General features: G+C 64.0%; 57 protein-coding genes and 1 tRNA gene (1 of these 58 cut by a window edge). 26 read left to right on the top strand and 32 right to left on the bottom strand.

Annotation, left to right across the window (positions count from 1 at the left end; genetic code table 11):
• Positions 1 to 1,304: the 3' portion of an AMP-dependent synthetase/ligase gene (locus OVY48_RS11405; protein WP_313924757.1), read on the top strand. It extends 439 nt beyond the left edge of the window; only the last 1,304 of its 1,743 coding nucleotides appear in the window; its start codon lies beyond the left edge, outside the window; the stop codon is at positions 1,302 to 1,304.
• Here the strand turns inward: OVY48_RS11405 and OVY48_RS11410 are convergent.
• The 7 genes from OVY48_RS11410 to OVY48_RS11440 all read right to left on the bottom strand — a co-directional run bounded on the left by OVY48_RS11410 (position 1,292) and on the right by OVY48_RS11440 (position 7,928).
• The gene (locus OVY48_RS11410) at positions 1,292 to 1,720 is read right to left on the bottom strand and encodes a Na+/H+ antiporter subunit G (RefSeq protein ID WP_037474900.1); all 429 of its coding nucleotides are present in this window, start codon (positions 1,718 to 1,720) and stop codon (positions 1,292 to 1,294) included. The genes OVY48_RS11405 and OVY48_RS11410 overlap by 13 nt on opposite strands.
• 15 nt (positions 1,721 to 1,735) lie before the next feature.
• Positions 1,736 to 2,005: a K+/H+ antiporter subunit F gene (locus tag OVY48_RS11415; protein ID WP_037474906.1), complete on the bottom strand. Its 270-nt coding sequence runs from the start codon at positions 2,003 to 2,005 to the stop codon at positions 1,736 to 1,738.
• The gene (locus tag OVY48_RS11420) at positions 2,002 to 2,490 is read right to left on the bottom strand and encodes a Na+/H+ antiporter subunit E (protein ID WP_037474909.1); all 489 of its coding nucleotides are present in this window, start codon (positions 2,488 to 2,490) and stop codon (positions 2,002 to 2,004) included. Before OVY48_RS11420 ends, OVY48_RS11415 begins: the two co-directional genes overlap by 4 nt.
• Positions 2,487 to 3,998 (bottom strand): monovalent cation/H+ antiporter subunit D, encoded by a 1,512-nt coding sequence (locus OVY48_RS11425; RefSeq protein ID WP_313922902.1) that lies wholly within the window; start codon positions 3,996 to 3,998, stop codon positions 2,487 to 2,489. The genes OVY48_RS11420 and OVY48_RS11425 overlap by 4 nt, the downstream gene beginning before the upstream one ends.
• Entirely contained in the window at positions 3,995 to 4,357 is a 363-nt protein-coding gene (locus tag OVY48_RS11430; RefSeq protein ID WP_069066933.1) for a Na+/H+ antiporter subunit C, read from the bottom strand. The genes OVY48_RS11425 and OVY48_RS11430 overlap by 4 nt, the downstream gene beginning before the upstream one ends.
• 2 nt (positions 4,358 to 4,359) lie before the next feature.
• The gene (locus OVY48_RS11435) at positions 4,360 to 7,212 is read right to left on the bottom strand and encodes a monovalent cation/H+ antiporter subunit A (protein WP_313922903.1); all 2,853 of its coding nucleotides are present in this window, start codon (positions 7,210 to 7,212) and stop codon (positions 4,360 to 4,362) included.
• A gap of 203 nt (positions 7,213 to 7,415) precedes the next feature.
• On the bottom strand, positions 7,416 to 7,928 hold the full coding sequence (locus OVY48_RS11440; protein WP_037479027.1) for an outer membrane protein assembly factor BamE: 513 nt from the start codon (positions 7,926 to 7,928) through the stop codon (positions 7,416 to 7,418).
• A gap of 164 nt (positions 7,929 to 8,092) precedes the next feature.
• Between OVY48_RS11440 and OVY48_RS11445 the strand changes: the two genes are divergently transcribed.
• The 3 genes from OVY48_RS11445 to dinB are packed head-to-tail and all read left to right on the top strand — an operon-like array spanning position 8,093 to position 10,289.
• Positions 8,093 to 8,620, top strand: coding sequence for a ubiquinol-cytochrome C chaperone family protein (locus OVY48_RS11445; protein WP_313922904.1), 528 nt, complete (start codon positions 8,093 to 8,095; stop codon positions 8,618 to 8,620).
• The gene (locus tag OVY48_RS11450; protein ID WP_313922905.1) at positions 8,617 to 9,147 is read left to right on the top strand and encodes a DUF177 domain-containing protein; all 531 of its coding nucleotides are present in this window, start codon (positions 8,617 to 8,619) and stop codon (positions 9,145 to 9,147) included. The genes OVY48_RS11445 and OVY48_RS11450 overlap by 4 nt, the downstream gene beginning before the upstream one ends.
• Positions 9,148 to 9,200: 53 nt before the next feature.
• Positions 9,201 to 10,289 (top strand): DNA polymerase IV, encoded by a 1,089-nt coding sequence (dinB, locus tag OVY48_RS11455; protein ID WP_313922906.1) that lies wholly within the window; start codon positions 9,201 to 9,203, stop codon positions 10,287 to 10,289.
• A 6-nt stretch (positions 10,290 to 10,295) separates the two neighbouring features.
• Here the strand turns inward: dinB and OVY48_RS11460 are convergent, their stop codons facing one another.
• Positions 10,296 to 11,072, bottom strand: a complete 777-nt coding sequence (locus OVY48_RS11460) for a DUF1134 domain-containing protein (RefSeq protein ID WP_037477148.1) — start codon at positions 11,070 to 11,072, stop codon at positions 10,296 to 10,298.
• A gap of 226 nt (positions 11,073 to 11,298) precedes the next feature.
• On the opposite strand from OVY48_RS11460, the gene OVY48_RS11465 reads away from it, so the two are divergent.
• Together OVY48_RS11465 and OVY48_RS11470 are read left to right on the top strand one after the other, a co-directional pair.
• Positions 11,299 to 11,390 (top strand) — tRNA-Ser (locus OVY48_RS11465).
• Positions 11,391 to 11,416: 26 nt separating this feature from the next.
• Positions 11,417 to 11,968 carry a phosphotyrosine protein phosphatase gene (locus OVY48_RS11470; RefSeq protein ID WP_313922907.1) on the top strand — a complete coding sequence of 184 codons (552 nt, stop codon included), beginning with the start codon at positions 11,417 to 11,419 and terminating at the stop codon, positions 11,966 to 11,968.
• Here OVY48_RS11470 and OVY48_RS11475 read toward each other — a convergent pair.
• The 4 genes from OVY48_RS11475 to OVY48_RS11490 form a co-directional block, all read right to left on the bottom strand.
• On the bottom strand, positions 11,937 to 13,151 hold the full coding sequence (locus OVY48_RS11475; RefSeq protein ID WP_313922909.1) for a carboxylate--amine ligase: 1,215 nt from the start codon (positions 13,149 to 13,151) through the stop codon (positions 11,937 to 11,939). The genes OVY48_RS11470 and OVY48_RS11475 overlap by 32 nt on opposite strands.
• Positions 13,148 to 14,128, bottom strand: coding sequence for a hypothetical protein (locus tag OVY48_RS11480; RefSeq protein ID WP_313922910.1), 981 nt, complete (start codon positions 14,126 to 14,128; stop codon positions 13,148 to 13,150). Before OVY48_RS11480 ends, OVY48_RS11475 begins: the two co-directional genes overlap by 4 nt.
• Before the next feature lie 141 nt (positions 14,129 to 14,269).
• Positions 14,270 to 14,767, bottom strand: coding sequence for a flavin reductase family protein (locus tag OVY48_RS11485; protein ID WP_313922913.1), 498 nt, complete (start codon positions 14,765 to 14,767; stop codon positions 14,270 to 14,272).
• 40 nt (positions 14,768 to 14,807) lie between these two features.
• A complete protein-coding gene (locus tag OVY48_RS11490) occupies positions 14,808 to 17,069 on the bottom strand; it encodes an NADP-dependent malic enzyme (protein WP_313922914.1) in 2,262 nt (753 codons plus the stop codon).
• Between the two features lie 123 nt (positions 17,070 to 17,192).
• Here OVY48_RS11490 and mutS point away from each other — a divergent pair, with 123 nt between their 5' ends.
• Positions 17,193 to 19,835 (top strand): DNA mismatch repair protein MutS, encoded by a 2,643-nt coding sequence (mutS, locus tag OVY48_RS11495; RefSeq protein WP_313922915.1) that lies wholly within the window; start codon positions 17,193 to 17,195, stop codon positions 19,833 to 19,835.
• Positions 19,836 to 19,844: 9 nt separating this feature from the next.
• Positions 19,845 to 22,607, top strand: a complete 2,763-nt coding sequence (locus tag OVY48_RS11500) for a [protein-PII] uridylyltransferase (protein ID WP_313922916.1) — start codon at positions 19,845 to 19,847, stop codon at positions 22,605 to 22,607.
• On the opposite strand, the gene OVY48_RS11505 is transcribed toward OVY48_RS11500, so the two are convergent.
• The 14 genes from OVY48_RS11505 to OVY48_RS11570 all read right to left on the bottom strand — a co-directional run bounded on the left by OVY48_RS11505 (position 22,604) and on the right by OVY48_RS11570 (position 36,278).
• Complete coding sequence (locus OVY48_RS11505; protein ID WP_313922917.1) at positions 22,604 to 23,107, bottom strand: L,D-transpeptidase; 504 nt, start codon at positions 23,105 to 23,107, stop codon at positions 22,604 to 22,606. The two genes, OVY48_RS11500 and OVY48_RS11505, sit on opposite strands and share 4 nt — an antisense overlap.
• Complete coding sequence (gene ribA, locus OVY48_RS11510; RefSeq protein ID WP_313922918.1) at positions 23,104 to 24,165, bottom strand: GTP cyclohydrolase II; 1,062 nt, start codon at positions 24,163 to 24,165, stop codon at positions 23,104 to 23,106. Before ribA ends, OVY48_RS11505 begins: the two co-directional genes overlap by 4 nt.
• The gene (xth, locus tag OVY48_RS11515; RefSeq protein WP_313922919.1) at positions 24,165 to 24,962 is read right to left on the bottom strand and encodes an exodeoxyribonuclease III; all 798 of its coding nucleotides are present in this window, start codon (positions 24,960 to 24,962) and stop codon (positions 24,165 to 24,167) included. The genes ribA and xth overlap by 1 nt, the downstream gene beginning before the upstream one ends.
• Positions 24,963 to 25,206: 244 nt before the next feature.
• The gene (locus OVY48_RS11520) at positions 25,207 to 25,842 is read right to left on the bottom strand and encodes an outer membrane lipoprotein carrier protein LolA (RefSeq protein WP_313922920.1); all 636 of its coding nucleotides are present in this window, start codon (positions 25,840 to 25,842) and stop codon (positions 25,207 to 25,209) included.
• Positions 25,843 to 25,923: 81 nt separating this feature from the next.
• Positions 25,924 to 26,337 (bottom strand): retropepsin-like aspartic protease, encoded by a 414-nt coding sequence (locus OVY48_RS11525; RefSeq protein ID WP_156106245.1) that lies wholly within the window; start codon positions 26,335 to 26,337, stop codon positions 25,924 to 25,926.
• Positions 26,324 to 26,572: a hypothetical protein gene (locus tag OVY48_RS11530; protein ID WP_037477117.1), complete on the bottom strand. Its 249-nt coding sequence runs from the start codon at positions 26,570 to 26,572 to the stop codon at positions 26,324 to 26,326. The genes OVY48_RS11525 and OVY48_RS11530 overlap by 14 nt, the downstream gene beginning before the upstream one ends.
• Positions 26,573 to 26,669: 97 nt before the next feature.
• Positions 26,670 to 28,991, bottom strand: a complete 2,322-nt coding sequence (locus OVY48_RS11535) for a DNA translocase FtsK 4TM domain-containing protein (protein ID WP_313922921.1) — start codon at positions 28,989 to 28,991, stop codon at positions 26,670 to 26,672.
• Positions 28,992 to 29,251: 260 nt separating this feature from the next.
• Positions 29,252 to 29,737 carry a GNAT family N-acetyltransferase gene (locus tag OVY48_RS11540; protein WP_313922923.1) on the bottom strand — a complete coding sequence of 162 codons (486 nt, stop codon included), beginning with the start codon at positions 29,735 to 29,737 and terminating at the stop codon, positions 29,252 to 29,254.
• On the bottom strand, positions 29,734 to 30,642 hold the full coding sequence (locus OVY48_RS11545) for a DMT family transporter (RefSeq protein WP_313924759.1): 909 nt from the start codon (positions 30,640 to 30,642) through the stop codon (positions 29,734 to 29,736). Before OVY48_RS11545 ends, OVY48_RS11540 begins: the two co-directional genes overlap by 4 nt.
• 8 nt (positions 30,643 to 30,650) lie before the next feature.
• On the bottom strand, positions 30,651 to 31,811 hold the full coding sequence (gene ispG, locus OVY48_RS11550; protein WP_313922924.1) for a flavodoxin-dependent (E)-4-hydroxy-3-methylbut-2-enyl-diphosphate synthase: 1,161 nt from the start codon (positions 31,809 to 31,811) through the stop codon (positions 30,651 to 30,653).
• Positions 31,812 to 31,991: 180 nt separating this feature from the next.
• Positions 31,992 to 33,290: an outer membrane protein transport protein gene (locus OVY48_RS11555; protein WP_313922926.1), complete on the bottom strand. Its 1,299-nt coding sequence runs from the start codon at positions 33,288 to 33,290 to the stop codon at positions 31,992 to 31,994.
• A gap of 389 nt (positions 33,291 to 33,679) precedes the next feature.
• Positions 33,680 to 35,053, bottom strand: coding sequence for a phosphoglucomutase/phosphomannomutase PgmG (gene pgmG / locus OVY48_RS11560; protein WP_313922927.1), 1,374 nt, complete (start codon positions 35,051 to 35,053; stop codon positions 33,680 to 33,682).
• Positions 35,050 to 35,472, bottom strand: coding sequence for a J domain-containing protein (locus tag OVY48_RS11565; protein WP_037479907.1), 423 nt, complete (start codon positions 35,470 to 35,472; stop codon positions 35,050 to 35,052). The genes pgmG and OVY48_RS11565 overlap by 4 nt, the downstream gene beginning before the upstream one ends.
• Complete coding sequence (locus OVY48_RS11570; RefSeq protein WP_313924760.1) at positions 35,472 to 36,278, bottom strand: division plane positioning ATPase MipZ; 807 nt, start codon at positions 36,276 to 36,278, stop codon at positions 35,472 to 35,474. Before OVY48_RS11570 ends, OVY48_RS11565 begins: the two co-directional genes overlap by 1 nt.
• Positions 36,279 to 36,389: 111 nt before the next feature.
• On the opposite strand from OVY48_RS11570, the gene panC reads away from it, so the two are divergent.
• A complete protein-coding gene (gene panC / locus OVY48_RS11575) occupies positions 36,390 to 37,235 on the top strand; it encodes a pantoate--beta-alanine ligase (protein WP_313922928.1) in 846 nt (281 codons plus the stop codon).
• Positions 37,236 to 37,465: 230 nt separating this feature from the next.
• Here the strand turns inward: panC and OVY48_RS11580 are convergent, their stop codons facing one another.
• From OVY48_RS11580 to hemE, 3 genes are read right to left on the bottom strand one after another with little or no spacing between them, the layout of a single operon-like run.
• Complete coding sequence (locus OVY48_RS11580) at positions 37,466 to 37,906, bottom strand: CopD family protein (protein WP_313922930.1); 441 nt, start codon at positions 37,904 to 37,906, stop codon at positions 37,466 to 37,468.
• Positions 37,906 to 38,232 (bottom strand): helix-turn-helix transcriptional regulator, encoded by a 327-nt coding sequence (locus OVY48_RS11585; protein WP_313922932.1) that lies wholly within the window; start codon positions 38,230 to 38,232, stop codon positions 37,906 to 37,908. The genes OVY48_RS11580 and OVY48_RS11585 overlap by 1 nt, the downstream gene beginning before the upstream one ends.
• Positions 38,233 to 39,276, bottom strand: coding sequence for a uroporphyrinogen decarboxylase (gene hemE / locus OVY48_RS11590; RefSeq protein WP_313922933.1), 1,044 nt, complete (start codon positions 39,274 to 39,276; stop codon positions 38,233 to 38,235).
• Between the two features lie 295 nt (positions 39,277 to 39,571).
• Between hemE and OVY48_RS11595 the strand changes: the two genes are divergently transcribed.
• The 11 genes from OVY48_RS11595 (at position 39,572) to OVY48_RS11645 (ending at position 46,686) form a co-directional block, all read left to right on the top strand.
• Positions 39,572 to 40,399 (top strand): pyruvate, water dikinase regulatory protein, encoded by an 828-nt coding sequence (locus OVY48_RS11595; RefSeq protein ID WP_096061237.1) that lies wholly within the window; start codon positions 39,572 to 39,574, stop codon positions 40,397 to 40,399.
• Between the two features lie 10 nt (positions 40,400 to 40,409).
• A complete protein-coding gene (locus OVY48_RS11600) occupies positions 40,410 to 41,015 on the top strand; it encodes a nucleoside triphosphate pyrophosphatase (protein WP_313922936.1) in 606 nt (201 codons plus the stop codon).
• Complete coding sequence (aroE, locus tag OVY48_RS11605; RefSeq protein WP_313922937.1) at positions 41,012 to 41,836, top strand: shikimate dehydrogenase; 825 nt, start codon at positions 41,012 to 41,014, stop codon at positions 41,834 to 41,836. Before OVY48_RS11600 ends, aroE begins: the two co-directional genes overlap by 4 nt.
• Positions 41,836 to 42,429 carry a dephospho-CoA kinase gene (gene coaE, locus OVY48_RS11610; RefSeq protein WP_313922938.1) on the top strand — a complete coding sequence of 198 codons (594 nt, stop codon included), beginning with the start codon at positions 41,836 to 41,838 and terminating at the stop codon, positions 42,427 to 42,429. The genes aroE and coaE overlap by 1 nt, the downstream gene beginning before the upstream one ends.
• 33 nt (positions 42,430 to 42,462) lie before the next feature.
• Positions 42,463 to 43,164 (top strand): DNA polymerase III subunit epsilon, encoded by a 702-nt coding sequence (gene dnaQ / locus OVY48_RS11615; protein WP_313922939.1) that lies wholly within the window; start codon positions 42,463 to 42,465, stop codon positions 43,162 to 43,164.
• Between the two features lie 68 nt (positions 43,165 to 43,232).
• Positions 43,233 to 43,838 carry a ribosome hibernation-promoting factor, HPF/YfiA family gene (hpf, locus tag OVY48_RS11620; RefSeq protein ID WP_037472063.1) on the top strand — a complete coding sequence of 202 codons (606 nt, stop codon included), beginning with the start codon at positions 43,233 to 43,235 and terminating at the stop codon, positions 43,836 to 43,838.
• A 129-nt stretch (positions 43,839 to 43,967) separates the two neighbouring features.
• Positions 43,968 to 44,435, top strand: a complete 468-nt coding sequence (locus tag OVY48_RS11625; RefSeq protein WP_037472065.1) for a PTS sugar transporter subunit IIA — start codon at positions 43,968 to 43,970, stop codon at positions 44,433 to 44,435.
• On the top strand, positions 44,395 to 44,892 hold the full coding sequence (locus OVY48_RS11630; protein ID WP_313922941.1) for a PaaI family thioesterase: 498 nt from the start codon (positions 44,395 to 44,397) through the stop codon (positions 44,890 to 44,892). The genes OVY48_RS11625 and OVY48_RS11630 overlap by 41 nt, the downstream gene beginning before the upstream one ends.
• Entirely contained in the window at positions 44,885 to 45,232 is a 348-nt protein-coding gene (locus OVY48_RS11635; protein WP_313922942.1) for a DUF1491 family protein, read from the top strand. Before OVY48_RS11630 ends, OVY48_RS11635 begins: the two co-directional genes overlap by 8 nt.
• A gap of 179 nt (positions 45,233 to 45,411) precedes the next feature.
• Positions 45,412 to 46,083 (top strand): cell wall hydrolase, encoded by a 672-nt coding sequence (locus OVY48_RS11640; RefSeq protein WP_313922943.1) that lies wholly within the window; start codon positions 45,412 to 45,414, stop codon positions 46,081 to 46,083.
• Between the two features lie 108 nt (positions 46,084 to 46,191).
• Positions 46,192 to 46,686: an MmcB family DNA repair protein gene (locus tag OVY48_RS11645; protein WP_313922944.1), complete on the top strand. Its 495-nt coding sequence runs from the start codon at positions 46,192 to 46,194 to the stop codon at positions 46,684 to 46,686.
• A gap of 151 nt (positions 46,687 to 46,837) precedes the next feature.
• Here the strand turns inward: OVY48_RS11645 and OVY48_RS11650 are convergent, their stop codons facing one another.
• Positions 46,838 to 47,425 carry an ankyrin repeat domain-containing protein gene (locus OVY48_RS11650; RefSeq protein WP_237236528.1) on the bottom strand — a complete coding sequence of 196 codons (588 nt, stop codon included), beginning with the start codon at positions 47,423 to 47,425 and terminating at the stop codon, positions 46,838 to 46,840.
• Between the two features lie 66 nt (positions 47,426 to 47,491).
• On the opposite strand from OVY48_RS11650, the gene OVY48_RS11655 reads away from it, so the two are divergent.
• Genes OVY48_RS11655 through OVY48_RS11670 form a run of 4 tightly spaced genes read left to right on the top strand, consistent with a single transcriptional unit; the run spans position 47,492 to position 49,545 of the window.
• Complete coding sequence (locus OVY48_RS11655; RefSeq protein ID WP_313922945.1) at positions 47,492 to 48,157, top strand: SCO family protein; 666 nt, start codon at positions 47,492 to 47,494, stop codon at positions 48,155 to 48,157.
• The gene (locus OVY48_RS11660) at positions 48,145 to 48,582 is read left to right on the top strand and encodes a YcgN family cysteine cluster protein (protein WP_037472073.1); all 438 of its coding nucleotides are present in this window, start codon (positions 48,145 to 48,147) and stop codon (positions 48,580 to 48,582) included. Before OVY48_RS11655 ends, OVY48_RS11660 begins: the two co-directional genes overlap by 13 nt.
• Positions 48,539 to 49,279: a M48 family metallopeptidase gene (locus OVY48_RS11665; RefSeq protein ID WP_409593178.1), complete on the top strand. Its 741-nt coding sequence runs from the start codon at positions 48,539 to 48,541 to the stop codon at positions 49,277 to 49,279. Before OVY48_RS11660 ends, OVY48_RS11665 begins: the two co-directional genes overlap by 44 nt.
• Positions 49,280 to 49,284: 5 nt before the next feature.
• Entirely contained in the window at positions 49,285 to 49,545 is a 261-nt protein-coding gene (locus OVY48_RS11670) for a hypothetical protein (protein WP_313922948.1), read from the top strand.
• On the opposite strand, the gene OVY48_RS11675 is transcribed toward OVY48_RS11670, so the two are convergent.
• A complete protein-coding gene (locus OVY48_RS11675) occupies positions 49,542 to 50,366 on the bottom strand; it encodes a rhodanese-related sulfurtransferase (protein WP_313922950.1) in 825 nt (274 codons plus the stop codon). The genes OVY48_RS11670 and OVY48_RS11675 overlap by 4 nt on opposite strands.
• Positions 50,367 to 50,433: 67 nt before the next feature.
• Between OVY48_RS11675 and pdeM the strand changes: the two genes are divergently transcribed.
• Together pdeM and OVY48_RS11685 are read left to right on the top strand one after the other, a co-directional pair.
• Positions 50,434 to 51,093 (top strand): ligase-associated DNA damage response endonuclease PdeM, encoded by a 660-nt coding sequence (gene pdeM / locus OVY48_RS11680; RefSeq protein ID WP_096061225.1) that lies wholly within the window; start codon positions 50,434 to 50,436, stop codon positions 51,091 to 51,093.
• Positions 51,094 to 51,281: 188 nt separating this feature from the next.
• Entirely contained in the window at positions 51,282 to 54,083 is a 2,802-nt protein-coding gene (locus tag OVY48_RS11685) for a TonB-dependent receptor (RefSeq protein WP_313922953.1), read from the top strand.
• Here the strand turns inward: OVY48_RS11685 and OVY48_RS11690 are convergent.
• A complete protein-coding gene (locus OVY48_RS11690) occupies positions 54,061 to 54,795 on the bottom strand; it encodes a YggS family pyridoxal phosphate-dependent enzyme (protein ID WP_313922955.1) in 735 nt (244 codons plus the stop codon). The two genes, OVY48_RS11685 and OVY48_RS11690, sit on opposite strands and share 23 nt — an antisense overlap.
• Between the last annotated feature and the right edge of the window lie 8 nt (positions 54,796 to 54,803).

Genomic DNA, 54,803 nt, shown 5'->3' on the forward strand with positions numbered 1-54,803 from the left:
CGGCCCACCCGGTCGATGTCGCGACCTGCGCCGCCGCCCAGACCGCGACGCGCCAGGACCAGGCCTGCATCATCTATACCAGCGGCACCGGCGGCGCGCCGCGCGGGGTGATGCAACATCATGGCGCGATCCTGCTCAATGCCGAGGGGGCAGGTGCCGTCGTGGCGGAGGATTTTGGCTGGGAGGAGGAGGTTTTCCTGTCCTTCCTGCCGCTGTCACACGCCTATGAACATAGTGGCGGGCAATTTCTGCCGATGCTGCTGGGCGGGCAGATCTATTATTCGGAAGGCTTGGAAAAGCTCGCCAGCAATATCGAGGAAACGCGCCCGACCATCATGGTGGTCGTGCCCCGCCTGTTCGAAGTGCTACGCGCGCGGATCATGAAATCGATCGAGAAGCAGGGTAAATTCCCCAATTATCTGATGGCCCAGGCACTGCGTATCGCGGCGAAGGAACAGCATGGGCGCAAATCCCTGCTCGACCGGCCGATGAAGGCGCTGCTCGCGCGCACCTTGATCCCCAAGATCCGCGCCCGTTTCGGCGGCCGGTTGAAGGCGCTGGTGTCGGGCGGTGCGCCGCTCAATCCCGATGTCGGCCTGTTCTTCGACGCGATGGGCCTAACGTTGCTTCAGGGCTATGGCCAGACCGAGGCGGGACCAGTGGTGAGCTGCAATCGGCCGCGCGCGGGCATCGCCATGGACACGGTTGGCCCGCCGCTTGATGGCGTGGAAGTGCGGATCGCCGAGGATGGCGAAATTCTGGTCCGGGGCGAATTGGTCATGCACGGCTATTGGCGCAATCCGACGGAAACGGAAAAGGTGTTGAAGGATGGTTGGCTCCACACCGGCGACATCGGCGAATTCGATGCCAAGGGGCGCATCCGCATCACCGACCGCAAGAAAGACCTGATCGTCAACGACAAGGGCGACAATGTCGCGCCGCAGAAAGTCGAGGGGATGCTGACGCTGCAGGCCGAAATCGGGCAGGCGATGGTCCATGGCGACCGCCGGCCCTATCTGGTCGGGCTGATCGTGCCGGATGCCGAATGGACGCTGGAATGGGCGCAGGCCAAGGGTTTGACGCTGGCGGAGGCGCGCGCCGATCCGGCCTATATGGCGGCGTTGCGCGCCGCGGTGGACCGGGTGAATAGCGACCTGTCGGTGACCGAGCGGGTTCGTCGCTTCATCCTGGCCGATGAGCCGTTTACGATCGAGAATGAGGAAATGACCCCGTCGATCAAGATCCGCCGCCATGTGATCCGCAAACGCTATGCCGACCGGCTGGACGCGCTTTACAAGGGCTGAGCGGGTTCGCCTGAAGGCTGGTTCGGCCGATCGGCATCCGCGACGCCAAATGTCGCCCATTCCGCAGCCCCGGCAGGCGATTCGGGCAGCATCTTGGCCGTTTCGACCGTCATCCGGGTTTCGCTGTGCCGCCGATGGATATAGGCTTTGGCGATCATATTGGCCGAAATCGGCGCGGTGATGAACAGGAAGAGCGTGATCAGCAGTTCATGCGCCGACCAGCTCAGGCCATGGGTCGGGAAATAGAGCATCGACGCCATCAGGCAGCCGCCGACGCCCAGCGTGGTCGCTTTGGTCGGGCCGTGCAGGCGGGTCATCAGCGATGGCAGGCGCGCCAGTCCCCAGCTGCCGATCAGCGCGAAGGCACCGCCGAGCAGGATGAGGAAGGCGATGAAGATGTCGATCAAGGCGGTCATTCCGGCTGGTCCATCCTATTCCACAATGTCGCCGCGCAGCAGGAATTTGGTATAGGCGACCGTGCCGACGAAGCCGACCATCGCCAGCAACAGCGCCGCTTCGAAATAGGTGCCGCTTTCTTCCAATATGCCGAACAGGATGATCAGCGCGATGGCATTGATGACCATCGTATCGAGCGCCAGGATGCGGTCCGGCGCGGTTGGCCCCCGCAGCAGGCGATAGAGGTTGAGCAGCATCGCCAGCGCCACGCAGCCCATTGCGATCGACAGAGCGGTCTCTATCATCGAAAAATCTCCAGCAGGCGGCGTTCATAGCGCGCCTTGATGCGCGTGATTTCCCCTGCCGGATCGCCGGTATCCAGCGCATGGACCAACAGATGGCGGCCGTCGGTCGAAATATCGGTGGAGACGGTGCCGGGCGTCAGGCTGATCGTGCCTGCGAGCAGAGTGATGGCTTCGGCCGAGCGCAATTCGAGCGGTATGCTGAGCCAGCAGGAGCGAAAATCGCGGTTGCGCCGGAACAGGATCAGCCGCGCTACCTCGAAATTGGCGACGACAATATCCCACAGCACCAGGAAGGCATAGCCGAGCAAGGGCAGGCCAAGGCGCATTTGCGGCCGGTCCGGCCAGAAGGGCGCAGTGAAGAGCGGCACGACGATTGCGAAGAAGAGGCCGAGCAGGAAACCGCCCATGCTGAGGCTATTGAGCACCAGCATCCACATGGTGACCAGCAGGAGCGTGAGGCCGGGATGGGGCAGCAGGCGTTTCATCGGACGGCTCCCGGTGCATCTGATCCCAGCACGGCGCGAACATAGGCGGGCACGTCGAACAATTGGCGGCTGGTGGCGTCGGCATAGGCCGTCGCCGGGCCTGCGGCCACGGTCAGCGCGCCCAGCATGACGAGCAGGAAAAAGGCCGGCAATGCTTCGATGGCGCGAAAGGCGGTGCGGTTCTTGGACGTGGGTGGGCAGTTGCCTTGTTTCCAGAACACGGTGGTTCCGGCCCGTGCCATGCCGACCACCGCCAGCAGGCTGGTCCCCAGCACGAGCGCCCAGATGGCGATGACATAGGGCGATGTCAGCGATGCCTGAAGGATGAGCAATTTACCGATGAAACCCGACAGCGGTGGCAGGCCTGCCAGGGCGACGGCTGCCGCCAGGAACAGCAAGGCCAGCCTGCCCTGCCCGGCGAAAGCCGAGGTCGGCACGATCGAATCGCCCTCGGCCGGACGCCAGCGGATGACGAGATCGACCGTCAGGAACAGCAGCGCCGCGGCCAGAGTGGTATGGGGCAGATAGAAAAGCGCGGCAGCCATGGCGCGCTGATCGAACTGGGCAATGGCGACCAGCAGGGTAGCGGTCGAGCCGATCAAGCCGAACGCTGCCATATCGCGCAAGCCGCGCGCGGCGAGCAAGCCGACAAATCCGAGCAGCATCGCGACCAGCGCTGCGGGCAGCAGCAATTGCCCGACCCAGTCGCCGAAGATCAGCGGCGCGGTGCGGATGATGGCATAGGCGCCGACCTTGGTCATGATCGCGAACAGCGCAGCGACAGCAGGGGCCGTCGATCCATAGGTGCGCGGGAGCCACAAGTGCAACGGCGCAAGCGCTGCCTTGAGCGCGAACACCGTGACCAGCAGCAGCCCGCCTGCGCGCAACAGCCCCATATCCCCCGGCGGCAAGGCGGCGGCGCGAACAGCCATATCGGCCATGTTGAGCGTGCCGGTGATCCCGTAGAGCAGGCCCAGCGCGATCAGGAAGAGGGTGGAGCCGATCAGGTTGACGATCACATATTGCACGCCCGCCGTCAGCCGCTGCGCGCCCTGCCCATGCAGCATCAGACCATAGGAGGCGATCAGCAGCACTTCGAAGAAAACGAAGAGGTTGAACAGATCGCCCGTCAGGAACGCGCCATTAATGCCGAGCAGCTGGAACTGGAAGAGCGGGTGAAAGTGCCAGCCCTTGCGATCGAGGCCGGTCAAGGTCGCATGGGCCGCGACCGCCAGGCCGAGCACGGCGGTCAGCAGCAGCATCAGTGCCGCCAGCCGGTCCAGCACCAGCACGATGCCGAAGGGGGCGGGCCAGTTACCCAGCGCATAGGCGGTCGGTCCGCCTGCGATGGCCTGCCCCATAAGGATCATTGCCAGCAGCACGAGTCCCGCCGCCGATCCGACCGAGATGGCCGCACCGATCCAGCGCCGCCGACGGCGGAACAGCAAAGTCGCGGTTCCGGCAAAGGCAGGGAGCAGCAAGGGCGCAGCGATCAGCGCATCGATCATGGGGCCGCCTCCCGATCGGGCTGGGGCGGGTCCGCCTCGACAATGCCGTCGACCTGATCCGTGCCGGTTTCGAGGAAGCTGCGCAGCGACAGCACGACGGCAAGCGCGGTCATGGCGAAGGAAATGACGATGGCGGTCAGCACCAGGGCTTGCGGCAGGGGGTCGGCATAGTCGGTCACGCCCTTTTCATAGAGCGGCGGACGGTTGACCGTCAGGCGACCGATGGCGAAGAGGAAGAGGTTGATGGCATAGGACAGCATGGCGAGGCCAAGCACGACCGGGAAGGTGCGCCCGCGCAAGGCGAGATAGATGCCCGCCGCGGTCAGCACGGCAATGGCGGAGGCGACCAGAAATTCGATACTCATGCCCGGCGTCCCCGCAATTTGGCCGGGTCGATATCCATCGGGCCATCATCCTCCACCAGCGCCTTTTCCGCACGCTGGGCAATATGGCTGAGTTCGGCCAGCGCGAGCATCACCGCACCGATCACCGTCATGGCGACGCCGACGTCGAACAGCATCGCCGTCGCCAGTTCGAAGGTTCCGACCAGCGGCAGCGTGACATAGCCGAAAGCACTGGTGAACAGCGGCGCGCCGAAGAAGAGCGAGCCAAGGCCGGTCAAGGCGGCGATGGTGACGCCCAAGCCGATCAGCATATGTTCGTCGATCCGCCGCCGCTGGTCCGCCCATTCGAAGCCCGACGCCATATATTGCATCAGCATCGCGATGGAGACCACCAGCCCGGCGATGAAGCCGCCGCCCGGCAGATTATGCCCGCGCAGGAAGATAAAGAGGCCGATCATCGTCGCCAGTGGCAGCAAGAGCCGGGCGGCGACTGCGAACATCATGGGATGGCGTTCGGGCGACCGGGGCAGATCCGCGACCCACTCGCGCAGGCGCTGGCCCGACGGGCCACGCGCCACCGGTTGCAGCAGCGCGAAGATGGTGAGCGCGGCGATGCCCAGCACCGTGATTTCGCCAAACGTGTCGAAGGCGCGGAAATCGACCAGCGTGACATTAACCACATTGGTTCCGCCGCCGCCCGAATAGCTGTTTTCCCAATGATAGGCGGAGATCGGATCATTGGGTTCGCGCGTCATTACGGCCCAGGCTGCCAGGCCCGCGACCGTACCACCGGCCAGTCCGATCAGGCCATCGCGTAGCCGTAGGCTGTTGCTGGAGAGACGCACCGGCTGTTTGGGCATCAGGTTGAGCGCCAGCAGCAACAGCAGGATCGTCACCACCTCCACCGAAATTTGCGTGAGGGCGAGGTCCGGGGCCGACAGATAGACGAAGGCGAGCGAAACGACGAGGCCGACGACGCTGATATAGACGAGCGTCAGATAGCGTTGGCGCTGCGCCTTCACGACCGCGATGACCGCCGCGACCAGCAAGCCCCAGGCGAGGATCGCCACCGGATGGGCAGGAATGGTGGGGCGGGTGCCGGGGCTGTAGCCGCCGGTCCACACGCCCAGCGCGCCGACCAGGATCGCGACCAGGAACAGCAGGCTGAGTTGCCGTTGGAGCGAACCATTATGGATGGCTTGCGTCATGTCACTGGCCCGATCGACCAGCCATTCCAGCGCCCGGTCGAACATCCGCTTGGCATCGGGCAGGCGCAAGGCATCCCAGGCCCGCAGCAAGGGGCCATGAAGCCACAGCATCAACGCCCCGACCGCGACCGCGACGATGCTCATCACCAGTGCGGGGGTGACGCCATGCCAGAGGGCGGGCTTGAACGGCGGCGCGGTGCCGCCGGTGACGATGGCGGCGGCGGGCGTGACGAGACCCACCGTCAATGTCTGCGGGAACAGGCCGACCAGGATGGTCAGCACGACCAGCAAGGCGGACGGTGCCCATAGACCGAATGGCGGATCATGCGGCTGGGCAGGATAGGACGCCGGGCGAGGCCCGAAATAGAGATGCACGATATAGCGCAGCGAATAGGCCACCGACAGCGTGGCTCCGATCACGGCGGCGAGCGGCACGATCCACGACTGCTCTGCCCATAGGGTATGCCCGGCTTCCTCCAGCATCATTTCCTTCGACAGGAAACCGGCAAACGGGGGCAGGCCCGCCATGGAGGCGGACGCGACGATGCCCAGCGTCGCGGTGATCGGCATCAGCGTCGCCAGCCCGCCCAGCAGGCGAATGTCGCGCGTGCCCGTTTCATGATCGACGATCCCCGCGTTCATGAACAGGGCGGCCTTGAAGACGGCATGGTTGAGCAGATGGAAAACGCCGACCATCGCGGCGACCGGCGTGCCGAAGCCGAACAACATGGTCAGCAGGCCAAGATGGCTGATGGTGGAGTAAGCGAGGATCGCCTTGAGATCATGACGGAACAAGGCGACGGCCGCGCCGAGGATCATCGTGACCAGCCCCGTCGTCGTCACCAGATAGAACCACAGGTCGGTCCCCGACAGCACCGGCCAGAAGCGGGCGAGCAGGAACACCCCCGCCTTCACCATGGTCGCGCTGTGCAGATAGGCGCTGACCGGCGTGGGGGCGGCCATGGCGTGGGGCAGCCAGAAGTGAAATGGGAATTGCGCCGACTTGGTGAAGCAGCCCAGCAGGATCAGGATCAGCGCCACGGGATAGAGCGCAGACGCTCGGATGATGTCGCCGCTCGCCAATATGTCGGCCAGTTCGAACGATCCCGCGATCGTGCCAAGCAACACCAGACCGCCAATGAGCGCGAGGCCACCGCCGCCCGTCACCGCCAACGCCATGCGCGCGCCCTGCCGCCCCTCCGCCGTGTCGCTGCGGAAGCCGATGAGCAGGAAGGAGGACAGGCTGGTCAGTTCCCAGAAGATGAGCAACAGCAAGATGTTGCCCGACAGAGCGATGCCCAGCATGGCCCCCTGAAACAGCAGCAGCATCGCCAGGAACCGGCCCATCGCGTCCTTGGCGGACAGATAGAAGCGCGCATAGAGGATGATGAGCAGGCCGATGCCCAGGATCAGCCCCGCAAACAACAAGCCCAGCGCGTCGAGGCGCAGGCTGAGATCCAGCCCCAATGTCGGCACCCAGGCCATATGCCATTGCGCCACCCCGCCGCCCAGCACGAGCGGCGCGAACCATCCCAACAGAGCCAGTCCGGCGATGGCGGGGATTACCGCTATGGTGGCCTGTGCGTTGCGGCCCGCCCCACCCATGATCGACAGCAGCAAGGTGCCGACGAATGGCAGGAGGCAAAGCAGGACCAAAAACAAATTCTTCTCCGGGTCGACACCCATGCGGGCACGAGGATGGCAGGCCTATCCGATGATGATGACCGTCTTCCCCATTCCTATGCCGGTAGGCAACCCTAAAGCGACATCATTCTCCCAATCTGCTGATCGGAAGCTGCGTAGAGGCCAATAGTGTCTTGTCCAGTCGGGCGCTAGAGCCGCTGGATGGTCCGCGCGGCTAGGGTTTAACTGCCGTTGGGGCCGGGGCCGCCACCGCCTGCACCGGTACCACCCATGCCACCGGCACCGACGGCACCGATGTTGCCGAAAATCTCGTCGAACAGGCTGCGGTTGCGGCCGAGAGTCGGGGTCTTGTCCCCCGAGGGCGAAATATTGGCGACCTGTTCCAGCCCCATGCGATCGACCGCCGCGACATTGCCGGCGGCATCGAAGCGGACGCGCAGCACGGTCTGTTCCACGGGCTTGGGGTTAGAGAAGGCCAGCGCGCGCATGCTGCGCGAAATATAATACCATTCCTGCTCGCCGAACTGCGAGGTGAAGGTCGGGCGGCCCAGCGTGCCTTCGACCGAGGCGCGATTGTCGATGCCGGGCTGGACCGAATCCACCAGCAGCTTGTCGACCTGATAGCCCTGATGGGTGCGAACGCGGGTGCAGCCCGAAGCGCCCAGTACGAGTGCGCCAAGGCCTATGGCGAGCAGGATGCGCCCCTGTGCGGAATGACGGCTGAACGGACGCATCGACTTCTCCTGCGGGGGCGGACCCGCGAACCCAAGAAACATGACGCCGCCATTGCATTGGGCGACGCAGCGATCAATATGGAAATGCGCCGCCCCCGGCAAGGGGCGCGAAATATGGGGCAACGCGCGCCGCCCGCCCATCCACCATGAAAAGACGTTGCCGCATGTCCACCGCCTCCCCTTCCTTCCTGCAAAGACTGTTCGGGCGCACCGACCCCAAGGACAGTCTGATGCCGCTCTATCATGCCATCGTCGCTGAGGGCCGCCAGCCGCACTGGTATCTGGACGGTGCCGTGCCCGACACGCTGGACGGTCGGTTCGACATGATCGTCGCGATTTTGAGCCAGGTGCTGGTCCGGTTGCAGGAACAGGGTGCGACGCAGGAAAGCGTCTGGCTGACCGAAGTCTTCGTCGACGATATGGATGGGCAGTTGCGCCAGGAAGGTATTGGCGATGTCGTGGTCGGCAAGCATGTCGGCCGCATGATGAGCGCGCTTGGCGGGCGGATCAGCGCCTATCGCGCGGCGCTGGCGGGCGAAGCGGATCTGCGCGAGGCGCTGGTGCGCAACCTGTATCGCGGCGAGGCGGTGTCGGACGCGGCGCTCACCCATGTCGAAGGCGCGCTGCGGGCGCGCTGGACGCGGCTGGGTGGCCTGTCGCGCGATGCCTTGCTGGCGGGAGATATCGGATGAGCCCCGTTCCTGCACCCGAATTTTCGCGCCCGATCAAGGTCGATCAGATCGGTCGGCTTGCGGGTAGCGTGCATATCGCCGCCAAGAGCGAAGAGCGCATGGCATTGATGCGCCGTTTCGGCTTGATTGCGCTTGACCGGCTGGAAGCCGATTACGGACTTAGCGAGGACAATGGCGCGATCGTCGCGCGGGGCCGGATACGCGCCACGCTGTCGCAGCCCTGCGTCGCGACCGGCCTGCCCGTGCCGGAGCAGATCGACAGCGATTTCCTGCTGCGCTTCATCGTCGAAGGGACCGATGTGGTCGACAGCGACGAACTGGAACTGGATGTCGAGGATTGCGACACGATCGGCTATGACGGGCAGATCATCGACATGGGCGAGGCGGTGGCAGAAACGATGGCTTTGGTAATGGCTCCCTATCCCCGCTCCCCCGATGCCGATGCTTATCTGAAAGAGGTCGGCGTATTGAACGAGGATCAGACCGGACCTTTCGCGGCCCTGCTGGCGCTCAAGAACAAGACGTAGATACGGCGTAATTTTGTTTCTCTTTTGTTCTGATTATGCCATAGAATTGGGCCATGGACCCCGTGCCGCCACCGCTGCGCAAGATCATCCATATCGACATGGATGCTTTCTATGCGTCGGTGGAACAGCGCGATGACCCTGCGCTGCGGGGCCAGCCGATCGCCGTCGGCGGCGGCGGTCCGCGCGGCGTGGTGGCGACGGCCAGTTATGAAGCGCGCGCATTCGGGGTCAAATCGGCCATGCCCGGCGCACGGGCGCGGCGGCTCTGCCCCGGCCTGATCTTCGTCCCGCCCAGGTTCGATGCCTATCGCGCGGCATCGACCCATATTCGCGAAATTTTCAGTCGCTATACCGACATCATTCAGCCGCTGTCGCTGGATGAAGCCTATCTAGACGTGACGGTGAACAAGCCAGGCATCGCGTCGGCAACGCAGGTGGCCGAAGAGATACGGCATTTGATCCGCATCGAAACGGGCCTCACCGCCTCGGCCGGCGTGTCTTACAACAAGCTGATCGCCAAACTGGCATCGGACCAGAACAAACCCGATGGCGTGTGTGTGGTGCGGCCGAGTGAGGGCGCCGCCTTCATCGCGGCGATGCCGGTGCGGCGCATCCACGGCATTGGGCCAGTGACCGCGCGGCGGATGCATGAATTGGGGATCGAGACGGGGGCGGACCTGCGCGCGCGCGACCTGCGCTTTCTCCAGGCCCATTTCGGCAGTTCGGCGGACTATTATTATCGCGCGGCGCGGGGCGAGGATGACCGGCCCGTGCGCGAGCGTGAAGGGCGTAAATCCGTCAGCGTGGAGGACACATTTTCCGACGACCTGACCGATCGGGCTGCGTTGGTTACGGAGATAGACCGGATCGCCGCCAGCCTATGGACCCGGATCGACAAGGCGCAGGCCTGGGGCCGGACGGTGGTGCTGAAGGTGAAGTTCGCCGATTTCCGCATCATCACCCGGTCGCGCAGCTTCACCGCGCCGGTACGATCGCCGGACCTTCTGGCGCAGACCGCGCGGGAATTGCTGCTGGCGCAATTGCCCCTGCGTATGGGTGCGCGGTTGCTGGGCCTGGGCATACATAATCTGGAGGCGGAGGAAGCGGTCGAGCAGGGCGAACAACTCGCCCTGTCGTTATAGACCGGGTTAGAAGGGCAGCCAGTTCCGCTTTTCGCTGAACTTCATATAGCCCGCATTGACGCCCAAGCGATAGCCGACGCCCAGCCGGATGGGGATCAGCACCACATTGCCCCAGCGCAGATAGCTGGCGGTGAATCCGCCCACCAGATAGGCGGTGCCTTCGGCGGCGGGGAAGCGGTGATAGAGATCCTGCGTGTCGTAGAGATTATAGACCAGGACGAACGTGTTAGACGCATTGCCGCCGACATCGAAACCGATCGACGGCCCGGTCCAATAGACTTCGCGCTTGCCTTCGACCTTGTGGTTCAATGTGCCCGAGCCATAACGCAGACCGACGACAAACGCGCCAGATGCCTCGCGACCGGCGATATAGGCGTTGGGGCGACCCTGATCCTTCAACACCTTCTCGATCAGGCCGGCCAGCCCTTCGGCGCCTTTGCCGAACACACCCTCGGCCGCGCCGATCAAATCGTCTTCCTGGTAGGAAATGGTGGGATCGGGCGCGGCGGGCGGTGAATTGGCGGTTACCGGTGCGCCGGTTGCCGTCGCCGGATCTTCGATCGCCGGTGGGCCATCATAGACGCTGGAATCGACGCCCGGCGCGGTCGGTTGGCTATTGGCGGGAGGCGGCGGCGCGAGATCGGCATCGATGGCCGTATTGGGATCGATCGTGCGGACCTGCGCCTGCGTCGCGACGGGCGTCAGCGCCAGTCCGGCAAGCGCCACGACCCATGTGCCCGCTCGTGCAACACGGGCGGCCATTTGCCCCATTTTGCTGTTCATGCCCGTTGCTCCCCGAAAAATCTGCGCTCAATCATTTCCCCGGTTATCGGCTTTCAAGCTGAAAGGCCAATGAACGAACGCCAATCTGAGTCGATTCTGCGCCGGAACGAATAGCCATGGCGACCGAGCCTGCAAAATAGCTGTGACAGACCCGTTGCCATGCAGGAAGGCCATCGCTATAGCCCCTCCCCAGCCATTGTCCGCCTACCCGGCAGACAATTCGTGCGGAGACGTGGGTGAGTGGCTGAAACCAGCGGTTTGCTAAACCGTCGAGCCCTGAATGGGGCTCCCCGGGTTCGAATCCCGGCGTCTCCGCCAATTTTTTGCTGCAAGGCTGTTCCATCATGATCCGGTCGCGGTTCGGCACTTTCCGCGGGCTGGTGCGGCTTGCCTTATCCTATCCGCAATTGGCGCTTGGCCGATCCGCCAGCGTTGCACCCGACCCTGCGCAGGTGCGGCGATTGGTGTTCGTATGCCAGGGAAATATCTGTCGCAGCGCCTTTGCCGATGTGGTGGCGCGGGGCGCGGGGCTGAATAGCGCGTCCTTTGGTCTGTCGACAACGACCGGGCGAGAGGCGCATGGTCCCGCCATCGCGGCGGCAAGCATGTTGGGGCATGACCTGCGCGCGCATCGGGCCATCGATCTGGCCGATTATATGCCGGAACCCGGCGACCTGTTGCTGGCGATGGAGGTGCGGCAATTGCACCGGCTGGCCGCCGATCCGCGGCTGGAGGCCCTGCCCCGCATATTGCTGGGTCGATGGACCCGGCCGATGCTACCGCATCTGCATGACCCCTATATGCTTGATGACCGCTATATGGCGCAGTGTCTTGCCCGGATCGAACAGGCCGTGGGCGCGCTGGTCAGGGCTTTCCCCGGCGCACGGCTTTCCTGAACATCTGCGCCATGTCGCGCAGCCAGGGGCGCGGATCGGACAGGCTGAACACATAATAGCGCGCACGCGGATCGAAGAAGGTCAGCAGATAGGCGGTCAGGTCCGCCAGTGGGCGACGCTGGAAGAAGGGATCGCTGATCCGCGATGGCGACAGCAACACGCGCGCAAGCCGCTTGGTTTCGGGCACCATATAGCGGGCGCGGAGCGTGTCACGAGGCGTCGGCGCGACATCGGTTTGGCCAAGGACGGTGCGGCGATAGGCCTCCCAGGCGAACAGCGCGCCGCAATGGCGCGCCAGCGGCAGGCTGCCCCAGAAGCGGCCATTGACTTCCATCAGCCAATATCGGCCACTTTCGGCTTCATAGCGATATTCGACCATCGCTTGGCCCTGCCAATCGAGCGCACACAACAGGGCTTCCGATAGCAGCATCTGCGCCGCATGTGCGTTGGTCGGCTCGGCGCGGCAGAGCGTGGACACGCCGCCTTCGGGCGGCCATTCGTGCAGGCGGCGATGCTGGAAACGCAGGGTCGCTTCGCCATCGTCCATATAGAGCATTTGGCCAAGGCCCACGCCCCGGCAATATTGCTGGATCAGCGGCCAATGACCGACCGGGGCGTAGCGGTCGAGCAAGGCCGCCAATTCCTGGGGCGTACGGATATACTCGGTCTTGAACCATTCCAGCCCCGCCTGCTCCAAAATGGGCATGATTTCGGGGGGATTGGCCCATTTGGCGACCAGCGGATAGCGCATGGCCGCGACACGGGCGGCAAAATCCTCACCCGCGCGCGGTTGCCAGGTTTGTGGGATGCACAATCCGACCTGCGCCGCGATCTCCAGCGTGCGAAGCTTGTCCAGCACCTTGGCCAGAGGCTCTGGCCGAGGCACCAGCACATGGCAGCCGCCGATCACCGGCGGCAGAGCCGAAAGCTCCAGCAGGTCGGATTCTGAAATGGCCAAGACCGCCCCTGCCCTCGTGGTGGCGATCAGATCGGGCAACCATTCGGCCATCGGTCCAGAGGGACGCACCGTCATGGCAGCACAATGGCGCGACGCCGCAGCCACGGGTGCCGCTTCGCGGGCGATGCCATGGACGGGTACGCCCTTTTCGCCCAGTTCGCGCACGACCGTCAGGCCGATGGCATTTTCCAGACCGAGGACGAGCGCGACGGGATAGCGGCTCACGCAGGAACCAGTCGATGTTCGTAGCGCCAGGTCGCCCAGGCCTGCTGTGCCAGCCGCAACCCGGTGCGTATCCGGCTGGGGGGAACACGGCTTTGCGATGGTGGCGAATCATCGGCCATCGTCGGGGACAGGTCGCGGAAGCCGACTCCCCGCACCTGCGGCAAGCGTGCGGCTTCGCGGCACAGCGCCACGAACCGCGCCTTGACCATGGCATTGGGGCGCTGCCGATCCCGCGAGAGCATTTCGAAACTATGGGTGACGACCGTGAAGGCGTCCTGCCCCTCACGCGCAGCATGGCGCAACCCGGCGCGCATTTCCGCCGCCGACATGGCGCAGATTTGCGCCGGGCGGAAATGGCCGGGCCGGTCATGGATGCCTGATACCGGCAGTTCGACCACGCCTTGCATCCGCTGCGCGCCGATCTGCGCCGGATCGGCGGTAATGCCGCATTCGCGTCCCAGATAGGCGGGATTGACGCTGCTGTCCCACGCCACGCCGATCGCGGCCAGCGCCCGCAGCGTATCGTCGTTCGCGCCGAAATTGCCTGCGCGAAAGGCCGTGATGGACGGCGCGCCCGCCTGCTCCAACAGCATCTTGGCAAGACTCAGCAGGGTGATCTGATCATCCAGCGAGAAATCGCCGATATTGCGCCCTTGCCGTCCGCCGATGGGCGACTCCTTGGCCCAGGCGAGCCATTCGGTATGGATATGCATCTGCACTTCATGGCCCCGGCTCTCGATCGCCTCGACAATGGGTGCGAGGAAATCCGCGCCATGCACCAGTGCGGGCATGGGATCGAGGAAGAAGACGCCCTTGAGACCATGGCGTTCCAGCATATCCATCTGCCAGCCGATGCCATGCGCCTGCCCCCGCGCCTCCGCCCAGATCGAGCGGCTGACATTGTCGGTCAGGCTCACCCCGCGCTGATGCAGCGAAGAGGACAGCTCTGTATCGACGGTGATGAGCAGCGCGGTCATGGGCAGTCCGGTCAGAGGGCAACGCACCTGCATAGGAAGAAGGCGTTAAGGACCCGTAATATGTCCCGCTTATGTCTGGGCCGCCACAAAAGGAAAGAACAGCCCCTTTCCCGACCAGACGGCAGGCATCCCGCCCGACCGTCAGGCAATCAGCGAAAATTCGCCATAGCTGCCCTGGAAGAACAGCAACGGCCGCTCCGGCCTGTCGACCTCCAGCGCCACGACCTTGCCCAGCACGATATAATGGTCCCCCGCCTCATGCACCGCATCGAGCGCGCAATCGATCCAGGCGACGACATCATCGAGGATCGGAGAGCCATTTGCGGACACGCGATGCACGATGCCGGCGAATTTGTCCGGCCCTGGCGCGGCAATCTGGCGACACAGCGGCTGCTGATCGCTGGCCAGAATATTGACGCAGAATTTGCCGACCGCCTTGATCCGGGGCCAGCTGCTCGACGATTTGGCGGGGAAGAAGGCCACCAGCGGCGGATCGAGCGAGACGGAAGTGAAAGACCCCACCACCATGCCGACCGGTGCCCCGCTGGCTTCCATCGCCGTCACGACGCAGACGCCCGTGGGGTAATGGCCGAGCACGCGTCGGAAAGTGGCGCTGTCGAAACTCACCATGTCGCTCATGCCCGCTCGCTCCTGCAACTCATCTCATAGGCCGCGCCGGTCAGAGCGCGATCCCGCCCGCTGCTAGTACCGCTAGCGTCAGCAACTCGGACGCATTGGACGCCATCGTCGCGATCTGGACCGATTTTTCCATGCCGACCAATACCGGCCCGATCATCGATGTCCCGCCCAGTTCGCGCAACAGCTTGGCCGAGATATTGGCCGATTGCAGACCCGGCATCACCAGCACATTGGCGGGCCCGGACAGGCGGCTGAACGGATAATTTTTCATGACAGCGGGATTGAGCGCCACGTCGGCGGTCATCTCGCCTTCATATTCGAAATCGACATTGCGTTCGTCGAGCAATTTCACCGCGCCGCGCACATTTTCGAGGAAAGCGCCGGGCGGGTTGCCGAAATTGGAGTAGGAGAGGAAGGCGACGCGCGGGTCGTGGCCCATGCGCCGCGCGACCGCGACGGTGCCCTCGGCAATGTCGGCCAGTTCGCTCGCGGTCGGACGTTCATTGACCGTGGTGTCGGCCAGGAAAACCGTCTTGTCCTTGGCCACCATGACATGGATGCCGAACGGCGTGCGACCGGCGGCCGGGTCCATCACTCGCTTCACCTCGCGCAGGGTCTGCGCATAGGGACGGGTCATGCCGGTAATCATCGCATCGGCAACACCCATCTTCACCAGCAACGTGCCGAAGATGTTGCGATCGCGGTTGACCATCCGTTCGCAATCGCGGCGCAGATAGCCGCGCCGCTGAAGCCGGGCGTAGAGCAGATCGACCATGTCGGGGACGAGCGGCGAATTGACGCTATTGTGCAGTTCGAAACTGTCGGGATCGCGCACGCCCAGCGCCTTGAGCTTGTCGACCACGTCGCCGCGTCCCACGAGTACCGGCACGCCATAGCCAAGGTCACGGAACTGGATGGCGGCGCGCAGGACCACTTCCTCCTCCGCTTCGGCGAAGACCACGCGCTTGGGGTTGGCCTTCGCGACTTCATAGGCGGTGGTCAGGACCGAAGTGGTCGGATTGAGGCGGGCCTTCAATGACTGGCGATAGGCCGCCATGTCGGCGATCGGCTTTTGCGCCACGCCGCTGTCCATTGCGGCTTGTGCGACGGCAGAGGGCACGACTTCCATCAGGCGCGGATCGAAGGGCGCGGGGATGATATAGTCGGGGCCAAAGCTGTGCGAACGGCCATAGGCCTTGGCGACTTCTTCGGGCACCTGCTCGCGCGCCAGTTCGGCGATGGCGTGGGCGGCGGCGACCTTCATCGCTTCGTTGATCGTCGTCGCGCGCACATCAAGCGCCCCCCGGAAAATGAAGGGGAAGCCGATGACATTGTTGACCTGGTTCGGATAGTCCGACCGGCCGGTCGCCACGATCGCTTCGGGGCGCACCGATTTCGCATCGGGCGGGGTGATTTCGGGGTCCGGGTTGGCCATGGCGAAGATGATCGGCTTGTCGCCCATATCCTTGACCATGTCCGGCGTCACCGCACCTTTGACCGAGAGGCCCAGGAACACGTCAGCGCCCTTCATCGCTTCCTTGAGCGTGCGCGCGTCGGTCTTGACCGCATGGGCCGACTTCCACTGGTTCATGCCCTCGGTGCGGCCTTGATAGATCACGCCCTTGCTGTCGCACATGATGACATTGTCGCCGGCGACACCCAAAGCCTTGATCAGTTCGGTGCAGGCGATCGAGGCCGCGCCCGCGCCATTGACCACGACTTTGAGGTCTTTCAGCTCGCGCCCGGTCAGCATCGCCGCGTTGATGACGCCTGCCGCCGCGATGATCGCGGTGCCATGCTGGTCGTCATGGAACACCGGGATGTTCATCCGCTCCTTGAGCGTCTGTTCGATGATGAAACATTCGGGCGCCTTGATATCCTCAAGGTTGATGCCGCCGAAGGTCGGCTCCATCAATTCGACCGCGTCGATGAAGCGATCGACATCCTCGGTCTTGAGTTCGATATCGATCGAATCCACGTCGGCGAAGCGCTTGAACAGCACCGCCTTGCCCTCCATCACCGGTTTTGACGCCAGCGCGCCAAGATTACCCAGGCCCAGGATCGCCGTGCCATTGGTGATGACCGCGACCAGATTACCCTTGGCCGTATAGTCATAAGCGAGGGCTGGATCTTTCGCGATCGCCAGCACCGGCACCGCGACGCCAGGGGAATAAGCGAGGCTGAGGTCGCGCTGCGTCGCCATCGGTTTGGACGCGATGATCTCGATCTTGCCGGGACGACCGGTCGAATGGAAAAACAGCGCCTCGCGCTCGGAAAATTCCACACTCGACTTGTCAGTCATCGATTATCCGCCTCTTCTGTCCGTTGCCTTGGCCCTAGCGGCAAGCCATGCTTGGGGGCAAGTGCGAGAAGGCCGCTTTTTCGCGCTCTTTCCTGCGCGCCGCCTTGCCGCTATCCGGGCGGGATGCGCAGCGCCCCGGACACGTCCTCACCCCTTACGCCCATGATGGCGCAATATCTGACGCTCAAGGCCCAGGCACAGGACTGCCTGCTCTTCTACCGCATGGGCGATTTCTTCGAACTCTTCTTCGATGATGCCAAAGCGGCGGCGGCTACGCTCGATATCGCGCTGACCAGTCGGGGTGAACATGATGGCGCGCCGATCCCGATGTGCGGGGTGCCGGTCCATAGCGCAGAGGGCTATCTCGCGCGGCTGATCAAGGCGGGCCATCGCGTCGCCATCGCCGAGCAGACCGAAACCCCGGCGCAGGCGAAGGCGCGCGGGGGCAAGACGCTCGTGGCGCGCGACATCGTGCGCTATGTGACGGCGGGCACGCTGACCGAGGAGACGTTGCTTGATTCCCGGCGCGACAATATGCTCGTCGCGCTGGCGCAGGTCGGCGGAGACAGCGAGATCGGGATCGCCGCCGCCGACATTTCGACCGGCCGGTTCGAGACGATGACATGCCGCGCCGCCGACCTTCATGCCGAACTCGCGCGCCTGCGCCCCAGTGAAACGGTGGTGGCGGAAGGATCGTCGCTCGACCTGCCCGACATGCATATGTTCGATCGCACGGCCTTTTCCAGCACGCGCGCCGAAGCGGCGCTCAAGCGGCTGTTCGCGGTCGCGACGCTCGATGGATTCGGCCAGTTCGGCCGCGCGGAGCTGGCGGCGATGGGTGGGCTGATCGCCTATCTCGACCATGCGGGCAAGGGCACCCTGCCCTTCCTGGCTCCACCTTTGCGCCAGACGAGCGGCGGCCATGTCGCGATCGACGCGGCGACGCGCGAGAGTCTGGAGATCGTCGCGACCACCAGCGGCGCACGCGCTGGCAGCCTGCTGGGGGCGGTCGATCGCACCGTGACGGGCGCGGGCGCGCGACTGCTGGGGCAGGATTTGTCCGCGCCGCTGATGGATCTCGACCGGATCGAAGCGCGGCTGGGGCTGGTGCAGCTGTTCCACGACGATGCTGGGTTGCGCGACCAGTTGCGCGCGGCGCTGCGGGCGTTGCCCGATATCGGCCGCGCGCTGGGGCGGGTGGCGGTCGGGCGTGGCTCGCCCCGCGATCTGGGGCAATTGCGCGACGGTCTGGGTGAAGCGCGGCTGTTGCGCGAACGGCTGGGGCACCTGCCTGATCCGCCGCTGTTGCTGGCGCGGCTGCTGCCCGCTCTCGATGGCCATGGCGCGCTGGTCGATGCGCTGTCGCGCGCGCTGGTGCCCGCGCCGCCGACCGAGACGGCGAACGGCGGCTATATCGCTGATGGCTATGATCCGGCGCTGGACGAACTGCGCCGGATGGCAGGCGACGGCCGCCGCGCGATCGCCGCACTGGAAGCCAAGTATCGCGAGCAGACGGGCATTGCCACGCTCAAGATCCGCCATAATGGCGTGCTGGGCTATCATGTCGAGGTGCCTGCCCGTGCCGCCGATGCGCTGATGGTGCCGACCAGCGGCTTCACCCACCGCCAGACGCTGGCCGGCGTCGTGCGCTTCAATTCGGTCGATCTGCATGAGGAAGCCGGGCGCGTGGCGCAGGCGGGGGCCCATGCGCTGGTCGCCGAAGCCGCGCATCTCGAAGAGTTGATCGCCGCCGTGCTGGACCGCAAGGCCGACATCGCACGGGCGGGCCAGGCGCTCGCCCGGCTCGACGTGGCAGCGGCGCTCGCCGAACGGGCAGCAGAGGGCGGCTGGCAGCGGCCCCATCTGATCGCCGATGACGGGTCCAACCCCTGCCTGTCGATCAGCGGCGGGCGGCATCCGGTCGTGGAGGATGCGCTGCGCCGCGACGGCCAGGCGTTCGTCGCCAATGATTGCTGCCTGGTCGCCAACGACCGGCTGTGGCTGGTCACTGGCCCCAATATGGGCGGCAAGTCGACCTTCCTGCGGCAAAATGCGCTGATCGTCATCCTGGCGCAGGCGGGTGCCTATGTCCCGGCGCAATCAGCAACGCTGACATTGGTCGATCGGCTGTTCAGCCGGGTGGGCGCGTCGGACAATCTGGCCAAGGGGCGATCGACCTTCATGGTCGAGATGGTCGAGACCGCCGCGATCCTGGCGCAGGCGACGACGCGCAGTTTCGTCATTCTCGATGAAGTGGGGCGCGGCACGTCCACCTATGACGGGCTGGCGCTCGCCTGGGCGGTGGTAGAGGCGGTGCATGAGGTCAATCGTTGCCGCTGTCTGTTTGCCACCCATTATCATGAACTCACCCGGCTGGCCGAGAGCCTCCCCGCCCTGTCGTTGCACCATGTTCGGGCGCGCGAATGGAAGGGCGATCTCGTGCTGCTGCACGAACTTAGCGACGGACCGGCTGATCGCAGCTATGGTCTGGCTGTCGCGCGGCTGGCGGGCTTACCCGCGCCGGTGCTCAAGCGCGCCAAGGATGTGCTGGCCCGTCTGGAAGCGGGCAAGGCGAAGACCGGCGGTATTGCCGCAGGGCTGGACGACCTGCCGCTGTTCGCTGCCGCCGCCGCGCAGGAAGAGGTTGCGCCCGACCCGGTGCGGGCGGCCATCGCGGCGATCGACGCCGATGCGCTGTCCCCGCGTGAGGCACTCGATCACATATATCGATTGAAACAACTGGCAGCGGACGCGACGCCCGACTAGAGAACGCGCATGGTCATGCAGTTCCCCGCTTTGGGATCGCGCCGTGCGATCATCGACCGGCGCGCGATTTCCGACAGCATCAACGCCCTTGCGCACGCGCATAAGGGCGATCCCATGCGGTTGCGCGGGCTGATCGTCGGCGAACTCAAGGCGGCGTTGGAAGAGGGACGAGTCGAAGTCGCCCGAAGGTTGGAACAGCGACCCACGCGCGGGCGCGAGACGGTGACCGCTTTTGCCTTCCTGATCGACCAGATTCTGCGCCTGCTCTACGATGCGACGACGCATCACCTCTATCCGTCGGGCAACCGCAGCACCGGCGAGCGGATCGCGCTGATCGCCGTGGGCGGCTATGGCCGGGGCGAGATGGCACCACATAGCGACGTCGATATCGGCTTCATCACGCCCTGGAAGCCGACCGGCTGGACCGAGCAGGTGATCGAATCGATGCTCTATTCGCTCTGGGATCTGGGGCTGAAGGTCGGGCATAGCAGCCGGTCGATCGACGAGACGATGCGGATGGCCAAGGCCGACCTGACGGTGCGCACCGCTTTGCTGGAAGCGCGCTATGTCTGGGGCGACCGGGCGCTGTATGAAGAGACCTCGGTTCGCTTCGATGCGGAAGTGATGCAGGGCAATGCCCGCGCCTTCGTCACCGAAAAGCTGGTCGAGCGCGACGAGCGCCACAAGCGGATGGGTGACAGCCGCTATGTCGTCGAGCCCAATGTGAAGGAAGGCAAAGGCGGGCTGCGCGACCTGCATACGCTGTTCTGGATCGGCAAATATGTGAACCGAGTGCGATCGGTCGCCGAACTGGTCGATGTCGGCCTTCTGACCCAGATCGAATTGCGCCAGTTCCAGAAGGCGGAGGATTTCCTCTGGGCGGTGCGCTGTCACCTGCACACCATCACCGGGCGTGCAGAAGACCGGCTGACCTTCGACCTGCAACTCGAAACGGCGACGCGGATGCGCTTTACCGGGCGGCATGGCCAGTCCGGGGTCGAGCGGTTCATGCGCTATTATTTCCTGAACGCGAAGATCGTCGGCGACCTGACCGCCGTGTTCCTGGCGCATCTGGATGACCAGATGGGGCCGAAGGGGCGGCGCTATATTCCCGCCATCTTCCGGCGGCCCAAGAAGCTCGACGGCTTTGTGCTGGACCGGGGGCGGCTGGCGCTGCCGAGCGATGATTTCTTTCAGGCCGACCCAGTGCGACTGGTGGAGATTTTCGCGCTGGCCGATCGTCATGGCCTGTCCATCCACCCCGCCGCGATGCGTGCAGCCAGCCGGGACGCGGGGCTGATCAACGCCAAGATCCGTAAAGACCCGCGTGCCAACGCCGCCTTCATGGACGTGCTGACCAGTCCGCGCGACCCCGAAACGGTGCTGCGCTGGATGAACGAATCGACCGTGTTCGGCCGCTTCGTGCCCGACTTCCGCCGGGTCGTCGCGCAGATGCAGTTCGACATGTATCATCATTATACGGTCGATGAGCATACCATCCGCGCGGTTGGCCTGCTGTCCCGGATCGAGAAGGGGGAGCTGGCGCAGGACCATCCGCTGGCCACCGATCTGATGGGCAAATTGCTCTCGCGCCGGGTGCTCTATATCGCCGTGCTACTGCATGACATCGCCAAGGGGCGTGGCGGCGACCACAGCATATTGGGCGCGCAGGTGGCCGAGCAGCTCTGCCCGCGGCTTGGCCTTACCCCTGCGGAAACCGAAACGGTCGCCTGGCTGGTACGCTACCATCTGTTGATGTCGGCGACGGCGTTCAAGCGCGATCTGGCGGACTACAAGACGATCGTCGATTTCGTCGACGTGGTGCAAAGCCCCGAACGGTTGCGGCTCTTGCTATGTCTGACCGTGGTGGACATTCGCGCCGTGGGGCCGGGCGTCTGGAACAGCTGGAAGCGGCAGTTGCTCGGCGATCTCTATGATTCGGCCGAGGAACTGCTGCGGCTGGGCCATAAGCAGAAGGGCCGCAGCGAGCGGGTGACCGCCAAGCAGAAGACGCTGCGCGAGGCGCTTCATATGGACGAAGCCACGTTCGAAGCGTTCAGCAAGCGGTTGCCCGAATCCTACTGGATCGCCGAACCCGACGATATCTTGATCCATAATGCCGAGCATATGCTGGCGGCGGGCGACGCGCCGCTGTCGATCGCGGCGCATTATTATCCGCAGCGTGGCGCGACGTTGGTGACTGTCTACGCCGCCGATCATCCGGGGCTATTCTATCGCATCGCAGGCGCCATCCATCTGGCGGGCGGCAACATCATCGACGCGCGCATTCATACGACCCGCGATGGCGTGGCGATCGACAATTTTCTGGTGCAGGACCCGATGGGTGGTGCGTTCCACAGTCCCGATCAGCTCACCCGCATCCGCAACGCGATCGAGGATTCGCTCTCGAACCGGCATCGGCTGATCACCAAGCTGAGCGCGCGCCCGTTGACCCGGACCCGCGCCGAAGCCTTCCGCATCGAACCCAATGTGCTGATCGACAATAAAGCGTCGAATCGCTTCACGGTGATCGAGGTCAATGCGCGTGATCGGCCCGCGCTGCTGTTCAGCCTCGCCAATGGATTGTTCCAGTCGAAGGTGACGGTGCATAGCGCGCATGTCGCAACCTATGGCGAGCGTGCGGTCGACACATTCTACGTCACCGACCTGTTCGGCGGCAAGATCGAGAGCAAGGCGCGGCTTCAGACCTTGGAGCGGCGGTTGCTGGAAGGCGCTGGCGGCGAAGTCGGCGAGGCGCTGGCACGGGCCTAGGCCACGATCGCCATCCTGTCGCCCGGCACAAGCAACGGCAACAGGCGGAGCATGTCGTCGCGTTCGATGGCGACACAGCCCGCTGTGGGGCGTCCTTCGGACAGATGGAAGAAGATCGCGCTGCCCTGCCCCGGCACAGGCGGCCCGTCATTATGGCCCAGCACGACGATGATGTCATAGGCATCGTCGGCACGGATCAGGCTTTCGGCCGAGAAGCCGCGCGGCAGGCGGACCGGGCGGTTATAGGCGGGATCGGCGGGCTCGTCCGACCACCCATCACCAGGTCTGATCCAGCGCCAGGGCAATCGGATAGCGACGGCGTCGACCTTGCCGGGCCGCAGCAGCACCCCACGAATCGGCCAGAGGCCAAGCGGGGTGCAGCCATCGCCTTCGCGCTTGTCCGCCGCCGCGCAAGTGCCACCCCGGCCAATGGTGCAATCCATGGCCATGGCGCCGAAGGTCAGGCGACCCGCGCCGCCATCGACGCGGATGACACTCATAGCTGGTGGCCGGTCCGGTCCCGCTTGGTGGCGAGATAGCGTTCATTATGCGGGTTGGTCGGCAGGATGATCGGCAAACGCTCGAGCACGCCGATGCCTGCCGCTTCCAGCCCCGCCACCTTGTTGGGGTTGTTGGTCAACAGCCGCACCTGCGCCACACCGAGCAGGTCGAGCATCCGCGCCGCGACGGAGAAATCGCGCGCATCGATCGCGAAGCCCAGCCGCACATTGGCGTCGACCGTGTCGAAGCCCTGATCCTGCATCGCGTAGGCGCGCAGCTTGTTGACGAGGCCGATGCCCCGCCCCTCCTGCCGCAGATAGAGCAGCACGCCCCAGGGCGCGTCGGCGATCTGATGCAGCGCCTGATGCAGTTGCGGCCCGCAATCGCATTTGAGGCTGCCCAGCACGTCGCCGGTCAGGCATTCGCTATGCAGGCGGACGACGGGCGGCGAGGCATCGCGCTTGCCCACCACCAGCGCGACATGCTCGCGCGGTTCGTCGGGACTGCGAAAAGCAATGATCTCCGCCGTTTCACTGGCCGACACCGGTAGTCGCGCGCGCGTGGCGATGGCGAGGTGGATCGCATCGTCATAGGCGTCGATATCATCGGCCTGGACCGTGACATCGACGGCCTCATCCCCTTCGGTCAGGAAATAGGCGGGCAGGATGCCGGCAAGGCGCGCGAGCCGCAGCGCCGCCTTCGCCGCCTGGGGCGCGGCGAGTGGGCGGGCGCGGAACGGCCCCTTGAGCGGTGAGGCGAGGTCCAGCACTGGATCGGACATGGCGGTCGCGACGTCGGCGTCGATCCACGGTGCGCGCTCGACCAGTACCGGCAGATCGGGATCGGCAGCGGCCAGTTGGTTCGCGAGCTTGAGCGTTTCGGCACGAGCGGCGGAGATCAGGATATCGGCGCGGGCGTGCGGATCGAAGGCGGCGAGTGTTACCGCATCTGCCCCTTCGATCGCCATCAGACGGATGGCACCATCAGCCCCGACAACCTTGATAGCCCAGCCGCGCCGCAGCGCGTCGATCGCACGGGCAGCATCGCGCGCGGGCATCAGAAGACGAAGTCGGTGATGATGGGGATATGGTCGGACGGCTTAATCCAGCTGCGCGCGGGTTCGACCACGCGATGGCTGACCGCCTTGTCGGCAACGTCGCGGGTCATCCACATATGGTCGAGCCGACGACCGCGATCCGATTCCGCCCAATCCTTGGCGCGATAGCTCCACCAGGTATAGAGACGCGCAGGCGCAGGATGGAAATGGCGGCCGATATCGACCCAGTCGTTCGACGACTGCAACCGCGCCAATATCTCGCACTCCACCGGCGTATGGCTGACGACGTTGAGCAACTGCTTATGGCTCCAAACATCGCACTCCAGCGGCGCAATGTTGAAGTCGCCGGTCAGGATGGTCGGCTTGGCGTCCAGCGCGGCCGACCATTCGATCATCCGCTCCAGAAAGTCGAGTTTCTGCCCGAACTTCGGATTGACCGTGCGATCAGCGATGTCACCGCCAGCGGGCACATAGACATTTTCGATCCGCACGCCATTATCCAGCCGCACGCCGACATGACGCGCTTCGCCATTGGCCTGCCAATCGAACCGGTCGTCTTCGTGGATCGGCACCTTGCTCATGATCGCCACGCCATGATGCATGCGTTGGCCGTTCAGCACCTGATGGACATAGCCCATGCGCCGGAACATGTCGGTGGGGAAAATCTCGTTCACCACCTTGGTTTCCTGCAGGCAGAGAATGTCAGGCGCTTCCTGCTGCAGCAGCTGTTCGACGATGTCGATGCGCGCGCGGACGCTGTTTATGTTCCAGGAGCAAATGGAGAGAGTATCGGCCATGGGTTTGCCCTAGAAGGCCGCGGTGGCGCACGCAAGCGCCACACAAAGTAAGACCCCCGCTCCGGGGGCATGGAACGGGGGTCTCGATCGCGCCCTTGAAGCGCTTCGCGGCGAGAGCGGACCGGGTAACAGGGGGGAAATCCCGATGCCGTTTCGCGCCGTTGGTTTATGATTAGCGACCGCCATATGAGCGGCAGATGAACGGTTTTGAAAAGCGATCGATCTGCCGCACCCAGCGCTCGGTTCAGCCCCCGGCCGAGCGGCCGCGCGGTCGCGGGTCGGTCCAGCGAAAGGTTGAATCCGCGACCGTCACACCATAGCGCTGGTTCGTCAGCCGAACGGCGGTGCGATTATTCTGCGAATCGAGCGCGACCCAGCCATAAAGTTGCAGGCCTGCCGGGCTGCCCGCATCCCGCTTGAAGATCATCGTGATCGTGCCGAACTCAGGGCGCTTGGGATCGCGCGCCTCGACGCTCAATATGCTGGGGTCGCCGGTTGGTACAACCTTGCCGAATTTGGACAAATCCTTGGACGGGTCGAGCAGCGCACCCAGCGGCGAATTGCCGATCGGCCAGCGCTGCACCTGGCGTACTTCATAATCGATCATCGTCAGTGCCTTGCCATCGCCCACGATCAGCAGCGGCACGCCCTTTTGATATTGAAAGCGGATCTTGCCCGGCTGCTTGATCGTTAACTGCCCCGTCAGAGTCTGGCCGTTGCGGTCGGTCTGGGTGAAATCGGCCGTCATCGTCGTCACGGCACGGATATAGGCGTTGACCTTGGTGAGATCGGACTGGTTCGCCTGTGCCAAAGCAGGCACGGCGATCGGCAGGGCGAGGGCGACTGGCGCAATGGCCAGCGCCAGAGAGATGCGCTTCATCAGACAGAAACTCCGGTTGTTACGGATGCGGTTTAGGCGGCGCGGCTTGAACGACCTGTGAACCCAGCCGTTCCCCGCCGTTCAGCCAAAGGCGAGGCGACAATGTCCATTCCGATCCATCGAAAAGTCGCATTGCCGCAATATGTCCATACCAATCAAGGCGGTGAAATGCTCACTTCCACGCAGGCCGAAACCAAAACTTGCGTCAAAAATATATGGTAAGCGCGCATCTTCAGTGTCATCGGGCATTAGTCCGATACGAAACATAAAGCGTTCGGTATGCGCCAGCCCATGCGCTGACTGAAGGGGGCGCTTCCCCAACGGTTCCAGCCCCAATTTTTCCGCAATCCGCTCGTCTATTCCACTGACGGTTGCACCGGTATCCACAAGCGCAATCGCATCGATGGACGTGATGTCGAATGGGTTATCAGCCCGCAATATGCGAACCGGCAATGTTATCCTGCGACCAGCATGCAACCATTTAATTTGAGACATGAGAGAAAAAACCCAGATCTATGGGTTCATCCGTGACTTCCTGAATCGAAAAAACACCATCGTCGATGCTGTCGCGTGCGAATTGATAAGCGTCACCCGGCTTGTCGAAAAAATCGACAACCTTCTTGTCCTTCAACACCGCATAACGGCCTGAATGGTGAGTCAAAAACTCCCCAAGGTGTCGGAGGAAATAATCGTAATTGGCATCGACTTCAGCGGCAAGGCTATGGCTCATGATTCATCCCCTTGCTCAAAATGTACCATTTTTTGCGGCCACCGACTCCTGCGCTGCATCATATTGCGATGAACCGACTCTGTTGCGAGTCGAACCGTTATAGCGGATTGCCATTTTCGTCGCGCAGCACTTCGCGACGGCCGACATGGTTGGGCGGGCCGACCAGGCCTTCCTCTTCCATCTTCTCAATGAGGCGCGCAGCGCTGTTATAGCCGACGCGGAGCTGGCGTTGCAGCCAGCTGGTCGAGGCTTTCTGATTCTCGAACACCAGCTGGCACGCCTTGCGGAAGAGCTGGGCGTCGGGACTGTCATCGCCCAAGTCCACGCCGTCGAGGGCGAAGCTGCCTTCTTCGGGTTCTTCGGTCACCGCTTGGATATAGTCGGGCTGGCCCTGCGCGCGCCAATGGTCGGCGACGACGCGGACTTCGTCGTCCGAGACGAACGGGCCATGGACGCGGGTCAACCCCTTGCCGCCGTGCATGTAGAGCATATCGCCCTTGCCCAGCAGCTGTTCGGCGCCCTGCTCGCCCAAAATGGTGCGACTGTCGATCTTGGACGTCACGAAAAAGCTGATCCGGGTCGGCAGGTTCGCCTTGATAACGCCGGTGATGACATCGACAGAAGGGCGCTGGGTCGCGAGGATCAGGTGAATACCGGCTGCGCGCGCCTTTTGCGCCAGCCGCTGGATCAGGAATTCGACTTCCTTGCCCGCCGTCATCATAAGGTCGGCCAGCTCGTCCACGACCACCACAATCTGGGGCAGCGGCTGGAAATCGAGCTGTTCTTCCTCATAGATGGGCTTGCCATTTTCGGGGTCGTAGCCGGTCTGGACGCGGCGGCCGAGCGGCTTGCCCTTGGCTTTGGCGGCGCGGACCTTCTCGTTATAATTGGCGAGGTTGCGGACGGAGATGGACGCCATCATGCGATAGCGGTCCTCCATCTGCTCGACCGCCCATTTGAGCGCGCGGATCGCCTTTTGCGGTTCGGTGACGACCGGCGAGAGCAGATGCGGGATGTCGTCATAGGTCGACAATTCCAGCATCTTGGGATCGATCATGATCAGCCGCAACTGGTCCGGCGTCATGCGGTAGAGCAGCGACAGGATCATGGCGTTGAGGCCGACCGACTTGCCCGACCCGGTGGTGCCCGCGATCAGCAGATGCGGCATGGGAGCGAGGTCGGCGATGATCGGTTCGCCGGAGATATTCTTGCCTAGGATGATGGGCAGCGTGCCTTCGCCGCCAAATTGCTCGCTGGTGATGAGTTCGCGGAAGGACACGCCTTCGCGATGGGCGTTGGGCAGTTCGATGCCGATCACCGTGCGCCCCGGAATCGTCGCGACGCGCGCCGACAGCGCGGACATGTTGCGCGCGATATCGTCGGCCAGCGCGATGACGCGGCTCGCCTTGATGCCGGGGGCTGGCTCCAGCTCATACATGGTCACGACCGGGCCGGGCCGGACCTCGACGATATTGCCCTTCACATGGAAGTCATCGAGCACCGATTCGAGCAGCCGGGCATTGCGTTCCAGCGCCGCCTTGTCGATCTTGCCGCCCTGACTCGCAGGAATGGGATTGAGCAGGTCGGGCGAGGGTAGCGAGCTATGGCCGAACAGATCGTCCTGCGAGATCGGCGCCATCTGCCGCTGCGGCGCGGCGGGCTTGGGACTCTGGATCGTGATCGGCGGCTTGGGTTCGTTCGACACCTGCTTGCGGGGCGCGATGACGCGTTCGGTGCCGTCCGCTTCCGGTTCGACGTCGCTGCGGGTGCTAATACCGGGCAACGCCAAAGTGGGGCGGGGTAGCGCCAATTTGGGTAGCGATGGACGGCGCAGCGCGATGATCGGCTTTTCCAGCGCCAGGCTGCGATAGCAGGCGATCAGGCCCGCGATCAGCGTCATGACCACCAATAGGCCGGTTATCCAGGGGGCAGCGGCGGGTGCCTGCGCCGTCAGACTGGCCACGCCCTTGGCCGTGACCAGCCCGATCACCCCGCCCCAGCCCGCGGGCAGGCCGACCAGCGGATCATCCTGAAACAGCGAGAGGGCAATGCCGATAAGGACGATGCCGAACAGGCATTTGCCGAACTGCCCCTTCCAGCTGCGCATATCCTGGTCGCCCCACATCCGGCGGGCAGTGATCGCCATCAGCGGCAAGATCAGCGCCACCGGCACGCCCAACAACCAGAGCAGGAAATCGGCGGTCCAGGCACCCGGCCCCTGCATGATGTTGGCGACATGATCACCCGCCACCGTGTTCATCGACGGGTCACTGGGCGTATAGCTGAGTAGCGCCAGCGCCACGAACAGCGTCGCCAGCATCAGCAGGATCGCGCCGATCAGTGCGCCGCTGCGAAGCAGGCTGCGCTTGAGCATTTCGCGCCATTCCGGCGTGCGCTTCACGGTGCGGCTGACAGCCATGCTAAACCCTTGTCCCCCAAATGTTCCGTTTCGGCACAATGCGCCGGACCGCGAGTCCGCGTCAAGCCTGCGACCGATCGGCTCGTCCCGCCTTATCCGTAACAACCCTTATGGCAGGGGACGCGCCAACCGGCGCAAAAAGGACGGCAGAAAGGAACCTGTCCCATGTTCGCTGCCTATTATCCCGCTCTGGTCGTCGTCTCGATGGCCGCCTTCGCCGCTGTCATGGTCTATGTCAGCATCGAGGATCGCCTGAAGAACTAACTGCGGGCCAACGCCCGCAGCGCATCGCCATCAAGCCGCTGGATGGTCCATTCGTCCATCGGCACCGCCCCGATCGCGCGATAGACGGCGATGGCCGGTTCGTTCCAGTCGAGCACCGACCATTCCAGCCGGGCGCAATCCCGTTCGACCGCCAGTTGCGCCAGCCGGACGAGCAGCGCCTTGCCAGCGCCTGATCCGCGCGCTTCGGGTCGGACGAACAAATCTTCGAGATAGAGGCCTGGCCGTCCTTCAAAGGTCGAGAAATTGTGGAAGAAGAGCGCAAAGCCGATGGCGTCGCCCTGCCGTTCCGCAATCAGCACTTCGGCCATGGGGCGAGGACCGAAAAGATAGCGGGCGAGCGTATCGCGGTCCGTGTTCACGGCGTGGGCGAGTTTCTCATAGTCGGCCAGATCGCGGATGAACTGCAGGATGATGTCGATGTCGCCTGGTTCGGCCGCGCGGATGAGGATGGTTTCGGTCATGCGGTTCCCGCTTCCACATGGGCCAGATCGGCCCGTTTCGTGCGCGCGGCGATAAGGCAAGCAACCACGATCAACAAGGCACCGGCCACCGTCGGCAGCGTGATCCGTTCGTCGAACACCAGCCAGCCCAGGATTGCTGCCCAGACGAAGGCGCTATATTCGACCGGGATCAACCGCTGCGCCTCCGCCCGCGCATAGGCCCAGGACAGCGCGGCAAGCGAGGTGAAGGCGAGAGCGGCCGCCAACAGGATGAGCGGAACGGCCGGGCGTGGTGGCAGGGCCAGCAGAAAGGGGGCGCCGAGCGCAAAGACGCCGAGCATCACCAGATGCTGAAAGAAGGCGACCTCGATCGGCGAGGCGACCTGCGCCTGTTGCCGCTGGATGATGAGGTTCCAGGCAAAGAGTACCGCCGACGCCAGCACGGCCCCCGCGCCCAGCAGCGCATCGGCATCATAGCGCCCCTGCAACCGGCCCGACAGGATGACGGCTACGCCCACCAATCCCAGCAGCGATGCGCCGATCGCGCGGCGACCGATCCGTTCCTTGAGCAGCAGGGCGGCAAGATAAAGCGCGATCAGGGGGGCGATGAACGACAAGGCGATGGCTTCGGCCAGCGGCATCCGCATGATCGCCCAGAAGAACAGCCCGGCCATCAGCGCGACCACCGTGCCGCGGAGCAGGTGGATACGCAGGACCGCGCGCGAGGGCCAGCGCTGCCGCGTGAGCAGCATGAGCGCAAGGCCAAGCAGCGTGCCAGTAACCGCCCGCCAGAACAGCGCATTGTAGAGGCCGATGCCAAGGCTCAACCCCTTCATCGCCGCATCCATCACGGCAAACAGCGCCACGCCCGCGCAGCAGACGGCAAAGGGGATGGCGAAACCGACGGCGGGGCGCGCCGCCCCCATGGCAGGCGTCACTCCGCCGCCTGTGCCTTGCCCGCGTCGGTCATCTCCGATTCCGCCTTAGCGGCTTCGATTTCGGCGGCCTTGTCCTCCACCAGTCGGACTATATGGTCGACCAGAGCCTCGTCCTGCACCGTATGGTCGGTGATGCCCGACAAATAGACCATATGCTTGCCGTTGCCGCCGCCGGTCAGGCCGATGTCCGTCTCGCGGGCTTCGCCGGGGCCATTGACGACACAACCCAAGACCGAGAGCGACAAGGGCGTGTGGATATGCTGGAGCCGTTCCTCCAGCGCCTGCACGGTGCGGATCACGTCGAAGCCCTGCCGCGCGCAGCTGGGGCAGGAGATGACTTTCACGCCGCGAGTACGGATGCCGAGCGATTTGAGGATGTCATAGCCAACCCGGACTTCCTCTTCGGGTTCCGCCGACAGCGAGACGCGGATCGTGTCGCCGACGCCTGCCCAGAGCAGATTGCCGATGCCGATCGCGCTCTTGACCGTGCCGCCGATCAGACCGCCGGCTTCCGTGATGCCGAGGTGCAGCGGGCAATCGACCGCTTCGGCCAGTTGCATATAGGCCGCGACCGCCAGGAACACGTCGCTCGCCTTCACCGCGACCTTATATTCGTGGAAATCCTGGTCCTGCAGCAGCTTGATATGGTCGAGCGCGCTTTCGACCAACGCTTCGGGGCAGGGTTCGCCATATTTTTCGAGCAAGTCCTTTTCGAGGCTGCCCGCATTGACGCCGATGCGGATGGCGCAGCCATTGGCCTTGGCGGCATCGACCACTTCCTTCACCCGCGCCTGCGACCCGATATTGCCGGGATTGATCCGCAGGCAGGCGGCGCCCGCATCGGCGGCTTCCAGCGCGCGTTTATAGTGGAAATGAATGTCCGCCACGATCGGCACGCGGGCGGCGCGCACGATCTGCTTGAGCGCCGCGGTGGACTCTTCGTCCGGGCAGGAGACGCGGATGATATCCACGCCTGCTTCCTCGCAGCGGCGAATCTGGTCGATCGTGCCCTTGATGTCGTGGGTCAGTGTGTTGGTCATGGTCTGGACCGTGACCGGCGCATCACCGCCGACCGGAACATTGCCGACCATGATCTGTCGGCTCTGCCGACGGGCAATATCGCGCCAGGGGCGCAGGCCGGGATTATGGTCGGACATGAAAAAGGGGCTCCGTGGTTACGAAGCCCCTATAGGGATGTTTGGTGACGGTTAGAAGCGTTGCCTTTTGGTGTTTCAGCCGAGCTGAAACGTGCCGCACCGGCCCGCACCTCCACCCGACCTCCCACAGAATATCCTGGATGGGAGGCCGGGTTGGGGGTGCGGGCCGGTGCGGCTTCTTCAAAAACGCATCGTAAGCGAAGCGGCAATCTGATCGGCATTGCCGCTCGTCTGCGCCCGTGTCGTGGCGGTGACGGTGGCTGGCGCGGGGAAATAGCTGTCCGGGCGGATGATGTTCGCCTTTTCTACGAAGGTATGCGCGTAGCTGAGGTTCAGCGCGAAGGACTGCGACAGGTTCCAGGTCGCGCCGCCGCTCAGCCAGACCCGGTCGCCATCAGGGACGCGGGTGGTCAGATGCTGCGGATTGGTCGGCGAGCGATCGAACATCGTGCCTGCGCGTAGCGTCAGCTTGTCGTTGACGTCATATTCGCCGCCCGCGCTGACACTATAGGTATCGCTATATTCCAGTTCCTTGACCGATGTGCCGTTAGCGGCATTGATCGTGATCGCCTGCATCACCGACCAATTATACCAGCGCGCGGTCAGCATCGCCCGCAATTGCGGTGTCAGGCGGTGAGTCATGGATAGGGTGACGATATCGGGCAGGGTCAGCGGCGCGGTGGCGGCAAAGCTGCCATTGGCACCGGCCAGCGGCCCGGCGAGGCCCGAAATCACCTGCTCGCCCTCAAGGCTGTGCTTCATGCGCGAGCGATAATGGACGCCGAACTGGGTGTCGCCCGCCCGGTAGAACAGCCCTGCATTCCAGCCGACCGACCAGTCATCGCCTTCGACCGAGGCGTGGCCATCGGCCAGCAGCGGCGAGAGTTGCGGCAGTGCGTTGGTCAGCGTCACTTTGACATATTGCACGTCGACGCCGCCGCCAACGGACAGATTGTCGGTCAGCTTATAGGCGGCCGATGGCTGGATATTATAGGTTTTAAGGTCGGTGTAGAGCGAGTCATAACGCCCGAAATAGCCATCCTCATATTCCAGCTTCAGGCCGAACGGGGCGTTAACGCCCAGGCCCACCCACAGCTGGTCACTGACTTGGCCGGTGGCATAGAAGCTGGGGATGGGGATCACGCTTTCAAACGCGTTGCCGCCATTGGTGCCGCTGACCGGTACCTGTGTCGTGGTGCCGGGGACCGTGCGGGTGGTGCCGCGATTGGTCTGCTGCGCCTTGGCAAACAGCGCGATGCCGCCGACCGAGGTCTGGATGCCTGGCAATTCGGTCATCGCGGCGGGATTGAAATAGACGGTCGAGGGATCATCGCCCGCTGCCGCGCCGCCCGACAGGGCACGCCCGGTTTCCTTGGGCGATTGTTCCTGTAGATAGAAGCCCCCGGCCAGCGCCGGGACGGGCGCGGCGATCGCACCTGCGACAAGCAGGAAGGACGGGAGGCGGCGGCTGAACGACATGGCAGATCCTCTACGGCTATTTTCAGCCCACGCGGCCATATATGGCAAGGACGCGGGCTTTTGACGCAGGCCGCTTAGCAACACTATGGTTAAATTCCAGTGTTTAGCGGTGAATATCCGGCGGGGTTTCGGTCCGTTTATAGCGAGGATGCTGGCTGACGTTACGGCGAACGGGTGCGACAGCGCCATGGAAACCGCACAAAAAAAAGCCGCCCCGGAGGACGGCTTGTAAAGTTTTAGGAGAGGATGCCTGGAAGGCCCGCTCCTTTTGCTGGGCCATCGCCTTTGTTGCAAATGCGAAACGGACATGTCTGATTGCGTTTCTTGCAATCGTTTGATCAGGCCTTTTATTCCGTAAGGGAAGCCAGGTCAGCGAAAAGCCGCATGGATCAGATTTTCACGCGATCCAGCCCGGACGCCACCAAGTGCGAATCGATTTCGGCGATCAGTCGCGCCAATCCGGCTGAATCGATTGATTCGGCGCGGGCCACCAGCGCCGCCTGCGTATTGGAGGCCCGCAGCAACCACCAGCCATCTGCCGTGGTGACGCGCGCGCCGTCGATGGCTTGCATATCTGCACCGCAAGCCGACAAGCGCGCGCAAATCTCCTCGATCACGGCAAATTTGCGCATGTCATCGACGGGAATGTGCAGTTCGGGCGTCGCGGCCATGATGGGCATGGCGCTGCGCCGGTCGGTGGCGCTGCCCCCTGCCCCGCTTGCGGCGCGGATCAGCCGGATCGCGGCGTAGAGGCCGTCGTCATAGCCATAATAATCATCGGCGAAGAAGAGATGCCCGGTCATCTCGCCAGCCAATAGCGCGCCTGTCTGCTTCATTCTGGACTTGATATGGCTGTGGCCGGTTTTCCACATATCGGGCCGCCCGCCCCGTGCCGCGATCCGGTCGAACACGGCCTGGCTGGTCTTCACATCCGCGATAATCCGGGCGCCGGGATGCTTTTCGAGCAGGTCGTCCGCGAACAGGCCCAGCAACTGATCGCCCGCTATGGTGCGGCCCAGCCCATCGATCACGCCGATCCGGTCGCCATCGCCATCAAAAGCCACACCGAAATCGAGCTGCTTGTCGAGGACGAGCGCGCGCAGATCGGCAAGGTTCGCCTCTACGGAGGGATCGGGGTGATGGTTGGGAAAATTGCCGTCTATCTGGGTGAAGAGGCGATGATGCTCACCCGGCAGCAATTGCACGAGCGCCTCGACCACTGGCCCGGCCGCGCCATTGCCCGCGTCCCAACCGATACGCCAGGTCCGACCATCAAAATCCTGCATCAGCCGGGCGACATAGCGGTCCATCAGGGCGATCGTGTCGACCCGCCCTGCCCCGGCATCCCAGTCGCCCGCCGCCGCCATTTCACCCAGTCGCGCGATATCCGCCCCGAAAAACGGCGCGTGTCGCTGTACCAGCTTGAAGCCATTTTGATCGCCGGGATTATGACTGCCGGTTATCTGAATGCCGCCATCGACCTCGCCCGTCATTTCGGCGAAATAGAGCATGGGCGTCGGGCCAAGACCGATGCGCAGCACGTCGATGCCGCTGGCGGTCAGCCCGTCGACCAGCGCCGTTTCCAGCATCGGGGAACTCAGCCGCCCGTCATAGCCGACCGCGACCCGTGATCCCCCTGCCCGCGCGATGACGGTGCCAAAGCTGCGGCCCAAGGCCCAGGCGTCGGCAGCATTCAGCGTTCGCCCCACCGTGCCGCGCAGATCATAATCGCGCAGCAGCGTCGGGTCGAACCGATGGCTCATCCCTCTTGCCGGTCGGCCAGCAACAGGTCGCGCGCGGCGTTAATCTGTGCCGCCAGCGCTTCGGTGCCACCCTTGTCGGGATGGACCGAGGCAATCAGGCGGCGATGCGCCGCGCGGATGGCGGCGGGATCGGCATCGGGACCGACCCCCAGCAAGGCGCGCGCCTGGGCGAGATCGTCGATCCGGTGCTGAGGCGGGGCCGGTGTCGCGCGGGTACGGGGTTTATAGCGACGCAGCAGAAACAGCCCTGCGCCGATCAGCACCGGCGCGCCGATCACCGGCTTGCCCTTGGCCGCCAGCACCGCACCCACCAGCATCGCGCCAAGCGCCATGCCATCCTTCGCCGTCATGCGTTGCAGCCTCCCGGTCCAGATGAGCCAGCCGGCCAGGGCGACGAGCAGCAGCGCCAGCCAGCCCATCAGGCCGCGCCGAGCATGTCCACGGGCACCGCACCCGCATGCGTCGGCAGGGCAAGCCCCGACACCATTTCGCGCAGTTCCTGTCGCGCGGCGATGTGGCTGACGCCCAGTTCGCCCAGATGCCCCTTGTCGAGCAGGGTCAGGCCAGAGGGGAAGAGTTCGCGGAAGATCACGCGCTCCGACAGGCCGGGGATGACGCGGAAACCAACCCGGCGCGACAATTCCATCAGCGCGTCGCCGACCCGTTTCTTGTTGCGGGCGTCATGATGCTGGAGCCGATTGCGCAGCACCACCCAGTCGATCGAAACGCCATCCGCCTTGGCTCTGGTCTTGCGTGCTTCAAAGATGAGTTCGGAATAGAAGGAGAGGCGACGGACCTTGAAGCTTTCGGCATCGACCTGACCGATCAGGTCGAAATCGACAAAACTGTCGTTCATCGGCGTGACCAGCGTATTGGCGCGCGCGGCCATGTGGCGGGCGAAGACGTCGTCGCGGCCGGGGGTATCGACGATCAGGAAATCCTTGTCCTGCGAGAGGACGGCGACTTCGGCGTCAAGCGCTTCGAGGCTGTCGCCTTGCAGCACCGCGAAATCGGGCGCGGGCAGGTCGATCTGACGGCGGCGCGCGGTTTCGGCGCGGTTTTCCAGATAGCGGGTGACGGTGCGCTGGCGCGGATCGAGATCGATCATGCCGACGCGATGGCCAAGCGCCGTCAGAGCGATGGCTGTGTGGACCGCTGTGGTCGACTTGCCCGTGCCGCCCTTTTCATTGGCAAAGACGATGAGATGCGGCGTTGGATTGCCCATTGGTCGCTTGATAACCCCGTTGATTGTCGCCATGATTCCTGGTGGCCGCCAAGGCCGCAGCCCAGCAGGTCGACCGCTTGTTCCCCTGCCCTTATCGGAGCCGTTCCCCCCGTGCAAACCCTGTCTGACCTGCCCGCCCTCCGCGCTGCCGTCGCGGCGCTGAAAGCCGATGGAAAGCCGTTGGCGCTGGTGCCGACCATGGGCGCTTTGCATGACGGGCATATGGCATTGGTGCAGGAAGCCAAGCGGCATGGGCGGCATGTCGTGGTCTCGATCTTCGTCAATCCCAGGCAATTCGGCCCGGCCGAGGATCTAGACGCCTATCCAAGGCGGGAGGCGAAGGATGCGGCGATGCTGGCGGCGGCGGGCGTGGACCTGCTCTGGCTGCCGCCGGTCGAAGTCATGTATCCGACAGGCTTTGTCACCAATGTCAGCGTGTCGGGGGTGAGCGAGGGATTGGATGGCGCGGCGCGGCCTGGCCATTTCGATGGCGTCGCAACGGTGGTCACGAAATTGTTCAACCAGGTGCGGCCCGACATCGCGGTTTTCGGCGAAAAAGACTATCAGCAACTGGCCGTGATCCGCCAAGCGAACAGCGACCTGGACATAGGTATCGATATTATCGGTTTGCCGACCCAGCGCGCCGAGGATGGCTTAGCGCTTTCCTCGCGCAATGCCTATTTGAGCGAAGCGGAGCGCAAGGCCGCGCTAGCGCTGCCGCGCGCCTTGGGCGAGGCCAAGCGGCTGATGGAAAAAGGCGAGAGTGTCGAATCCGCGACCGCCAAGGCCATGATTATACTGGAAAATTATGGGTTCGGGCCGATCGACTATGTGGCGCTGTGCGATGCGGTGACGTTGGCGCCGATGACGGTGCTGGACCGGCCGGCCCGGTTGCTGGGGGCGGCGAAGCTAGGCAAGACGCGGCTGATCGACAATATCGCGGTCGAGCCGAAATAGGATTTTTGATAGTTAGCTAACTATCTAATAGGGCCATTTTGCTGGGTTTTGGAGCGTCATTACACCCTGCCTGCCGTTCGCCCTGAGCTTGTCGAAGCCTGTCCTGAGCGCCTGCCTTGGCAGGCAGTCGAAGGGGATTTTTCTTCCGAAAAAAAGAAAGGGGCTTCGACAGGCTCAGCCCGAACGGGGGTGGGGTTGGTTTTATCGTTTAGGGCGTCCCGCGAAAAGGATCAGAACGGCTTTACGATTACCGCGATGACGATCACCGCGGCGGCGACGCCGGGGACTTCGTTGAGCAGGCGCAATTGGCGGTCGGTCATTGTCCGCTGGCCCTTGGCGAGTTTCTTGGCATAGCTGGCGATCCAGCCATGATAGCCCGACAGGCCGAGGACGAAGAGCAGTTTGAGGTGAAACCAGCCAAAGCTCCACGCGCCGATTTCAACCATCAGCATGAGGCCCAAGACCCAGACCAGCACCAGCGAGGGATTGAGGATGATCTTCAAGAGCCGCTGTTCGCGGTCGATCCATTTGCGGTCCTCGTCAGAACCGACGGCGCATTCCTGATGATAGACGAAGAAGCGCGGGATCATGAACAGCCCCGCCATCAGGAAGATAACGAAGATGAGATGGGCAGCCTTCACCCAGAGATAGGCAGCACCAAGATAGGCCATCAGTCACTTACTCCTACGCCAATCAACGCTTCAACAACACGCAAAATCTGAGCCTGCTGGTCCGCGCTGGCACCACAATATAAATCATTTAGGCGGCGGGCATCCCCGCGCAAGCGATGCGGATTATCTTCATCAGATAACATGTCTGCAGGGGTGACGTTGAACACCTGCCCTAAAATCCGCATCCATTTATCGCTTAGACGGAGCTTGCCACGTTCTAAGTCGCTGATTGTAGGAATTGAACAATCAGCCTCAAGCGCCACCGCCTCTAGCGTCATGCCGCGTGCTTCACGCAGCTCCTTGATCCGATTAGGTGCCTTTTCCATCTATCGCCGCACATAGCTAAGCAATGCTTCGACATGCGCAATGGGGGTGTCGGGCAAAATACCATGGCCAAGGTTCATGATGTGGGGCCGATCGGCAAAAGCGGCGCGGATATTGTCCACGGCCTGCTCGACGGCCTGGCCACCGGCGATGAGAGCAAGCGGGTCGAGATTGCCCTGCACCGGCATGCCCTGTGGCAGCACGCGGTTGGCCCAGTGTGGATCGACGGTTTCATCGACGCCGATCGCATCGACACCCGTGCCCGCGGCATAATCGGCCAGTTTCGCGCCTGCGCCCTTGGGGAAGCCGATGATCGGAATATCGGGGTGTAGCGCCTTCAACCGGCTGACGATCGCGGCATTGGGCGCGATGACCCAGCGTTCGAACTGGAGCGGGGCGAGGCTGCCGGCCCAGCTGTCGAATAATTGCACGGCTTCGACCCCGGCCTCGATCTGGCCGGACAGATAGGTAACGGTCGCATCGACGATCGCATCGATCAGCGCGCCGAAGCGGGCGGGATCGCCATAAGCAAGGCGGCGGGCCGCGCCCTGATCCTTGCTGCCCTGACCCGCGACCATATAGGTGGCGATGGTCCAGGGACTGCCTGCAAAGCCCAAAAAGGTGACCGAGGGGTCGAGGGCTGCCTTCACCTGCCGCACGGTCTCATAGACCGCCTCGAAACGGCTAAAATCGGGTTTCAGGGTCGAGAGGTCGGTGTCGCTCAGGATCGGAGCTAGGCGCGGGCCTTCGCCGGTTTCGAACCACAGATCCTGTCCCATCGCATAGGGGACGATCAATATGTCGGAAAAGAGGATCGCGCCGTCGAAGCCGAAGCGACGTAGCGGCTGGAGCGTGACTTCGGCCGCGGCCGCGCTGTCATAGACGAGTTCTAGGAAGCCGCCTTTGTCGGCCCGAAGCGCGCGATATTCGGGCAGATAGCGCCCGGCCTGCCGCATGAGCCACATGGGCGGCACGGCAGGGCGTTCCCCCCGCAGGACGCCAAGGAGCGGCTTGGCCACGGGATCGGCCTTCGGGTCGACAAGCATCGGACTCTCTTCTCTTCTATTAAGATTCAAATAGGAATGTTGGAGATAGTAGGGGCGTTGGCAGCGGGGTTTATGCGTTGTGCCCGCTTTTGCCAACAGCTTGACTCCGATCCGCCCTGCCTTACCCGTCCGAGTCCCTGACTTATCCCCGTTATCCACAGGCTGTTGAGGAAAAATCGGGTCTGTTGGGGGCCTGTGGATAAGAGTCCGGGCAGCGTGGAGCGAAAATCGGGGGTCCATTGCTCCCCATTTCGTCCCTTGCTTTATCCACAGCCTATGCACAGAGATATGGACCATGGCGCGCATCCATCTCCACCTGCTTTCGGACTCCACCGGCGAGACGCTGGAGAATATCGCCAAGGCCGCGATCGGTCTGTTCGAAAATGTCGATGCGATCCGCCATTTCTGGCCGATGGTGCGATCCGAAGTCCATCTCGATCGGATCATGGAGGAGATTTCCGCCAATCCGGGGCTGGTGCTCTTCACCCTGACCAACCACCCGCTGCGCAAGCGGCTGGAGACGCGCTGCCGTGCGCTCGGCCTGCCCCATGTCGCGGCGCTCGATAGCGTCGCCGATGCGCTGTCCAACATATTGGGGCAGGAAACCCGCACGCGGCCGGGGCGCAAACATGTGCTGGACGAAGCCTATTTCGCGCGGATCGAGGCGATCCAGTTCACCATCGCCCATGATGACGGGGTGGGGCATGAAAATTGGGAAGAGGCCGATATCGTGCTGGCCGGCGTGTCGCGCGCATCCAAGACGCCGACGTCCATTTACCTCGCCAATCGCGGCTACAAGACCGCCAATATCCCGCTAGTGCCGGAATCGCCGCCGCCAAGCAATCTCTACAGCCTCAAACATCCGCTGGTCGTGGGGCTGACGGTCGGCCCGGAACGGTTGATCCAGATCCGTCGCAACCGGCTGCTCTCGCTCAACCAGACGCCCGAAACGGCCTATGTCGACAATGACAAGGTGCAGGAGGAACTGTCCTTTGCCAGGCGCATGTTCGCCGACAATGGCTGGCCGGTGATCGACATGACCCGCCGGTCGATCGAGGAAGCGGCGGCGGCGATCATCAACCTGTTCAACGACCGGGAATTGGCGGAAGGCGACGCTTTATGAGGTTTTGGGCATGATCGTGCTGGCATCGCAAAGCGCGAGCCGCCGCGCGCTGCTGAGCGCGGCGCAGGTGCCGTTCGAGGCGCTATCGCCCGGCGTGGACGAGGAAGCGGCGAAGGAGGCGTTGCGCGCCGACGGGCTGGATGCGCGGGCGCTGGCCGATGCGCTGGCGGAACTCAAGGCGCGCAAAGTGTCGCGCCGGGTGCCGGGCGCTTTGGTGCTGGGATGCGACCAGACGCTGAGCCTGGATGGTGGCGAAGAACGGGGCGTGATGATCGACAAGGCGGTCGATCGCGCGGATGCCGAGCGCATATTGCGGCTGCTGTCGGGGCGGGTCCATCATCTGCACAGTGCGGCGGTGATCGTGCTGAATGGTGAGCCGATATGGCGGCATATCGAGCGAGTGCGGATGACGGTGCGGCCTTTGTCCGACGCCTTCATCGCCGCTTATCTGGATGGCGACTGGGACGAATGCCGCTGGTGCGTGGGCTGCTACCGGATCGAGGGACCGGGCGCGCAATTCTTCGCCAAGGTCGAAGGCAGCCAGTTCGCGATCCAGGGCTTGCCGCTGCTGCCCTTGCTTGACTTTTTGCGTGTGCGGGGTGTTTTGACGGCATGACCCAAGGCCTTCCCTATGCCGAAGTGATCGGCGACCCGATCGCGCACAGCAAATCGCCGCTCATTCATAATTTCTGGCTCAATGCGCTGGATATCGAGGCGGAATATCGCAAGACGCATGTGACGCCCGACGGGCTGGCCAGCTATTTCCTGCAGCGGCGGGCCGACCCCGATTGGCTGGGGTGCAATGTCACCATTCCGCACAAGATGGCGGTGATGGACTTTACCGATGATCCGGGCGGGGTGCGCGAGCGGATCGGGGCGATGAACACGATCGCCAGCGAAACCGGCGGGCCGCTCATTGGCACCAATACCGACGCGGGCGGCTTCCTCCAGCCCTTGCTGCGCGATCGATGGAAGGGGCGCAGCGCGGTGCTGATCGGCGCGGGCGGCGCGGCGCGGGCGATATTGTTTGCGCTCACCAGCCTTGGCGTACCCGACATCACCGTCATGGCGCGCGATGCGGCCAAGGCGCAGGCAATGCTCGACCATGCCGGGGTGAAGGGCGCGGTGATCGGCATGGGCGAGTCCCTGCCAGCCGTCGACCTGCTCGTCAATTCGACGTCGCTGGGGATGGTGGGACAACCGGTTCTGGACCTGGACCTGACGCCGTTGCCGCCGAGCGCCACGGTCTATGACATCGTCTATGCGCCGTTGGAGACGGGCTTGCTCAACGCGGCGCGCGAGCGCGGGCTCAAGACGCTTGATGGGCTGGAAATGCTGATCGGCCAGGCGGCGCTGGCCTTCGACATCTTCTTCGACGCGCATGCGCCCCGCGAACTGGACGCCGAATTGCGCGCGCTGCTGCTCGCGGCGGACTGATGAAGATTTATGGCCTGACCGGATCGATCGGCATGGGCAAGTCGGCGGTCGCGGCGATGTTCGCCCGTGAAGGCGTGCCGCTGTTCGACGCCGATGCCGAGGTGCATCGGTTGCAGGGGCCGGGCGGCGCATTGCTGCCGGCGATCGAGGCGCGCTTTCCCGGCACGACCGGCCCCAAGGGCGTGGATCGCGCGAAACTGGGCGCGGCGGTGTTCGGCCATCCGCAGGAACGCAAGGCGCTCGAAGCGATCGTCCATCCCGCCGTGCGCGAGGCGCGGAGCCGGTTTCTGCGCCGCCACCGATCGCGCAAATTCGTCCTGCTCGACATTCCCTTGCTGTTCGAAACGGGCGGGCAGAAGCGGCTGGCGGGCGTGATCGTGGTGACGGCTCCTGCGTGGAAGCAGCGCAAGCGCGTCCTGGCGCGGCCGGGCATGACGGTCGCCAAATTCCGCCAGATCCTGCATCTCCAGACCCCAGATGTCGAAAAACGTCGCCGCGCCGATCATCTCATCCAGACCGGCACGACCTTTGCCGAAACCCGTGCGCAGGTGCGACGTCTGGTCGCTTGCCTTGGCCGCAAGACAGGCAGATAAGGGTTGGCCCATAGAGTCGATATGAAGAGGGCGATGCGCGAGATTATATTCGATACCGAAACGACGGGATTTGACCCGGCATCCGGCGACAGAATGGTCGAAATCGGTTGTATCGAGCTTATCAATCGTGTGCCCAGCGGTCGGACCTTCCACGCTTATTACAACCCCCAGCGCGACATGCCCGCCGCCGCCGAAGCGGTGCATGGCCTGTCGAGCCATTTTCTGTCGGACAAGCCGCTATTTGCCAGTGGGGTGACAGACTTGCTCGCCTTTCTGGAGGACAGCCCGCTGGTCGCGCATAATGCGCGGTTCGATTTCGGCTTCCTCAACCATGAATTGCGGCTGTGCGGGCGGGGCGAAGTGTCGCTCGACCGGATGATCGACACGGTGGCGATCGCGCGCACCATGCATCCGGGTGCCAAGCACAGCCTGGACGCGCTCTGCACCCGTTATGGCATCGACCGCAGCCATCGCATCAAACATGGCGCGCTGCTCGACGCCGAATTGCTGGCGCAGCTTTACATCGAACTGACCGGTGGCCGTCAGATCGGCCTGGGTCTGGCACAGGAGGCAGCAAAAGAAGAGGTTGGGGCGGAACTCGCGGCGCAGGTCGCGGTTCGCCCAGTTCGTCCCGCGCGCGTCTTTGCGGCGAGCGCGACGGAGCTGGAACGGCATGGAGCGTTCATCAGGACGCTCGACAAGCCGCTCTGGCTGGAGGGGGCACAAGCGGACTGACAATCCGCCTGCATGCCCCCAGTCAACCGGGCCGTGTCCTGCGGCCCGCAAGAACAAGGAGAAGGCATATGGATATTCGTGTTTCCGGGCATCAGGTCGATACGGGCGAGGCGCTCAAGGAGCATGTCGCGACCCGCATGGAAGCGATTGCCGAGAAATATTTTTCCCGCACAATCTCCGCGCATGTGACCTTTCGACCGGCCCCGCATGGTGCCTTTCACTGCGACATCGTCTGCCATGTGATGACCGGCCTGATCCTCAAAGGCGCGGGCGAGGCGCAGGAAGCGCATCCCGCCTTCGACCAGGCGGCCGAACGGATCGAAAAGCAGCTGCGCCGCTATATGCGCCGCCTGAAGGATCGTCACGGCCAGGCCGTAGCGGCAGAAGCGCAGCGGGTGAGCAGCTTCAACATCGATGATATCGACGGGGCAGGCTATACCATCTTCGCTTCGCCCGCGGATGAAGAGGAACAGGTCGAGGACGCGCCGCTGATCGTCGCGGAAACCCGTGTCGACATTCCCGAAGCCAGCGTATCGGACGCGGTGATGATGTTGGACCTGCGCAACACCAATGCGCTGCTGTTCGTCAATGCCGGGACGGCGGCCTATAATATGGTCTATCGCCGCCATGACGGGACGATCGGCTGGGTCGAACCGCGCATCCAGGCAAGCTGAGCGCTACCCGGTTCCAAGGGCCGCCTGTTGACCTTGTGGCGCAGGCGGCTTATGGGGCCGGGCTTTAATTCCCTGAGCATAGGCGCATGAAGTCCTGACTGGGCGCGGCTCGGTTGGATCGGACATGTGATGGTGCATTTCAACGATATCGTTTCACCCGACGCGCTCGCCACGGGCCTGTCTGTGAACGGCAAAAAGCAGTTGTTCCAGCGGATCGCGGCGCTCGCCGCCGATGCCTATGGGCTGGACGCGGACATGGTCGCTGACGCGCTGTTCGATCGCGAGCGGCTGGGTTCGACCGGTTTCGGCGGCGGCGTCGCCATTCCCCATGCCAAGATCACAGGTCTCGACAAGATGTGCGGCGTGGTCGTGCTGCTCGATCCGGCGGCGCCATTCGATGCGGTCGATGACCTGCCGGTCGATATCGTCTTTGCGCTGCTGTCGCCGGTCGACAGCGGGGCGGAGCATTTGAAGACGCTGGCGCGGGTGTCGCGCTATCTGCGTGACGAGGCGCAGGTCGCCCGGTTGCGCGGCGCGCGTTCGACCGGGGCGCTTCATGCCCTGCTGGCCGGTGGCGGGGCGCGTGACGCAGCCTGACGCCGGCGTACCGGACAGCGGCGAGACCGCGCATTTCCGGGCGCTCGAAAATCTCTACCGCTCCGCGCCGATCAACCGGCTGTTCCGGTCGGAGATCGCGATCAGCGAACCGGGGCGCTGCGTCATCGACTTCGATGTCGATGAAAGCCAGTTTCATGCCGCGGGCGCCGTCCATGGCACGGTCTATTTCAAGATGCTGGACGATGCGGCCTTCTATGCCGCCAACAGCCTGGTGAGCGATCGCTTCCTGCTCACCACCGCCTTCAACCTGCTGTTCACCCGGCCGATCGCGCCGGGGCGAATCCGGGCCGAAGGGCGCTGGATCAGCGGCAAGCGCCGAGTGTATGTCGCCGAAGCCAGCCTGGTCGATTCGCATGGCGAAGAGGTGGGCCGTGGCACCGGCACCTTCATGCGGTCGCAATTTCCGCTGTCATCGCTGCCCGGCTATCATGGCTGAACAGCCCCCTGCCCGGCTGACCAGTGCGATGCTGGTCGGCGCGTTGCGACGGCGGGTGGCGGCGGTCGGGGGCTTTGCCACCATCCTGGTCAAAGGCGACGATATCAGCGGCGTGATTCTGGTCCAGACGCTCGAAAAAGGCCAGGAAACCGGGCTGTTCGAGCGGGTGTCGAACTTTTCAGGCGGTCATGCGTTGATGCGCTGTGGACCTGACCCCGAGGAGGGCGCGCAAGCCATGGTTCCCTATATCGAGCGGCGCCGCCGGTCGGACCCCGATCTGTGGGTCATCGAACTCGATATCCCGGAAGCGGAACGGCTCGCCGCTGAAACAATCTGCTGATCGTTGACATATCGCAATGGCCCGTGCAGAGGCCCGCCCACGCTGAACGCGCAGGTTGCCGCAATCGTCCAAGGGGGGCGGGCGCGGTAAACACGCAGACGGGGGGCGGCCGGTCGTCGGACAAAGTGGGTTAAAAAAGACGACGTTTCCGGCCAAGAACCGCATGATTTTGAGTAAAAATGAGTTTTCGTCTAAAAGCTGCGATTATCGCGGCCTTTGCTTTGTCCGCCGCTGCTGCGGTCACGGCATCCGACATGTCGATGGCCGGTGAAGCCATCCCATCTTCGGTGTCCCTGTCCGGGGACAATGCGCTGACCACAGCGCCTTCAGCCGGTGCCAAGCCCGCCGTCACCTTTGCCGCGCCGCGCGAGATCGTGCAGCCGCTGGCTTCGGCCCCTAAGGCCGACAATGTTTCTTCCACCTTCTCCGAGATGCAGGCCGATAGCCTCGCTGCGCTGGTCGATGCCCAAGGCACGCCCGAACAGCTGGATGGCGAGATGCAGTGCCTGGCCGGAGCGGTCTATTTCGAATCCAAGGGCGAAAGCCTGGAAGGCCAGCTGGCCGTCGCGCGCGTGATCATCAATCGCGCCGAGTCCGGCCGGTTCGCGAGCAGCCTGTGCGGCGTCGTGTATCAGCCGAGCCAGTTCAGCTTCGTGCGCGGCGGTGGCATGCCGCCGATCCGCACCGAAAGCCGCAGCTGGCGTCAGGCCGTTGCCATTGCGCAGATCGCCATGGCCGACGCTTGGGACAGCCGGGCTGAAGGCGCGCTGTTCTTCCACGCCCGCCGCGTATCGCCAGGCTGGGGCAAGGCCAAGCTGGCGATGATCGACAATCATATCTTCTATCGCTGAGTATCGCGGAATGTGCCGAGGCACATTTCGGTACACATCAAAAAAGGCCGGTTCGGAATATCCGAATCGGCCTTTTCTTTTGTTCCATCTTTGTTCTATGATTGCGGCATGACCGCTGTGATATCCGACACCTGCTCTCCTTTGACCGACGGCACGGCGCTTGCGGTTGCGCGGGGGACGCTGCGCCTGTTCTTTCGGCACGATATGAGCGGGATCATGGAAGTGCCGCTGCCCAATGGGCGGCGCGCCGACATCATGGCGATCGACGGGGCCGGGCGTCTGACCATCGTCGAGATCAAGTGTAGCCGGGCGGACTTGCTCGGCGACATGAAATGGCCCGATTATTTCGACTATTGCGACCGCTATTTCTGGGCGGTGCCGATGGGGTTCGATCTGACCCTGTTTGATAGCGAAGCGCTATGGCCCACGCGCACTGGGCTGATCGTCGCGGATCAATATGATGCGGAGCTGGTACGACCCGCGCCGATCGAGCCGCTGGCGGCGGCGCGGCGCAAGGCGGAGACGCTGCGCTTCGCCCGGCGCGCGGCACGGCGGCTGACCGCGATCAACGACCCGGACCATGCGGCGGAGATTGGCTGGTAGGGCGTGAATGCGCGCAGAGTGCTATTCAGGCCGTCATGCTGACGAAAGTCAGTATCCATTGGCTCTACCGCTGAGCCTCTCTCCAGGAGAGAGGCTAATGGATTCCGGCTCAGGGCCGGAATGACGGCTATTGTGGGGGCAGCTTAGAGGGTCAGAAAACCGGACCCTGCACCGGGCCTGCGGGCTTGGCCGCTGGCTTGGCGGCGGCGAGCGCTTCGATGAGGCCAGGGGTGCGGTTGTCGCGGGCGGCATAGTCGCGCGCGGACATGCCCGCGATGCTGTCGCGCTTGTCCGGGTTCGCGCCCTGCGCCACCAGCAGGCGGACCAGGCCGAGGTCGCGCAATTGCACGGCGCGGATCAACGGGGTTTCGCCGCTGCCATTCGTCTTGTCGACCTGCGCCTTGTTGGCGAGCAACGTCTGCACACCCTCCTCGAACCGGCCCTGCACCGCGTCCATCAGCGGCGTGTTGCCATCACTGTCGGTCAGGTTCGGGTTCGCACCCTTGGCGAGCAGGAAGGACAGCCATGTCGCGTCGCGACGCGCGACGACGATATGCAGCGCGTTTTCGCCGCTGTTGATGTCGCGGCTGTTGATCACGGTGGAGCCGGGCTTCTGGATCAGGTCGGTGACCTTCTCGCCATCCTTGTCCTTGACGGCCTTCAGGAAATTATAGGCGTCGGAAAATTGCGCCTGCGCCGCGCCGGGCACGAGCAGTGCCGCCGCGATCATGGTCATCATGGCAGAAACAAACCTGGTCTTCATCATCGCGCCCCGTTGCATTTGCAAATCCATCCCTAGCAGGGCATGGCTGGCCACGCCATGAACAAAGCCCGGATGCTCTTCACCCTATCCTGCCTCGCCCTGCTGGCTGCCTGTAATATGGGCGCTGGCGGCAATGCATCAAGCGGGGTATCAAGCGGCGACAGCGTGCAGGGCGAACTGGCCGGTGCGCGTATCGGCGCGCCCTTCACCCTGACCGACCAGGACGGCAAGCCCGCGCGCTGGGACGATTATAAAGGCCAGTATCGGATCGTCTATTTCGGCTATACCTATTGCCCCGACGTCTGCCCGGTCGATCTGCAACGGATCATGCAGGCCTTTGCCCAATTCGAGAAGGCCGCGCCGGAGCGTGCCGCCAAGGTGCAGCCGATCCTGATCAGCGTCGATCCCGCGCGCGATACGCCCGCCGTGCTGAAAACCTATGTCGCGGCCTTTCACCCGCGCCTCATCGGCCTGACCGGGACACCCGATCAGATCGCCAAGGTCGCCAAGGATTTCGTCGTCATCTACAATAGTGAGAAGGTCGCGGGCGCGAGCGATTATCTGGTCGGGCATAGCCGCACGCCCTATCTGTTCGATCCCGATGGCAAGCCGGTGGCGCTGGTCCCGGTGGATGATCCCGGCACGCCGGACGTGGACGAGGGCGCGCCGGACAAGGTGCTGGCGTTCTTGCAAAAATGGACCAAGTGACACCCTTCTGGGAAAAGCCGCTCGACAAGCTCGACCGCGCCGAATGGGAAGCCCTGTGCGACGGGTGCGGCAAATGCTGCCTGCACAAGGCCGAGGATGAGGATAGCGGGCGCATCTATCCCACCAATGTCGCCTGCCGCTTGCTCGACCGGCAAAGCGGCCAGTGCAGCAATTATAAGGATCGGCGCAAATTCGTACCCGATTGCGTGCGGCTGACTCCGGCCAAGGTGCGCCAGATCAGCTGGTTGCCGCGCACCTGCGCCTATCGGCTGCGCGGGGAGGGGTTGCCGCTGCCCGACTGGCATTATCTGCTGTCGGGCGACCGGGAAGCGGTGCATCGCGCGCGCGAATCGGTGCGGGGGTGGACCGTGGCCGAGGCCGATGCGGGCGACTGGGAGAATCATCTTGTCGACCGGGATATCTGATCCCGACGCCGCGATCCTGATCGATGGCGTGCCGACGCCGGTGCGGGTGCGCCGATCGTCACGGGCGCGCGCCTATCGGCTGACGATCGACGGGACGCGTGGCGAAGTGCGGCTGTCGATGCCGGTACGCGCGAATTTGAAGCGGGCGCTGGGCTGGGCGCAGGATCATGAGGTCTGGGTGCGGCAACAACTGGCCAGGCAACCCGTGCTGACGCCGCTGACCGATGGCGCGGTCTTTCCACTGGAGGGGCGCGCGGTGCGCGTCTGTTGGGAGGCGGGTGCAAGCCGCACGATCCGGCTGGAGGGCGACCGGCTGCTGCTGGGGGGCGCGGCGGAATCGGTGGGCGCGCGGGTGCTGCGCTGGCTGGTGCGGCGGGCCAAAGCGGTGTTGGAGACCGAGACGCAGGAATTGGCGCGCGACCATGGGTTGATCGTCGCATCGGTGGGCGTGGGCGATCCGCGCAGCCGTTGGGGCAGTTGTACCGCGTCGGGCGCGATCCGCTATAGCTGGCGGCTGATCCTGTGTCCGCCAGAGGTGCGGCGCGCGACGGTGGCGCATGAACTCGCGCACCTGCTGCATATGGACCATAGCCCGGCCTTTCACGCCGCCCATGCGCGCATCTATGGCGCGGACCCGAAGCCCGCGCGCGCGTGGCTGCGCACGCATGGGGCCGGGCTGCATCGCTATACGGGGTAGGGGGCATGGCGCGCAAAAAACGCTATCTGACCGCCACGATGGCGGACGGCTATGTCAAGACGATCGGGCCGACGGCGGACCCCTTCACCCATTATTGGCGGATCGTCGCGGTTTTGGACAACGGCAAGACGGAGGTGTTCTGGGGCCATGCGCGCTCGCTGGCGGAGGCGCGCAAGAAACGGGCAGCGGCGGAGGATGGCGCGCGGATGCGGGGCTGGAAAAGCTATCAGTTCGAGATAGCAGAACTGGTCGAGACGCCAGGTTAGTTTCGGTGTGGCCACACCCCTGATCCGTCGGCCTCGCATATATGCTCGGCGTCATTGGGATAGGGCAGGCCGCAGGCGCGGCAGGTGCTATAGTCGCCGAGTGCGAGGCCATGTCCCACCGCGACCCGCTCATCGAAGACATAGCAATCGCCCTGCCAGCGGCTTTCGCTTTCCGGCATTTCTTCCAGATAGCGCAAGATGCCGCCCTTGAGATGATAGACGTCATCGAAGCCGCGCGCCTTCACCAGCGCGGTGGATTTTTCGCAGCGTATGCCGCCGGTGCAAAACATCGCGATCTTGGGCGTCCGGCCCTGATCGCGGAGATTTTGCGCGAAATCGTCGAACCAGCCGGGAAAGTCGCGAAAGGCGCGGGTTTCGGGGTCGATCGCGCCTTCGAACGTGCCGATCGCGACCTCATAGGCGTTGCGCGTGTCGATGAGGATCGTGTCGGGATCGGCGATCAGCGTATTCCATGCGGCGGGGTCGAGATGCGTGCCTGCTTGGCTTGCAGGATCAAGGTCGCCGACGCCCAGCGTGACGATCTCCGGCTTCACCTTCACTTTCATGCGGGCGAAGGGCGCGCTATGGGCGGCGGAATATTTGACGTCCAGGTCGGCGCAGCCGGACAGGGTGCGGACATGGGCGACCAGCGTCGCGACCGCGTCGGCGCTGCCCGCCACCGTACCGTTAATCCCTTCGCGCGCGACGATCAGCGTGCCGCAGGTGCCAAGATCGGCGCAGCGCGCGCGGAGATCGGCGGCAATGGCGTCTGGATCGGCCAGAGTGGCGAACCGGTAGAGGGCGGCGACGGTATAGGACATGGCGGTGGCCTATAGGGCTTTGCGCGGCCTCTTGAAAGCGGGCACGGACAGGCGCATAGGCGGGGCCATGGTTCCCCTTTCGTTCGCGGGGCACGACTTTCTGGCCTTGCCGGAAGCCGCGCTATTCTGGCCCTTGCACGGAGCGCTGCTGGTCGCCGACCTGCATTTCGAGAAGGCGAGCTGGTACGCCCGTTTCGGCCAGTTCCTGCCGCCCCATGACAGCCAGGCGACGCTGGACGTGATCGAGGCGCTGGTGGCGCGGACCGGCGCGCGGGCGGTCTGGTCCCTGGGAGACAGTTTCCATGATGCCGATGGCGCGGCGCGGCTGGACCCGCAGGCGCGCGCGCGGCTGGATGCGCTGACGCAGCGGCTGGACTGGACCTGGATCACTGGCAATCATGATGTCGGCATGGCGGCGATGCCGGGGGGACGCCGGGTCGCCGAAGCGGAGGTCGGGGGAATATGGCTGCGGCATGAAGCAGCCCCCAAGGATGTTCGGCCCGAAATATCCGGCCATTTTCATCCCAAGCTGCGCCTGTCGCTGCGCGGGCGACATGTGGCGCGGCGCTGCTTCGTTGCGTCGGATACCAAACTGATTCTGCCTGCGCTTGGCGCGCTCACCGGCGGGCTGGATGCGGGTCATGGCGAGATTCGGCGTGCCGTGGGGCCGGGTGCAGCCGCGCTGGTGCCGGTTGCCGACCGAATGCTCCGCTTTCCGTTATCGTAAGGCGACGCTACGGAAACCGGAAATTAAGCCGTTGCCGATAAGCAACAGGGCATGAACATTCTGTCATCGCATCCGCAAAAAAGCGCAGAAAAGCTAGGGTCTATTGCCTTAACCCGGCTGTGGCAGCATAATCACCGGCACGTCCCGACCCGGCAAAAAGCCGCGCGGGCAGGAGAGGATTGACCATCATGACCAACAAGAGCCTTTGGGCATCGACCGCTGCGGTGATTGCGCTCGTCATGGGTGCAACCGGCGCGCAGGCGCAGGACGTCGCGGCACCGCAGGCCGCCGCCGAGCAGGATGCGGCCGAGATCATCGTCACCGCCACCCGCCGCGCCAGTCCGCTGTCGGACGTGCCGATCGCCGTGTCCGCCGTCAGCGCGCAAGCGATGCAGAATAGCGGCGCCAGCGACATCCGTACCCTCAACCAGCTCGCCCCTTCGCTGCTTGTTTCCTCCACCGGGTCCGAAGCCAATGCGTCGGCGCGTATCCGCGGCATCGGCACGGTCGGCGACAATCCTGGCCTTGAAAGCTCGGTGGCGGTGTTTATCGACGGCGTCTATCGCTCGCGCACCGGCGCGGGCCTCAACGAACTGGGCGAGATCGAGCGGGTCGAAGTGCTGCGCGGGCCGCAGGGCACATTGTTCGGCCGCAATGCGTCGGCGGGTCTGATCAACATCATCAGCAAGGCTCCCGAACAGACGTTTAGCGCCAAGGGTGAGATCACCTATGGCAATTATGATTATTGGCGGCTGTCGGGCCGGGTCACCGGGCCGATCGCTGATGGCATCGCGCTTAGCCTGGACGGCGTATGGTCCAAGCGCGATGGCTTCTACAAGCTGGTCGATACGACCGGCTCGACCGTGGGCGACACCAATGACCGTGATCGCTATTTCCTGCGCGGACAGGCGCTGATCGAGCCGAATGACGATCTGTCGATCCGCCTGATCGGCGATTATACCAATCGCGACGAAAGCTGCTGCGGCGCGGCCTATACCGAAGCGCGCGAGCGCCGCCCGGCCGCAGGTGGTGGCTATACCGATGCGCCGTTCAACCGCATCGCCGCGATCCTGGCAGGGCAGGGCAGCGTGATCGCCGCCGACCCCTATGACCGGGAACTGACCATCACGCCGGGCCGCGACTATGTCAGCAAACTCAAGGATTGGGGCGTTTCGGGCGAAATCAATTATGACCTGGGCGGCGTGAAGCTGACCAGCATCACCGCCTATCGCGATTACAAGTCGAGCGACTATGGCGATTATGACTATAATCGCGCCGACCTGCTCTACCGCGACCCCAACACCTATCGCCAGTTCAAGACCTTCACCCAGGAATTGCGCGCGCAGGGTTCCGCCTTTGGCGACGCCCTCGACTGGCTGGTCGGCGGCTATTATGCCAATGAACGGCTGACCTTGCAGGATAATATCCGCTTCGGCGCGGACTATGGCCGTTTTGCCGCCTGCCGCCTGATGGCCGGTGCCAGCGTGAACAGCAATTTCACCGCGCAGCAACTCGCCGCCTGCGGCAGTGGCCTTGCCACCCAGCCATTGATCGCGGGGACACAGGCCAATCTCAATGCCGGGCTGACCGCGGCCCTCATCAATGCTGGCCTGCCAGCCGCCGTGGCCGCGGGCCAGGCGGGGGCGATCTCGACGGGCCTGGGCAATGGCCTGCGCGCGCTGGCCGCCATTCCGTCAGGCACCGGCGATACCGGTTCGATCTATCGGCAGAAGAGCGAAAATTGGGCGATCTTCACCCATAATATCATCCACGTCACCAACCGGCTCGATCTGACCTTGGGCCTGCGCTACACCCATGAAAGCAAGCGTTTTTCGGCGGACCTCAACAATAATAACGCGACCTGCGCGGCGTTGCAGTCCTCCGCTTTGCCGGGCCTGGCTACCAACCCGGCGCTGGGCAGCGCGGCAGCGCTGGCGGGCGGAATCCTGACGCTCGGATGCCTCGGCAATGCTTCGACCAGCCTCAACGCGCTCGACCTCAATGACAAGATCAGCGACGGCGAATTGTCGGGCACGGCGGTCCTGTCGTGGAAGGCGACCGACGATCTGCTGCTCTATGGCAGCTATTCGAAGGGCTATAAGGCGGGCGGCTTCAACCTCGACCGCTTCCAGTTGGGATCGACTGGCCTCAATGCCATTCCGGCGGTCTTTTCACCGCGCAGCAATGCCGACGTCGCCAGTCTGCGCTTTGCCGCCGAAAAGGTCGATGCGTTCGAAATCGGCCTGAAATACAGCCAGCCCAAATGGAGCGCGAACGTCGCCGCCTTCCGCCAGGAGTTCAAGAATTTCCAGCTGAACACCTTCAACGGCACCAGCTTCGTAGTGCAGAATATCAATGGCTGCGACAGCGCGCTGTCGGCGGCGCGGACCTGCGGCTCGGACGATGTCGGGCCTGGGCTGATCAGCCAGGGCGTCGAACTGGAAATGACCGCCACCCCGGCGCGCAATTTCCGCGTGACCGGCGGCTTCACCTATGCGGAAGCCAAGTTCGCCAGCCGTCTGGTCGGCAGCGGCGATGGCAGCGTGCCGCTTGACCCAGCCTTGTTCCTGTTGCCGGGATCGATCAACAGCAATGCGCCCAAGATGGTGACGACCGCCAGCGCCGCCTGGACACCGGACATCGGTACGAGCGGCCTGTCGGCACTCTTCTATGTCGATGGCCGCATGACCAGCGATTTCAACACCGGGTCGGACCTGTTCCCGGAGAAGAATCAGGACGGCTTCACCGTCGTCAATGCGCGCGTCGGCCTGCGTGGGCCGAACCAGCGCTGGGCGATCGAATTCTGGGGCCAGAATATCTTCAACCAGGATTATACCCAGGTGGCGTTCAGCAGCCCGCTCCAGTCGAGCAGCCCGGCGACCTCGACCACGGGCCAGTTCGCCCAGGGTGCGCCGATGGCCAATCAGCTGATCTCCGCCTATCTGGCCGAACCGCGCACCTATGGCATCACGTTGCGGGGGAGTTTCTGATCATACCGCGCCCGCTCTTGGGCACGGGGCGGGCGGGGGTTGGACGATCGCCGAACAGGGCGGTGCCGACACGAATATCGGTCGCGCCCAGCATGATGGCGGTTTCATAATCGCCCGACATACCCATCGACAGGCGCGGGAGGCCCTCCTCCCGCGCCATTTTTGCGAGCAGCGCGAAATAGGGGGCGGGTTCGACATCGGCTGGCGGGACGGCCATCAGGCCGAGCAGCGGAATATCCGCATCGCGCGCGGCGGCGATCAGCGCGGGCACGTCGGCGATGGCGCAACCGCCCTTCTGCTCCTCCGCGCCGATATTGACCTGAATATAACAGGGGACGCGCTTGCCCGCCGCGTCCATCGCCTTGGCCAGAGCGGTCAGCAGCGAGGGACGATCGAGGCTGTGGATGACATCGAACAGCGCGACCGCATCGGCCGCCTTGTTGGATTGCAGCTGGCCGACCAGGTGCAGCGCGATATCGGGACGCTCTTCGCGCAGGGCGGGCCATTTCTCCTGGCTTTCCTGCACGCGATTTTCGCCGAATACGCGCTGCCCCGCCGCGATCAGCGGGCGGATGGCGTCAGCGCTCTGCGTCTTGGACACGGCGATCAGGGTGATATCCTCGCCGCTGCGATCAGTCAGGCGCGCGGCCCGATCGATGGCGTCGCGCAGGGCGGAAAGGCGGAGGGCGGCTTGCGGGCTGTCGGTCGTCATGCGCGCTG

Source organism: Sphingobium sp. SA2 (assembly GCF_032227065.1).
Classification (GTDB): Bacteria; Pseudomonadota; Alphaproteobacteria; order Sphingomonadales; family Sphingomonadaceae; genus Sphingobium.

Coding starts and splice junctions, on each gene's coding strand:
- OVY48_RS11625 (WP_037472065.1), top strand. CDS start 43,968: ATGGTGCATTTCAACGATATCGTTTCACCCGACGCGCTCGCCACGGGC.
- OVY48_RS11545 (WP_313924759.1), bottom strand. CDS start 30,642: ATGGGGGCGGCGCGCCCCGCCGTCGGTTTCGCCATCCCCTTTGCCGTC.
- OVY48_RS11595 (WP_096061237.1), top strand. CDS start 39,572: ATGGCGCGCATCCATCTCCACCTGCTTTCGGACTCCACCGGCGAGACG.
- OVY48_RS11490 (WP_313922914.1), bottom strand. CDS start 17,069: ATGACTGACAAGTCGAGTGTGGAATTTTCCGAGCGCGAGGCGCTGTTT.
- OVY48_RS11425 (WP_313922902.1), bottom strand. CDS start 3,998: ATGATCGATGCGCTGATCGCTGCGCCCTTGCTGCTCCCTGCCTTTGCC.
- OVY48_RS11535 (WP_313922921.1), bottom strand. CDS start 28,991: ATGGCTGTCAGCCGCACCGTGAAGCGCACGCCGGAATGGCGCGAAATG.
- OVY48_RS11480 (WP_313922910.1), bottom strand. CDS start 14,128: ATGACCGCGCTGCTCATCACCGTCGATACAGAGCTGTCCTCTTCGCTG.
- OVY48_RS11645 (WP_313922944.1), top strand. CDS start 46,192: ATGACCGCTGTGATATCCGACACCTGCTCTCCTTTGACCGACGGCACG.
- OVY48_RS11570 (WP_313924760.1), bottom strand. CDS start 36,278: ATGGGCAATCCAACGCCGCATCTCATCGTCTTTGCCAATGAAAAGGGC.
- OVY48_RS11415 (WP_037474906.1), bottom strand. CDS start 2,005: ATGATAGAGACCGCTCTGTCGATCGCAATGGGCTGCGTGGCGCTGGCG.
- OVY48_RS11675 (WP_313922950.1), bottom strand. CDS start 50,366: ATGTCCTATACCGTCGCCGCCCTCTACCGGTTCGCCACTCTGGCCGAT.
- OVY48_RS11540 (WP_313922923.1), bottom strand. CDS start 29,737: ATGACCGAAACCATCCTCATCCGCGCGGCCGAACCAGGCGACATCGAC.
- OVY48_RS11500 (WP_313922916.1), top strand. CDS start 19,845: ATGGTCATGCAGTTCCCCGCTTTGGGATCGCGCCGTGCGATCATCGAC.
- dnaQ (WP_313922939.1), top strand. CDS start 42,463: ATGCGCGAGATTATATTCGATACCGAAACGACGGGATTTGACCCGGCA.
- ribA (WP_313922918.1), bottom strand. CDS start 24,165: ATGCCCGCGCGCGATGCTGCCCGTGCGATCGACGCGCTGCGGCGCGGC.
- OVY48_RS11445 (WP_313922904.1), top strand. CDS start 8,093: ATGTCCACCGCCTCCCCTTCCTTCCTGCAAAGACTGTTCGGGCGCACC.
- OVY48_RS11685 (WP_313922953.1), top strand. CDS start 51,282: ATGACCAACAAGAGCCTTTGGGCATCGACCGCTGCGGTGATTGCGCTC.
- aroE (WP_313922937.1), top strand. CDS start 41,012: ATGACCCAAGGCCTTCCCTATGCCGAAGTGATCGGCGACCCGATCGCG.
- OVY48_RS11410 (WP_037474900.1), bottom strand. CDS start 1,720: ATGACCGCCTTGATCGACATCTTCATCGCCTTCCTCATCCTGCTCGGC.
- OVY48_RS11485 (WP_313922913.1), bottom strand. CDS start 14,767: ATGAGCGACATGGTGAGTTTCGACAGCGCCACTTTCCGACGCGTGCTC.
- OVY48_RS11580 (WP_313922930.1), bottom strand. CDS start 37,906: ATGGCCTATCTTGGTGCTGCCTATCTCTGGGTGAAGGCTGCCCATCTC.
- xth (WP_313922919.1), bottom strand. CDS start 24,962: ATGGCCGATACTCTCTCCATTTGCTCCTGGAACATAAACAGCGTCCGC.
- OVY48_RS11690 (WP_313922955.1), bottom strand. CDS start 54,795: ATGACGACCGACAGCCCGCAAGCCGCCCTCCGCCTTTCCGCCCTGCGC.
- OVY48_RS11505 (WP_313922917.1), bottom strand. CDS start 23,107: ATGAGTGTCATCCGCGTCGATGGCGGCGCGGGTCGCCTGACCTTCGGC.
- OVY48_RS11665 (WP_409593178.1), top strand. CDS start 48,539: ATGCGGGCGACTGGGAGAATCATCTTGTCGACCGGGATATCTGATCCC.
- OVY48_RS11460 (WP_037477148.1), bottom strand. CDS start 11,072: ATGAACAGCAAAATGGGGCAAATGGCCGCCCGTGTTGCACGAGCGGGC.
- OVY48_RS11585 (WP_313922932.1), bottom strand. CDS start 38,232: ATGGAAAAGGCACCTAATCGGATCAAGGAGCTGCGTGAAGCACGCGGC.
- OVY48_RS11525 (WP_156106245.1), bottom strand. CDS start 26,337: ATGTCTCAAATTAAATGGTTGCATGCTGGTCGCAGGATAACATTGCCG.
- OVY48_RS11650 (WP_237236528.1), bottom strand. CDS start 47,425: ATGATGACCATGATCGCGGCGGCACTGCTCGTGCCCGGCGCGGCGCAG.
- OVY48_RS11470 (WP_313922907.1), top strand. CDS start 11,417: ATGATCCGGTCGCGGTTCGGCACTTTCCGCGGGCTGGTGCGGCTTGCC.
- hemE (WP_313922933.1), bottom strand. CDS start 39,276: ATGCTTGTCGACCCGAAGGCCGATCCCGTGGCCAAGCCGCTCCTTGGC.
- hpf (WP_037472063.1), top strand. CDS start 43,233: ATGGATATTCGTGTTTCCGGGCATCAGGTCGATACGGGCGAGGCGCTC.
- OVY48_RS11670 (WP_313922948.1), top strand. CDS start 49,285: ATGGCGCGCAAAAAACGCTATCTGACCGCCACGATGGCGGACGGCTAT.
- dinB (WP_313922906.1), top strand. CDS start 9,201: ATGGACCCCGTGCCGCCACCGCTGCGCAAGATCATCCATATCGACATG.
- OVY48_RS11450 (WP_313922905.1), top strand. CDS start 8,617: ATGAGCCCCGTTCCTGCACCCGAATTTTCGCGCCCGATCAAGGTCGAT.
- OVY48_RS11440 (WP_037479027.1), bottom strand. CDS start 7,928: ATGCGTCCGTTCAGCCGTCATTCCGCACAGGGGCGCATCCTGCTCGCC.
- OVY48_RS11420 (WP_037474909.1), bottom strand. CDS start 2,490: ATGAAACGCCTGCTGCCCCATCCCGGCCTCACGCTCCTGCTGGTCACC.
- OVY48_RS11600 (WP_313922936.1), top strand. CDS start 40,410: ATGATCGTGCTGGCATCGCAAAGCGCGAGCCGCCGCGCGCTGCTGAGC.
- OVY48_RS11565 (WP_037479907.1), bottom strand. CDS start 35,472: ATGGGCTGGCTGGCGCTGCTGCTCGTCGCCCTGGCCGGCTGGCTCATC.
- OVY48_RS11660 (WP_037472073.1), top strand. CDS start 48,145: ATGGACCAAGTGACACCCTTCTGGGAAAAGCCGCTCGACAAGCTCGAC.
- mutS (WP_313922915.1), top strand. CDS start 17,193: ATGCGCAGCGCCCCGGACACGTCCTCACCCCTTACGCCCATGATGGCG.
- OVY48_RS11530 (WP_037477117.1), bottom strand. CDS start 26,572: ATGAGCCATAGCCTTGCCGCTGAAGTCGATGCCAATTACGATTATTTC.
- OVY48_RS11635 (WP_313922942.1), top strand. CDS start 44,885: ATGGCTGAACAGCCCCCTGCCCGGCTGACCAGTGCGATGCTGGTCGGC.
- pdeM (WP_096061225.1), top strand. CDS start 50,434: ATGGTTCCCCTTTCGTTCGCGGGGCACGACTTTCTGGCCTTGCCGGAA.
- OVY48_RS11520 (WP_313922920.1), bottom strand. CDS start 25,842: ATGAAGCGCATCTCTCTGGCGCTGGCCATTGCGCCAGTCGCCCTCGCC.
- OVY48_RS11640 (WP_313922943.1), top strand. CDS start 45,412: ATGAGTTTTCGTCTAAAAGCTGCGATTATCGCGGCCTTTGCTTTGTCC.
- ispG (WP_313922924.1), bottom strand. CDS start 31,811: ATGTCCGACCATAATCCCGGCCTGCGCCCCTGGCGCGATATTGCCCGT.
- coaE (WP_313922938.1), top strand. CDS start 41,836: ATGAAGATTTATGGCCTGACCGGATCGATCGGCATGGGCAAGTCGGCG.
- OVY48_RS11655 (WP_313922945.1), top strand. CDS start 47,492: ATGGCTGGCCACGCCATGAACAAAGCCCGGATGCTCTTCACCCTATCC.
- OVY48_RS11630 (WP_313922941.1), top strand. CDS start 44,395: ATGCCCTGCTGGCCGGTGGCGGGGCGCGTGACGCAGCCTGACGCCGGC.
- pgmG (WP_313922927.1), bottom strand. CDS start 35,053: ATGAGCCATCGGTTCGACCCGACGCTGCTGCGCGATTATGATCTGCGC.
- OVY48_RS11555 (WP_313922926.1), bottom strand. CDS start 33,290: ATGTCGTTCAGCCGCCGCCTCCCGTCCTTCCTGCTTGTCGCAGGTGCG.